The sequence below is a fragment of the Pseudoruegeria sp. SK021 genome (assembly GCF_002119405.1).
Lineage (GTDB): Bacteria > Pseudomonadota > Alphaproteobacteria > Rhodobacterales > Rhodobacteraceae > Meridianimarinicoccus.
Genome location: NZ_MTBG01000005.1, coordinates 1 through 56668, shown reverse-complemented (window position 1 = coordinate 56668; position 56668 = coordinate 1). Strand labels below are relative to the sequence as shown.

General features: G+C 60.1%; 55 protein-coding genes and 2 pseudogenes (1 of these 57 cut by a window edge). 36 read left to right on the top strand and 21 right to left on the bottom strand.

The genetic code is table 11. The features are described from left to right. On the top strand, positions 1–552 hold the 3' portion of the coding sequence (locus BV911_RS05375; RefSeq protein WP_240512155.1) for an aldo/keto reductase. The gene continues 441 nt to the left of window position 1, outside the view; the window shows 552 of its 993 coding nt (coding positions 442–993); the start codon falls outside the window, past its left edge; the stop codon is at positions 550–552. Between the two features lie 489 nt (positions 553–1041). Here BV911_RS05375 and BV911_RS05370 read toward each other — a convergent pair whose 3' ends face one another. The 3 genes from BV911_RS05370 to BV911_RS05360 are packed head-to-tail and all read right to left on the bottom strand — an operon-like array spanning position 1042 to position 4022. Further along, positions 1042–1866, bottom strand: a complete 825-nt coding sequence (locus BV911_RS05370) for a carbohydrate ABC transporter permease (protein ID WP_086052566.1) — start codon at positions 1864–1866, stop codon at positions 1042–1044. After that, on the bottom strand, positions 1863–2789 hold the full coding sequence (locus tag BV911_RS05365; RefSeq protein WP_086052565.1) for a carbohydrate ABC transporter permease: 927 nt from the start codon (positions 2787–2789) through the stop codon (positions 1863–1865). Before BV911_RS05365 ends, BV911_RS05370 begins: the two co-directional genes overlap by 4 nt. A gap of 6 nt (positions 2790–2795) precedes the next feature. Then, a complete protein-coding gene (locus BV911_RS05360) occupies positions 2796–4022 on the bottom strand; it encodes a sugar ABC transporter substrate-binding protein (RefSeq protein ID WP_086052564.1) in 1227 nt (408 codons plus the stop codon). A 132-nt stretch (positions 4023–4154) separates the two neighbouring features. On the opposite strand from BV911_RS05360, the gene BV911_RS05355 reads away from it, so the two are divergent. Continuing rightward, positions 4155–5222, top strand: coding sequence for an ABC transporter ATP-binding protein (locus BV911_RS05355; RefSeq protein WP_086052563.1), 1068 nt, complete (start codon positions 4155–4157; stop codon positions 5220–5222). On the opposite strand, the gene BV911_RS05350 is transcribed toward BV911_RS05355, so the two are convergent. Both BV911_RS05350 and BV911_RS05345 read right to left on the bottom strand, forming a co-directional pair. Then, positions 5219–6274: a D-TA family PLP-dependent enzyme gene (locus tag BV911_RS05350; protein WP_086052562.1), complete on the bottom strand. Its 1056-nt coding sequence runs from the start codon at positions 6272–6274 to the stop codon at positions 5219–5221. The two genes, BV911_RS05355 and BV911_RS05350, sit on opposite strands and share 4 nt — an antisense overlap. Before the next feature lie 9 nt (positions 6275–6283). Further along, positions 6284–7027, bottom strand: coding sequence for an SDR family oxidoreductase (locus BV911_RS05345; RefSeq protein ID WP_086052561.1), 744 nt, complete (start codon positions 7025–7027; stop codon positions 6284–6286). A gap of 62 nt (positions 7028–7089) precedes the next feature. On the opposite strand from BV911_RS05345, the gene BV911_RS05340 reads away from it, so the two are divergent. Next, positions 7090–7455: a RidA family protein gene (locus tag BV911_RS05340; protein WP_086052560.1), complete on the top strand. Its 366-nt coding sequence runs from the start codon at positions 7090–7092 to the stop codon at positions 7453–7455. A 108-nt stretch (positions 7456–7563) separates the two neighbouring features. Here BV911_RS05340 and BV911_RS05335 read toward each other — a convergent pair whose 3' ends face one another. After that, complete coding sequence (locus BV911_RS05335; RefSeq protein ID WP_086052559.1) at positions 7564–8520, bottom strand: SIS domain-containing protein; 957 nt, start codon at positions 8518–8520, stop codon at positions 7564–7566. 412 nt (positions 8521–8932) lie between these two features. Here BV911_RS05335 and BV911_RS05330 point away from each other — a divergent pair, with 412 nt between their 5' ends. The 8 genes from BV911_RS05330 to BV911_RS05295 are packed head-to-tail and all read left to right on the top strand — an operon-like array spanning position 8933 to position 17314. After that, on the top strand, positions 8933–10063 hold the full coding sequence (locus BV911_RS05330) for an amidohydrolase/deacetylase family metallohydrolase (RefSeq protein ID WP_086052558.1): 1131 nt from the start codon (positions 8933–8935) through the stop codon (positions 10061–10063). Then, positions 10063–11247 (top strand): hypothetical protein, encoded by a 1185-nt coding sequence (locus BV911_RS05325; RefSeq protein WP_086052646.1) that lies wholly within the window; start codon positions 10063–10065, stop codon positions 11245–11247. The genes BV911_RS05330 and BV911_RS05325 overlap by 1 nt, the downstream gene beginning before the upstream one ends. Further along, positions 11244–12020 (top strand): SDR family NAD(P)-dependent oxidoreductase, encoded by a 777-nt coding sequence (locus BV911_RS05320; RefSeq protein ID WP_086052557.1) that lies wholly within the window; start codon positions 11244–11246, stop codon positions 12018–12020. Before BV911_RS05325 ends, BV911_RS05320 begins: the two co-directional genes overlap by 4 nt. 30 nt (positions 12021–12050) lie before the next feature. Further along, positions 12051–13574, top strand: a complete 1524-nt coding sequence (locus BV911_RS05315) for an ABC transporter substrate-binding protein (protein ID WP_086052556.1) — start codon at positions 12051–12053, stop codon at positions 13572–13574. Positions 13575–13597: 23 nt separating this feature from the next. Beyond that, positions 13598–14545, top strand: coding sequence for an ABC transporter permease (locus BV911_RS05310; RefSeq protein WP_086052555.1), 948 nt, complete (start codon positions 13598–13600; stop codon positions 14543–14545). Next, complete coding sequence (locus tag BV911_RS05305) at positions 14542–15393, top strand: ABC transporter permease (protein WP_086052554.1); 852 nt, start codon at positions 14542–14544, stop codon at positions 15391–15393. The genes BV911_RS05310 and BV911_RS05305 overlap by 4 nt, the downstream gene beginning before the upstream one ends. After that, on the top strand, positions 15390–16358 hold the full coding sequence (locus tag BV911_RS05300; protein ID WP_086052553.1) for an ABC transporter ATP-binding protein: 969 nt from the start codon (positions 15390–15392) through the stop codon (positions 16356–16358). Before BV911_RS05305 ends, BV911_RS05300 begins: the two co-directional genes overlap by 4 nt. After that, positions 16355–17314 (top strand): ABC transporter ATP-binding protein, encoded by a 960-nt coding sequence (locus BV911_RS05295; protein ID WP_086052552.1) that lies wholly within the window; start codon positions 16355–16357, stop codon positions 17312–17314. The genes BV911_RS05300 and BV911_RS05295 overlap by 4 nt, the downstream gene beginning before the upstream one ends. Before the next feature lie 99 nt (positions 17315–17413). Here the strand turns inward: BV911_RS05295 and BV911_RS05290 are convergent. The 7 genes and pseudogenes from BV911_RS05290 to BV911_RS05260 all read right to left on the bottom strand — a co-directional run. Beyond that, positions 17414–17754: pseudogene (locus tag BV911_RS05290) on the bottom strand (IS5/IS1182 family transposase); the annotation flags it as partial. A 590-nt stretch (positions 17755–18344) separates the two neighbouring features. Then, complete coding sequence (locus BV911_RS05285) at positions 18345–18788, bottom strand: DUF3299 domain-containing protein (protein WP_240512154.1); 444 nt, start codon at positions 18786–18788, stop codon at positions 18345–18347. Between the two features lie 62 nt (positions 18789–18850). Beyond that, entirely contained in the window at positions 18851–19351 is a 501-nt protein-coding gene (locus tag BV911_RS05280) for a DUF3299 domain-containing protein (protein ID WP_086052551.1), read from the bottom strand. A gap of 22 nt (positions 19352–19373) precedes the next feature. After that, positions 19374–20624, bottom strand: coding sequence for an ABC transporter permease (locus BV911_RS05275; RefSeq protein ID WP_086052550.1), 1251 nt, complete (start codon positions 20622–20624; stop codon positions 19374–19376). After that, positions 20621–21316 (bottom strand): ABC transporter ATP-binding protein, encoded by a 696-nt coding sequence (locus BV911_RS05270; RefSeq protein WP_086052549.1) that lies wholly within the window; start codon positions 21314–21316, stop codon positions 20621–20623. The genes BV911_RS05275 and BV911_RS05270 overlap by 4 nt, the downstream gene beginning before the upstream one ends. Before the next feature lie 6 nt (positions 21317–21322). After that, positions 21323–21916 carry a DUF2796 domain-containing protein gene (locus tag BV911_RS05265; RefSeq protein WP_086052548.1) on the bottom strand — a complete coding sequence of 198 codons (594 nt, stop codon included), beginning with the start codon at positions 21914–21916 and terminating at the stop codon, positions 21323–21325. Between the two features lie 30 nt (positions 21917–21946). Then, positions 21947–22333 (bottom strand): Fur family transcriptional regulator, encoded by a 387-nt coding sequence (locus tag BV911_RS05260; protein WP_086052547.1) that lies wholly within the window; start codon positions 22331–22333, stop codon positions 21947–21949. A gap of 444 nt (positions 22334–22777) precedes the next feature. On the opposite strand from BV911_RS05260, the pseudogene BV911_RS20350 reads away from it, so the two are divergent. Further along, a pseudogene (locus BV911_RS20350) lies at positions 22778–23086 on the top strand (MaoC/PaaZ C-terminal domain-containing protein); the annotation flags it as partial. 118 nt (positions 23087–23204) lie between these two features. Next, positions 23205–23702 (top strand): hypothetical protein, encoded by a 498-nt coding sequence (locus tag BV911_RS05250; RefSeq protein ID WP_205963801.1) that lies wholly within the window; start codon positions 23205–23207, stop codon positions 23700–23702. A gap of 73 nt (positions 23703–23775) precedes the next feature. Here BV911_RS05250 and BV911_RS05245 read toward each other — a convergent pair whose 3' ends face one another. The 8 genes from BV911_RS05245 to BV911_RS05210 form a co-directional block, all read right to left on the bottom strand. Beyond that, positions 23776–24177, bottom strand: a complete 402-nt coding sequence (locus tag BV911_RS05245) for a hypothetical protein (RefSeq protein WP_086052546.1) — start codon at positions 24175–24177, stop codon at positions 23776–23778. Positions 24178–24376: 199 nt separating this feature from the next. Then, the gene (locus tag BV911_RS05240) at positions 24377–25855 is read right to left on the bottom strand and encodes an inorganic phosphate transporter (protein ID WP_086052545.1); all 1479 of its coding nucleotides are present in this window, start codon (positions 25853–25855) and stop codon (positions 24377–24379) included. A gap of 78 nt (positions 25856–25933) precedes the next feature. Continuing rightward, positions 25934–26392 carry an NUDIX hydrolase gene (locus tag BV911_RS05235; protein WP_086052544.1) on the bottom strand — a complete coding sequence of 153 codons (459 nt, stop codon included), beginning with the start codon at positions 26390–26392 and terminating at the stop codon, positions 25934–25936. Positions 26393–26536: 144 nt separating this feature from the next. Continuing rightward, positions 26537–27982, bottom strand: coding sequence for a sulfatase (locus BV911_RS05230; protein WP_086052543.1), 1446 nt, complete (start codon positions 27980–27982; stop codon positions 26537–26539). Beyond that, on the bottom strand, positions 27979–28842 hold the full coding sequence (locus BV911_RS05225; protein ID WP_168183986.1) for a DMT family transporter: 864 nt from the start codon (positions 28840–28842) through the stop codon (positions 27979–27981). Before BV911_RS05225 ends, BV911_RS05230 begins: the two co-directional genes overlap by 4 nt. Then, positions 28839–30275, bottom strand: a complete 1437-nt coding sequence (locus BV911_RS05220) for a sulfatase-like hydrolase/transferase (RefSeq protein ID WP_086052541.1) — start codon at positions 30273–30275, stop codon at positions 28839–28841. Before BV911_RS05220 ends, BV911_RS05225 begins: the two co-directional genes overlap by 4 nt. Further along, positions 30272–30646, bottom strand: coding sequence for a VOC family protein (locus BV911_RS05215; RefSeq protein WP_086052540.1), 375 nt, complete (start codon positions 30644–30646; stop codon positions 30272–30274). Before BV911_RS05215 ends, BV911_RS05220 begins: the two co-directional genes overlap by 4 nt. Then, positions 30643–31572: a 2-dehydro-3-deoxygalactonokinase gene (locus BV911_RS05210; protein WP_205963800.1), complete on the bottom strand. Its 930-nt coding sequence runs from the start codon at positions 31570–31572 to the stop codon at positions 30643–30645. The genes BV911_RS05215 and BV911_RS05210 overlap by 4 nt, the downstream gene beginning before the upstream one ends. Positions 31573–31655: 83 nt before the next feature. Between BV911_RS05210 and BV911_RS05205 the strand changes: the two genes are divergently transcribed. The 23 genes from BV911_RS05205 (at position 31656) to BV911_RS05095 (ending at position 56545) form a co-directional block, all read left to right on the top strand. After that, complete coding sequence (locus BV911_RS05205; protein WP_086052538.1) at positions 31656–32552, top strand: dihydrodipicolinate synthase family protein; 897 nt, start codon at positions 31656–31658, stop codon at positions 32550–32552. Beyond that, positions 32545–33714 carry a mandelate racemase/muconate lactonizing enzyme family protein gene (locus tag BV911_RS05200; protein ID WP_086052644.1) on the top strand — a complete coding sequence of 390 codons (1170 nt, stop codon included), beginning with the start codon at positions 32545–32547 and terminating at the stop codon, positions 33712–33714. The genes BV911_RS05205 and BV911_RS05200 overlap by 8 nt, the downstream gene beginning before the upstream one ends. Before the next feature lie 24 nt (positions 33715–33738). Continuing rightward, the gene (locus BV911_RS05195; protein ID WP_086052537.1) at positions 33739–35001 is read left to right on the top strand and encodes a sugar ABC transporter substrate-binding protein; all 1263 of its coding nucleotides are present in this window, start codon (positions 33739–33741) and stop codon (positions 34999–35001) included. Between the two features lie 67 nt (positions 35002–35068). Next, the gene (locus tag BV911_RS05190) at positions 35069–36013 is read left to right on the top strand and encodes a carbohydrate ABC transporter permease (RefSeq protein WP_240512153.1); all 945 of its coding nucleotides are present in this window, start codon (positions 35069–35071) and stop codon (positions 36011–36013) included. 11 nt (positions 36014–36024) lie between these two features. Beyond that, on the top strand, positions 36025–36855 hold the full coding sequence (locus tag BV911_RS05185) for a carbohydrate ABC transporter permease (protein ID WP_086052535.1): 831 nt from the start codon (positions 36025–36027) through the stop codon (positions 36853–36855). A 12-nt stretch (positions 36856–36867) separates the two neighbouring features. Then, complete coding sequence (locus BV911_RS05180) at positions 36868–37992, top strand: ABC transporter ATP-binding protein (protein WP_086052534.1); 1125 nt, start codon at positions 36868–36870, stop codon at positions 37990–37992. A 5-nt stretch (positions 37993–37997) separates the two neighbouring features. Then, positions 37998–39677, top strand: coding sequence for an SMP-30/gluconolactonase/LRE family protein (locus BV911_RS05175; RefSeq protein ID WP_086052533.1), 1680 nt, complete (start codon positions 37998–38000; stop codon positions 39675–39677). Next, a complete protein-coding gene (locus BV911_RS05170; RefSeq protein WP_086052532.1) occupies positions 39668–40414 on the top strand; it encodes an SDR family NAD(P)-dependent oxidoreductase in 747 nt (248 codons plus the stop codon). Before BV911_RS05175 ends, BV911_RS05170 begins: the two co-directional genes overlap by 10 nt. A gap of 171 nt (positions 40415–40585) precedes the next feature. Then, positions 40586–41332 (top strand): FadR/GntR family transcriptional regulator, encoded by a 747-nt coding sequence (locus BV911_RS05165; RefSeq protein ID WP_086052531.1) that lies wholly within the window; start codon positions 40586–40588, stop codon positions 41330–41332. A 229-nt stretch (positions 41333–41561) separates the two neighbouring features. Next, positions 41562–42569, top strand: a complete 1008-nt coding sequence (locus tag BV911_RS05160) for a sugar ABC transporter substrate-binding protein (protein WP_240512152.1) — start codon at positions 41562–41564, stop codon at positions 42567–42569. An 8-nt stretch (positions 42570–42577) separates the two neighbouring features. Continuing rightward, entirely contained in the window at positions 42578–43396 is an 819-nt protein-coding gene (locus BV911_RS05155) for an ATP-binding cassette domain-containing protein (protein WP_086052529.1), read from the top strand. Continuing rightward, positions 43386–44609 (top strand): sugar ABC transporter permease, encoded by a 1224-nt coding sequence (locus BV911_RS05150; RefSeq protein ID WP_086052528.1) that lies wholly within the window; start codon positions 43386–43388, stop codon positions 44607–44609. Before BV911_RS05155 ends, BV911_RS05150 begins: the two co-directional genes overlap by 11 nt. Before the next feature lie 11 nt (positions 44610–44620). After that, positions 44621–45082, top strand: coding sequence for a hypothetical protein (locus BV911_RS05145; RefSeq protein WP_086052527.1), 462 nt, complete (start codon positions 44621–44623; stop codon positions 45080–45082). Then, positions 45079–46698, top strand: a complete 1620-nt coding sequence (locus BV911_RS05140; RefSeq protein ID WP_086052526.1) for a GMC family oxidoreductase — start codon at positions 45079–45081, stop codon at positions 46696–46698. The genes BV911_RS05145 and BV911_RS05140 overlap by 4 nt, the downstream gene beginning before the upstream one ends. Before the next feature lie 8 nt (positions 46699–46706). Then, positions 46707–48146, top strand: a complete 1440-nt coding sequence (locus BV911_RS05135) for an NAD-dependent succinate-semialdehyde dehydrogenase (RefSeq protein WP_086052525.1) — start codon at positions 46707–46709, stop codon at positions 48144–48146. After that, positions 48143–49306: a mandelate racemase/muconate lactonizing enzyme family protein gene (locus BV911_RS05130; RefSeq protein WP_086052524.1), complete on the top strand. Its 1164-nt coding sequence runs from the start codon at positions 48143–48145 to the stop codon at positions 49304–49306. Before BV911_RS05135 ends, BV911_RS05130 begins: the two co-directional genes overlap by 4 nt. A gap of 278 nt (positions 49307–49584) precedes the next feature. Further along, positions 49585–50622 (top strand): LacI family DNA-binding transcriptional regulator, encoded by a 1038-nt coding sequence (locus BV911_RS05125; protein ID WP_086052523.1) that lies wholly within the window; start codon positions 49585–49587, stop codon positions 50620–50622. Beyond that, complete coding sequence (locus tag BV911_RS05120; RefSeq protein ID WP_086052522.1) at positions 50619–52229, top strand: FAD-dependent oxidoreductase; 1611 nt, start codon at positions 50619–50621, stop codon at positions 52227–52229. The genes BV911_RS05125 and BV911_RS05120 overlap by 4 nt, the downstream gene beginning before the upstream one ends. A gap of 39 nt (positions 52230–52268) precedes the next feature. After that, positions 52269–53513, top strand: coding sequence for a sugar ABC transporter substrate-binding protein (locus BV911_RS05115; protein WP_086052521.1), 1245 nt, complete (start codon positions 52269–52271; stop codon positions 53511–53513). An 18-nt stretch (positions 53514–53531) separates the two neighbouring features. Next, positions 53532–54461 (top strand): carbohydrate ABC transporter permease, encoded by a 930-nt coding sequence (locus BV911_RS05110; protein ID WP_205963799.1) that lies wholly within the window; start codon positions 53532–53534, stop codon positions 54459–54461. Continuing rightward, positions 54451–55293, top strand: a complete 843-nt coding sequence (locus BV911_RS05105; RefSeq protein WP_086052520.1) for a carbohydrate ABC transporter permease — start codon at positions 54451–54453, stop codon at positions 55291–55293. The genes BV911_RS05110 and BV911_RS05105 overlap by 11 nt, the downstream gene beginning before the upstream one ends. Before the next feature lie 2 nt (positions 55294–55295). Continuing rightward, positions 55296–56357, top strand: coding sequence for an ABC transporter ATP-binding protein (locus BV911_RS05100; RefSeq protein ID WP_086052519.1), 1062 nt, complete (start codon positions 55296–55298; stop codon positions 56355–56357). Positions 56358–56374: 17 nt separating this feature from the next. Beyond that, positions 56375–56545, top strand: coding sequence for a hypothetical protein (locus BV911_RS05095; protein ID WP_205963798.1), 171 nt, complete (start codon positions 56375–56377; stop codon positions 56543–56545). Positions 56546–56668: the final 123 nt, after the last annotated feature.

Sequence of the window (56668 nt, the reverse complement as noted above, 5' to 3'; positions counted from 1 at the left end):
TTAGGCAGCGCCTATCAGAGCCACCTTGCGAACTTCTTGGATACCGGCATCGCCGCGCTGGAAGATCTCAAGCGTCAGGGCGTAATCCGGGGATTTGGTCTTGGCGTGAACGAGGTTCAGCCCTGTTTAGATGTGCTGTCCCGGGTCGATCTTGACGGCATCCTTCTGGCCGGACGCTATACATTGCTGGACCGCTCGGCAGAACGCGACCTGATCCCACTTTGTGCGAAACGGTCGACATCGTTGGTCATCGGCGGGGTTTTCAACTCAGGCATCTTGGCGACGGGGGCCGTCGAGGGTGCTCTTTATGACTACCGGCCCGCCCCTGACAATATTCTTAAGCAAGTCGCGCAAATGGAGCAGTCTGCAAAGGCTGCGGGGGTCACTCTCGCCCAAGCGGCCATGGCCTTTCCGCTTCGAAACCCCGTGGTCGCGTCCGTTCTGATCGGAACAGCCAAAAGGTCGTCGCTCCAGCGCAATATTGATGCGATGACGCATCCTGTTTCAGAAGCCTTCTGGGCGCAGGACTCGTCGCATACCACGGCGCGCTGAGTTAATCCCAATTTTGAACAGGCTCTGGCGTGATTGACGCCGCTCTCTGCTCCTGCTCCTGCTGATCGGGTTGGGGTTCGTCTTTTCTCAGCCAATAGACTACGCTTGGTGGTTTGCCGCCACGCGCCGAATTGGGGGCGTTTGCGGCTGAAACTCGATCCATCTGCCGGCCCCACCCCTGATCTATGAACGTAGGCGACAATGGCTGAATATGATGCCTGGGGGGGGCACGATCCAAACTCATGTCCGCGCCTTCCAGTTTCCATCAGAATTATCTGTCCCCGCGGCTTGTTTCAGATTTGTGCAAGAGCACCTGACGGATGGGCAAACCCTACGCACTGGTCCTTCGCGACCGGTCGAGGCTGACACGTTCAACCTGTGGAACGATTATGCCAAAGAACGGACCGCGTGAACGCTGCGTTCTTCTTGGGCTGCTTCGGGCGAACAACATGTCAAAGGCGTGGCGTGTTCCTTGGCCGTGCCTGCATCTCATTTGACTGCACCCGACGCCAGCCCACGCACCAGATGCCGTTGCATAATGGCAAACACGATCGCGACAGGTACCGTCGCGACAAGTGCTGCGGCCATCACATAGTTCCATTCGATCGTATAGCGCCCGGCGACAAGCGAAAAAATCTGGATCGGCAGCGTGTAGGACTCCTGACTTCGAAGCAGCGTTAAGGCGAGAACAAATTCATTCCACGCCTGCACGAAGGTAAAGATGCACGTCACCGCAATGGCGGGCAGGGCCAACGGCAGAAACACAGTGCGGATCGCAGTGGTGCGGCTTGCGCCTTCGATCCACGCGGCCTCTTCCAAGTCTCTTGGAATTGTCGAGAAATAGGATTGCAGAAGCCACGTTGCGAAGGCGATGGCAAAGGCCGCATAAACCAGCACGATTGACAGCTTTGAATCGAGCAGCCCCAAAGAGGCCACAAGCTGAAACAGCCCCAAGACCAGAACAATGGGCGACAGCATCTGGCTGATTAACAGAAACTGCCGGAATGCCCCTTTGCCGCGAAACGGCATCCGCGCCAGCGCATAGGCGGCAGGCACGCTGACGGCAACGGCCAGCGCTGTGGAGAAGCCGGACACCAGCAGGGAATTCAGCAGGGCGGGGCCGAAATTGGTGGCTTTCCACATCGCAATGAAATTGCCCCATTGTGGATTGCGCGGCCACCAATGAGGCTGCAACACCTCATCGGCAGGTTTGAGGGCGGTGATCAGCATCACGGCAAAAGGGAACAAGATCACCACCGCGATCGGCCCAATCAGCGCCCATGCGATGAGGGTATGGCGCATTTTGGTGTTCACGATTTTGCCTCTGTTTTGGTGACCAGCCGAACGTAAAGCAGGGTAATGGCCAAAAGGATCGCGAACATAATGATCGATACCGCAGCGGCTTGCCCCATTTGTCCAAAACGGAATGCCAGCTTGTAAAGATAGGTCACCAGAATATCGGTGGAATTGGCCGGGCCGCCTTGGGTCAGAACCCAGATGATCGGAAACGAGTTGAAGACGTAGATCACGTTCAACACCACCGCGAGGGTCATGAACGGGCGCAGCATCGGCAGGGTGATGGTGCGCAATTGCTGCCAACTGCTGGCGCCTTCAATCGACGCGGCCTCATAAATATCTTCGGGAACCGAGGAAAGCCCGGCCAGAAAAACTGTGACTGTGAACGGGATGGATACCAAAATTCCGATGCCGATCTGGATGGGGAAGGCCGTGGCCGCCGATGACAGCCAGACGATGTTCGATTCCGTGATTCCACCAGCACGCAGCGCCGAATTGAGCATCCCGGATTCACCGTTCAGGGCCCACCGCCAGACGACCGCTGTCATCGTGACAGACACCGACCACGGCAGCATGATGATCACGCGGGCCAAGGCGCGGCCATGGAAATCCCGGTTCAGGACCAGCGCGACCGGCACCGACAGGATCAGCGTGCCGCCGACAACGCCGATCGTCCAGATCAGGGTTCGCCACAGGGTGGCGATAAAATCGGGATCACGCCAAAGCTCGGCGAAATTGGCCAGCCCCGAGAACCCCCGAAGCTGGCCGAAGCGATTGACGTCATGCAGTGAAATGTTGCCGATCACGGTCAGTGGCCACAACACGATCACCGCCGCCAATACCAAGGCTGGCGCAATCAGCAGATAGGGCACCGCATGGCGACGTCGCGCGGCGCTGCGCTGCGCCGGACCGGCGGCCGAATGGGCGGTGCCCTCATTCATGACGGTCTACTTCCCAAGGATACGGTTGGCTTCCTTGGCGGCGCGGCTCATCGCATCTTCCGGGCTTTCCTCGCCCAGATAGACCCGCTGCAGGGCCGAAGACGCCACATCGGCGATCTCCTCCCAGCCGCTGACGACGGGGGCGAACCGTGCATCGGGCAGAACCCCGGCAAAGGCGTTCAGGTCGGCATTGTCGGCGAAGGCGGGCTCTTCCGATACGGCTTGGTTCACGGGCAGGAAGCCTTCCCCAAGGGTGAATTCCGAACGTGGGCCTTGCGTGAACAGATAGTCAAGGAACTGCCACGCCTCATCCTTGTTGCCGGAATTGGCGAACATGATGATCGAGTCGGTCACGCCATATGTGCCGCGGTCGCCGTCTGGCCCGGCCGGAATTGGTGCGATGCCATATTGCAATTCGGGCGCTTCGTCTTTGATTTGGTTGGCGAGGAACGGCGCGGTGATCATCATCCCGACCTTGCCTTGCTTGAACAGGTTCTGGACGTCTTCACGGGAATAGGCCGTGGGGCCGTCTTGGGTCAGGCCGTCGTCGATCAGCGATTTGTAAAGGGTCGCAGCCTGAATGGCGGCGTCGGACCCGAAGCCGGAACTTCCGTCCTCGTTAAGGATGTTGCCGCCGTAGGACCACATTGGGTAGTAGAAATAGACGTCTGTCTCAATCTCTTTGCCTTGAAGCCCGTAGCCGGAAATTCCCTCGCCAAGATCGGAAATGGCCTTGGCATCTGCGGCCAATTCGTCCCAAGTTTCCGGCGGGCCATCCAGTCCGGCCTGCTCAAACAACGCCTTGTTGTAATACATCGCCCGGGCAGATGCGGCGACCGGCAGGCCGTAGATCTGATCATCCATGACCGACGGGGACAGGAAGGTTTCAATGAAACGGCCACTGAACTCGTCGTCGATATACCCATCCAGCGGTTCGGCGATGCCTTGATCGACGAAATCAAGCAGCCAGCGGGTGCCGATGATCGCCAGATCCGCATTGGCATTGCCTGCAATGTCGGTGGTCAGCTTTTGCAGCAACACATCCCACGGGGTCACTTCCACGTCGATGTTGATGCCCGGGTTCGCGGCTTCGAACTCGGCTGCCATTTTGTCGAAATATGGCCCGGTCTTCGAGGAATACTCGGCCACCGTGATCCGGACGTCGCCCGCGTGTGCCATGCTGGCCATCATTGCCAGCGCGGCGCCACCCATGAGATAGGTCTTTAATTTCATTTTGTCGTACTCTCCATTGCTGGGTGATGGGCCATTTTTGATCGGCCTTCTGTGTTGTTAAGAAACGACGATAAAGGTTAGCAATTGAAAGGGAAGAGGTCGAATCCGACTTTTTAGGTTTAAGGACAAATCATGGCGACTCTGAAGACCCGGAATCTTATAAAGCGGTTCGGCCATATTCAGGTGCTGCACGGGATAGACTTGGATATCGCGGATGGTGAATTTGTGGTTCTGGTGGGACCCTCGGGCTGTGGAAAATCCACGTTGCTTCGGATGATCGCCGGGCTGGAAGATTTAAGCGAAGGCGCGCTTTGGATTGGCGACGACCGGGTAGAGCATCTGCCGCCACAAAAGCGCGATGTGGCGATGGTGTTTCAATCCTATGCTTTATTCCCGCATATGACCGTGCGCGAAAATATTGCCTATGGTCCCAAAGTGCGCGGCGAACCGGGCGACAAGGTGGAACCCGCAGCCGAGATGCTCAATCTCACGACGTATCTTGATCGTTATCCGCGCGAGCTTTCGGGGGGACAGCGGCAGCGGGTGGCAATGGGGCGGGCGTTGCAGCGCGAGCCGCGATTGTTTTTGTTCGACGAGCCGCTGTCCAACCTTGATGCGCAGTTGCGCGTCGCGATGCGGGCAGAAATCAAGGCGTTGCATACCCGGCTGAAAAATACCGTGATCTATGTCACCCACGATCAGGTCGAAGCGATGACCATGGCCGACCGCATCGTGGTGATGCGCGACGGGCTGATCGAACAGCAAGGCGCGCCGCTGGATATCTATGACCGTCCTGCCAATATCTTCGTGGCGGGATTTATCGGCTCGCCCGCCATGAGCTTTCTGCGCGGGCAGGTGGCCGGAGGAACGTTGACCGTCGGAGCGCAAAAAATCGCGGTCAACGCCCCCGATGGTGCGGTGATCGTCGGGGTGCGTCCCGAAGGGTTTGTGCGCGTTCAAGATGGCGCTGGCATCGAGATCGAAGTGCGGGTCATCGAGCCGATGGGGCCGGAAACCCATGTGTTGGCCAATCTGGTGGACGATGCGCTGGTGTATAAGCGGGCCGCCGACACGGCATCTGACATTCGCGCCGTGCTGCGCAGTCGGGTGACATTTGCCCCGGGCGAGCGGCAGACACTGTCGCTCGATCCTGAGGCGGTTCACCTGTTTGATCCGGAAACGGGTGTCCGGATCGACTAGTTCGATTTGCCGCGCGCGGCCACATCGAGCACCTGCTCCACGGTGTCGCCGCGCATCAGATGCACTTTGTCGAACAGGTTGACCACCACGCACACGTGGTTGGGGATCACCCGCACCCGGGCGCCGATCATGGGCTTGCTGTCGCAGGCAGATACATCGACGACCGCGTGTTCTTCGCTGAGCTTGGTCAGGATGGCATCGGGATATTCAATGATGTGGCCGTGGCCGGGGGCGGCACAGACATCGGCGGCCAGCGCCTTGGAGCCACCATCAAGTGTGGCACGCGTGTCCGTGGGACGGCTGACCACGGTCAGCAAGACGCTGAGGGCACAATCTGCCAAGGTGCCAAGACCGGCGGCCACCTGCATCCGGTCAGAATAGATGTAGGTGCCGGCGCGATGTTCGTCGATCCCGCCGCTTTCATGGGCGGAATAAAGCGTGGGCGAGCCGCCGCTTGAGAGCTTCGGTACGGCAATGCCATCGGCTTCGATGATCTGTTTGGCCTGTGCCAGCCACGCGCCCGTTGCCTTGGGATTGGACGGGGGATAGGTCAGCAGACCCGCAAACCGCAGCCCCGGTGCGGCGGTGATCCGGCGGGCGAGATCGAGGGCCTGTTCGCCCGATTGCACCCCGTTGCGTTCGGCCCCGGTATCGCATTCCACCATAACGTCGAGCGGATGATCGGGATCGGTAAAGCGGGCGGCATAGCCGTCGATCACCGGCACATTATCGGCCACGACAGCGATCTGAATGCGGGAATGAAGGGCCGCCAGCCGATCCAGCTTGGCCGCGCCGATGATGTTGAAGGTCACGAGGATGTCGGTCAGGCCCGCATCGGCCATCACCTCGGCCTCGCCCAACTTTTGGCAATTAATTCCTTGGGCACCAAGCTCCACCTGACGTTTGGCGAACAGCGGCAGGCGATGGGTTTTGACATGGGGACGCAGGGCGATGCCGTGATCGTTGGCGTAGCTCTGGGCGCGGCTTAAGTTGGCCTCGACCACATCAAGGTCGATCAGGATCGCGGGGGTGTCAATATCGTCAATGTTCATGGGGTCGCCTCAGGTGATCGCATCGATGAAAGGAAGGTTGCCGCCGCTAAGCCCCGCATCCACAGGCATGGTCACGCCGGTGATGCCAGAGGCCAGCGGGCTTGCCAGAAACAGAACCGCGTTCGCCACCTCGTCGGGGGTGACAAACCGGCCCAGCGGATAGAGTTTGGCCACGTTTTCCAGCACCCGTGGATCAGCGGCGATACGCGCATCCCAAACCGGGGTACGGATTGACCCGGGGCAGACCGCATTGGCGCGCAGCCCGAACCGGCCCTTTTCCGTGGCAATCGCACGCATCCAGCCCAGCAGGGCGGCCTTGGCGGCCGAGTAGGCTGGGTTGCCGTAATGGGACAGCCCGTTGACCGATGCCACGAACACCATCGCGCCGCCTCGTTCGCACATGCCCGGAACCAGCCGCGCCGACAGATCGGCAGCGCCGGTGAAATTTGCCGCCAATTCAGACGCAAGCCGATCCGGGGTCAGATCGTCCAGCACTTCGGCCGTGGTGACACCGGCGTTGGAGACGAAGATATCCGGACTACCGTTGGCAAGGATGGCGTCAGCGCCGGATGCCACGGCGGCAGGATCGGAGAGGTCAAAATGGTGCGATTCAAGATCGGCGGGCATGCAAGCGCCCGCACGATCACACACCACCACTTCTGCGCCGGCGGCGCGGAACGCGGCCACCAACCGAGTGCCTAAACCGCCTCCGGCCCCTGTCAGCACCACGCGTTTTTTATCCAGTTGGATCATGGCTGGCCTTCCGTGCACATCTGTATCAGGATCGCGCCACACCCAAAAAAGGAATATATGCAATGAGTAAGCAAACCTTCGGAGACAGCCACGTTCCGTTGTCGCCCGCAGTCCGGGCCGGAGATTTCGTTTTCATTTCTGGCCAAGTGCCGGTCGGGATGGATGGCAAAGTGGTGGCGGGCGGTGTCGGCCCCGAAACCGAGCAGGTGATCGCCAATATCGCGGCGGCGCTGAAACTGGCAGGCTGCGCTTTGTCGGACGTGGTGAAAACCACCGTTTGGCTGCGGGACCGTGATGACTTCCCGGCGTTCAACGCCGCCTATGGCAAGCATTTTCCCAGCGACCCGCCCGCCCGATCCACTGCGGAATCCCGGTTGATGATCGATATCGCGGTCGAGATTGAGGCCGTCGCCTACAAGCCGCTCTAAGCCAGTTCGGCGTAAAGGTCTGTGTCCCCGCGCTGCGTGCGCGGGAGGCATGCCAGCGGCCGTCCACGGCAGGGTTGGGGCGACGGATTGAGGCGTGGTTTGCACGGTTTAATCCCCCAGAGGTTCCAGAATGTTGCCGGTGCGGTGGTTCAGTGCCGCGTATTTGATCCGCCGCAGGCTTTCGCGCGCCGTTGGGCCAAGCGCATACCCCGTTGCGGCGGACAACAGATCAATGATTGCCAGATATGCAAACCGCGCGGCGGTCGGGGTGAGCGTGTTGGAGTTTTCAGGAATGGTCACCCCCAACGGATGCTGCACTGCCTCGATCAGGGGGCTGGCCATCGCGGTGATGGCGATAATGGTGGCGCCGTAGCCCCGCGCCAGATCGACCGCTTCAATCAGTTCCGTGGTCTTTCCCGAAGCCGAAATTGCAATCACCACATCGCCAGCATGTAACGTCGCAGCGGTCATCCGCATCAGATAGGGATCCGTACAGCAAACTGCCCGTACGCCATAGCGAAACAGGCGGTGCTGTGTTTCAAGTGCCAGAGGCGCGGCACTGCCGCCAAGGCCGAAGGTGACCACTTGGCCCGCCGTCGCGACGGCTTCGGCAGCCGCCAGCACCGCGGCTGAAGGCACCTGACGCTCGACCTCGCGCAGGGCCGCATGCGCATCGCCCAGCACCACATCCCAAAACGTCGGGTTTTGCGCATCCGTGCCATCGGAGGCCGGGAGCGCGGGATCGGCATTGAGGTAAAGATCGCCGACCACAAGGCTCTGGGCCAGCTTGAGCTTGAAATCGCGCACTCCGTCACAACCGATGGTGCGGCAGAAGCGCGTGACGCTGGGTTCGCTGACCCGGGCCCGGACGGCAAGCGCTGCGTTGCTGTCTTCGACAGCTTGGCGAACGTCGCTTAGGACAGCGGTAGCCACCCGTCGTTCCGCCGGGCTGAGCGTGGCAAGCGCGTCTTTGATCCGGCCCACGATGTCGGGCACATGTCGGCCAGACCAAGTGGCTTGCCGGGCAGAACTGTCGATGGGTCGGGTCGGGGGATTGGCGTCCATGCACACCTCTCGCGGTTAAGATATCGTCGCCAACGCGCAGCCCTTGGTCAAGAATTATGTTGGAATATCACAGCGTCGATGTCTGATTTTCCCCGATTTTATAACAAAACGCTGACGATGATGGAATCTCTTGACAGAAATGTAGGTAACTCACACAGTTTGAGTCGAAGGTGGCCAAGGCCGCACATCACCCAGTCAGGCGCGTTGGTGGGAAAGAATTTCTGACTTGCCACGGCAGAGCTGACCTGAAGATCGCGGGTGCCGTGCGGGTGTTCCATCCATCCTGACTGCCTTCGACCGTTGGCCGACCCACGACCCTCATGCGCTTTCCCTAAGCGCCGAATTCCAACGCCTGCTAGGAGCTCGACTTGCAGATTGTAATGATCATTAACCTTTGCCCTCATGTGATCTTATGAGCGGAAATCTGGTTCTTCGCGGTGGGCGCGTCATCGACCCAGCCAATGGTATCGACCGGATTGCCGATGTGGTGATCGCGGATGGTAAAATCGCTGGCTTTGATATTGATGCGCCTCGCAACGCTGAGGTGGTCGATGCGGCGGGCGCCATCGTCACGCCGGGACTGATCGATCTGCACACCCATGTCTATTGGGGCGGTACATCGCTTGGCGTGGATCCTGACGACTACGCCCTGAAATCAGCCTGTACGACACTGGTGGATGCGGGCAGTGCCGGTCCGGGCAATTATCATGGGTTCGCCAAGCACGTGATCGAGCCGGCGTTTTCGCGTGTCCTAGCCTATCTGCACGTGAGCTTCGCGGGGATCTATGCGTTTTCTTCCGGTGTGAGGGTCGGTGAATCCGATAACATGCGCTTGATGGCGGCACGCGAGGCGGCGATCGTGGCGCGGGCCCATCCTGATACGGTGATTGGCATCAAGGTGCGTCTGGGGGCGCACGCGTCGGGGCCGTCCGGGATCATGCCGCTGGACGTGGCGCTGGATGTGGCGGACGAAACCGGCCTGCCACTGATGGTGCACATTGACGAGCCGCCGCCAAGCTATGGCGAAGTGGTGTCGCGGCTTCGCAAGGGCGATGTCCTGACCCATTGCTTCCGGCCATTTCCAAACGCCCCGATGCATGGCGACGGAACGGTGCGGGCCGAGGTGCGGGCGGCGCGGGAACGCGGCGTGATTTTTGATATTGCCCATGGGCAAGGGTCGTTTTCGTGGAAGTCAGCGCGGGCGATGCTGGCCGAAGGCTTCCGCCCCGATGTCATCTCGTCGGACATCCACTCATTGTGTATCAACGGTCCCGCCCACGACAATTTGCGCGTGATGACCAAGTTCATGGCGCTTGGCTGGTCACTGCCCGAGGTGGTCGAGGCGTCCAGCGTCGCGCCCGCCCGCGCATTGCGGCGCGACGATCTGGGCCATCTGGGCATCGGTGCCGTGGGCGATGTCAGCGTGTTCCGCGAAGCGATGGGGGACATTGCTTTGGATGATGTCACGGGCCTGGTGATAAATTATGATCGCTGCCTGACCTCTGTCGGGATCGCCCGCGCCGGCATGTGGCGGGCCGCCTGATGCGCCATTCGGTCTGGGCCTATCCGTGGGATTTGCACGATCTGGGATGCGAGGACGCGCTTGCCGTCATCGGACAGTCGGGCGGCACCTGCATCAGCCTTGCCACCTCGTATCATGCAGGGCGGTTCCTGCAGCCCGGCAACCCGAAACGGCGGACTTATTTCCCCGAAGACGGCACGGTGTATTACAAGGTCGATCCCGCGCGATGGGCCAGCGCCGAAATCGCGCCGAAGCAGGCCGCGATCGTCGAGGCCGAAGGTGATATGCTGGCCAGAACGATCAAGGCCCGCGATGCGGGAGGGGCCGCAGTGTCCTGTTGGACCGTTTGCCTGCACAACAGCCGACTTGGGATGGCACATCCGGCCCATGCGCTGCGCGATGCCTTTGGCGATCCGGCAGTGTACGGGCTATGCCCCTCAAGTGATGCGGCACGCGACTATGTGGTGGGCATGGTGGCTGAAATCACCCACCGCTATCGTCCAGACCGGGTGGAATTGGAAAGCCCCGATTTCATGGGGTTCGATCACGGCTTCCATCACGAAAAAGACGGGTTGGGCCTTCTGCCGGAAGATACGTTCTTGTTGGGCCTTTGCTTTTGCGATCATTGCCTCGCGAGGGCGGGGCAGGCGGGAATTGACGGCAATGCCGCTCGCAAGGCGGTGGCCGACCACCTGACCGCCGCGTTCGCGCGTGAACTACCCGAAGCGCAGTTTCCCGAGTTCCCCACCACAGGATTGGCGGCATTCGATACCGTTCCAGCGCTGGCCGATTACCTGCGGTGGCGCAGCGAACCGGTGACCTCGCTGATCGCGCGGATCCGGGCAGAGGCACATCCAGAGACCGAAGTTCTGCTGATTGATGCGCAGGCGACATGGCAAGGCGGCGTTGATCGCGCAAAGGCCGCTGCAGCGTGCGATGGCCTGCTGTACTGCGCCTATTTCACGCCTGCCGACAAACTGGGTGCCGAGCTGCAAACAGTGCGCGAGGTGCTGCAACCGGACGCGACCTTGATCGCGGGGTTTCAACTGTTTCATCCTGAAGTTGCCAATGCCGACGATTTGGTCGCCCGTGTCTGTGCTGCCAGCCCCTATGTGGATGGGATGAATTTCTACAACCTCGGGCTGGTGCCGCGTGCCCGTTTGAACTGGATGCACCGTGCCATCACCACGGCGGCAACCACATGAATGGTCTCTTCGATCTCAGGGGAAAACGCGCCTTTATCACCGGCGGCAGCCGCGGCCTTGGCCGGGAAATGGCGCTGGCACTGGCGGCTGCGGGGGCCGATATCGCCTTGGTCGCCCGCCCGTCTGATGCCTTGACCGCCACCGCCGAAACCATTCGCAGCCTCGGGCGGCAGGCGTGGACGCTAGAAGCGGATATCGCCAATCCCGAGGCGACAGAGGCGGCATGTCATCGTGCGCTGGACGAGATCGGAACGTTCGATATTGTGATCAACAATGTCGGTGGCCGCCGCATCAACATCGCAACCGAAGACCTTGATCTTGCGACGTGGCGCGAGATGATGGATTTGAACCTGACCTCGACCTTTTTGTGTTCGCGCATCTTGGGCAAAGCGATGATCGCGGCGGGCACCGGCGGGCGGATCATCAACATCGCCTCGATCAACGCATTGGTGGCGGGAAAAGGGATCGGCGGGCGGCATTATGAAACCGCAAAGGCCGCGGTGCTGCAATTCACCCGCACACTTGCGGTGGATTGGGCCCCTCACGGGATCACGGCAAACGCAATCTGCCCGGGTATTTTCGCCACAGAACCAAACCTGAAATGGCAGCGCACCAACCCCGAAATCATTGCTGGCATCGTCGCTGACATCCCTATGGGGACCATGGGCGATCCAAAAGACATCGGCGCACTTGCGCTGTATCTCGCATCGGATTCCGCACGTTTCATGACTGGCGCAAGCTTGGTCATCGACGGCGGCTATACCTGCGTCTGAGTAATGGGCGTCAACAACGAGGAGCGACAAATGACATTCGAACGGGTAATTGGAAGTGTAGCCTTCGCCGCTTTGCTGGCATCGCCCATTTCGGCGCAAACCCTACGGTATGCCACGGTCAGCGAACCTCCCAGCCTTGACATTCAGATGGGCACCGCGACCCTTGCCTCGACCATCGGGCAGCATATGTTCGAGACGCTGTATGCCTTTGATGCCTCGGCCAAACCGCAGCCGTTTCTGGCCACGGGCGAAACCATCTCGGATGATGAGAAAACCATCACGATCACCCTGCGCGACGGCGTGACGTTCCACGACGGCAGCGCGATGTCCGCCGAAGATGTGGTGGCCTCGCTTGAGCGGTGGTCCGAGTTCGGATCCCGCGGCAAACTGCTGGGCTTGGAAAGCGCCGAGGCCACAGGACCGCTGGAAGTGACCTTGACGTTGTCTGCGCCGAACGGTGCTTGGAAAAGCATGATGGCCTATCCCAATGGTGGCCCGGTGATCTACCCCGCCGAAGTGGCGTCTGCGGCGGGTGGCGATGCGATTTCGCCTGAAAATTATATCGGCACCGGCCCCTACAAATTCGGTGAAATCCGCCCGAACCGCTATGTCGAACTTGTCCGTTTTGACGATTACGCCAAGGTCGATGCCCCGCTCGATGGCGAATCCGGCGGGCGCGAGGCGCTGTTCGAGAAGTTACAATTCATCCCGGTTCCAGATGTCGGCACCCGGATGAGCGGCGTTCAGGCGGGCGATTACGACTATGCGGAATACATCTCTGGCGATCTGTACGGTCTTGTGAAGGATGATCCATCGGTTCAGGTCAAGATCAGCGCGGCCCCGATCTTTGGGCTGATGTTCATGAATTCCGAAGCAGGCCCGCTAAAGGACAACTACGCCCTGCGCCGGGCCATCCTTGCCTCCCTCAACATGGAGCAAGCCTTGCAGGTGTCCGTGGGTGAGCCGGAATTGTTCAAGGCTGACGGCGCGTTCTTTCCCGAAGGCAATGTTTGGTACAATGAGGCCGGCACCGACGCTTACAGCGAGGGGGACGCGGACAAGGCCCGCGCACTGGCGACCGAGGCGGGCTATGATGGGACGCCGATCAAGCTGTTGGTCTCGACCAATTATAAAGAGCATTTCGATCAAGCCACCGTGTTTACCCGTCAGCTTGCCGATGCAGGCATCAACGTGCAGATGGTGGTTGTAGATTGGGCCACGCTGCTGACCCTGCGCGGCCAACCTACCGAATGGGATATGTTCATGACCCATCACGGCGCGATCCCTGATCCTGTGCTTCTGACCGTGATGAATGACAGCTATCCCGGCTGGTGGAAATCCGACGAGAAGCACGCACTGGCCGAAAAATTCACTGGCACCTCCGATCTTGAGACGCGGGAGGCCGCTTGGGCCGACATTCAATCGCTGATCTATGAGCAGGTTCCAGTGGTGAAGGTGGGCAATGTCTATTCCTTCGACATCGCGTCGCCCGGGCTGACCACGCCATGGGACGGCGCTCCGGCCTTTCCCCATTTCTGGGGAGCCTCGAAATAGGCGCGATTGGGATTATCCTGTAAATGTTTCGATACGTCATAAGACGCACGGGCGCGGCGATCTTGACCTTGGTCGCCGCATCCATCGTGATCTTCGGATTCATTCATATGATCCCCGGCGACCCGGTTTATGTGATGCTCGGCGATGGCGCGACCCCCGAACAGGTGGCAGCCCTTCGAACGCGTCTCGGGCTGGATGAGCCCCTTGTGCTGCAATATCTGATCTGGGCTGGAAATGCCTTGCAGGGCGATCTGGGGCAATCAGTGTTTTTTGAAACCCCTGTCACACAGGTGATCGCAGACGGCGCTGAAACTTCGATCCTGCTGGCGACGATGACGATGGTATGGATCGTCGGGTTCGGTATTCCGGTTGGAGTTCTGGCCGCGATCCGGCAGGGGCGATGGATCGATCAGGGGCTTTCGGGGCTGGCGATGCTGTTGGCCTCGGTGCCCACGTTTTGGGTAGGCCTGTACCTGATCTTGATCTTCGCCGCAGGGCTGGGATGGTTCCCAAGCTCTGGCTTTCCGTCGATTTTTGACGAAGGTGGGCTGTCCAACCTGCGCTATCTCATCTTGCCCAGCATTGCGCTGGCGGCGCCCAACGCCGCGCTGATCCTGCGGCTGACCCGGGCATCGATGTTAGATGTCGCGCGCGAAGACTACGTTCGCACCGCACGGGCCAAGGGCATCAAGCCCTATCGGGTGGTCACACGACATATCTTGCGCAATGCCTTGCTGGCGGTGGTTTCGGCCTTCGGCTTTACCTTTGCGGCGCTGATCTCTGAAGCGGTCGTGACCGAAACCGTATTCGCCTTGCCCGGTGTCGGGCGCACCGTGGTGCAATCAATCCTGCGGCGGGATTATCCGGTTATTCAGGGCGTGATCTTGGTCATCGTCTGCCTGTATCTGGTCATCAACCTTCTGGTGGATCTCTCATATCGGATGCTCGATCCGCGGGTGGAATTGGAATGACTGCGCACTTGATTTCCCTGACCCGTCAATTTGCCATGCGCCCGCTCACAACACTTGGAGCCGCCTTTCTGGTGCTGGTCGTTCTAAGCGCGGTCTTTGCCCCGCTGATCGCGCCATTCCCGCCCGATGCCATCGACCCGGTGAACCGACTTTTGCCGCCCGGAGGGGCGCATCTTATGGGCACCGATCATTTTGGCCGCGACACGTTCAGCCGCGTGGTCTACGGCGCCCGACTTGCGCTGCTGATCGGGGTGGGCGTGGTGTCTTTCTCGCTGGCTTCGGGGGTGCCCATCGGGGTGCTGTCAGCGCTGTATCCGCGCCTTGGCCGGGTGCTGATGCGGATGGTGGATGTGTTGATGTCGTTCCCGTCTCTGCTGCTGGCGCTGGGATTGATCGTGATCCTCGGGCAGGGGGTGTTCAATGCAATCCTTGCCATCGGATTGATCTATCTCACCACCACGGCGCGCATCGTGTACGGTGTGGCCCTGCGTTTGCGCGCCGAACCCTATGTTGAAGCAGCGCGCAGCATGGGGGCCGGCACTTGGTGGGTGGTGACGCGCCACATTTTGCCCAACATGATCTCGCCACTGATGGTACAGGCCAGTTTCGTGTTCGCGTTTGCGCAACTTGGGGCGGCGGCGCTGGATTTTCTTGGTCTGGGGGCACCGCCTGATGTGCCGTCATGGGGGAACATGTTGGCTGAATCGCGCATCTACATCACCCGTGCGTCGTGGCTGTTGCTTTGGCCCGGAATGATGATCGTCTTGACCGCGTTTTCCCTTAACCTTGTGGGTGATTGGCTACGGGATCGGATGGACCCGCGCTTCCGCGATGTGGTGCGCAAATGACCGCGCCTGTTCTATCTGTATCAGACCTAGTGGTGTCTGCAGGGCCGAAATTTGACATCGTGCGCGGCGTGTCGTTCGATATTGCCCCCGGTGAAATCCTTGGCCTTGTCGGCGAATCCGGTTGTGGCAAAAGCATGACCTCCCTTGCCGCCATGGGGCTTCTACCATCGGGCATACGGGTGTCCGGCGGAAGTATCCAACTGAACGGCACCGACATCATACGGCTTGCGCCGCACCAGCGCGTGCAACGGGGCTGCGGGCGCATGGCGATGGTCTTTCAGGAGCCGATGACCTCGCTCAACCCGGTGCTGCGGATTGGTGAGCAAATCCAAGAAGCGGTGCGCGTTCATGACCGCGCTGCATCGCCCCCCGCGCGGGCGCGTGAGTTGCTGGATATGGTGCGCATCCCCGATGCGACGCATCAACTTCGTGCCTATCCCCATGAACTGTCCGGAGGGATGCGCCAGCGCGTGATGATCGCCATTGCGCTGGCCTGCCGCCCTGCCGTGTTGATTGCCGATGAGCCGACGACGGCGCTGGACGTGACCGTTCAGCGGCAGGTGCTGGGCCTGATCCGTGAACTTTGCGACAGTCTTGATATGGGTGTGCTGTTCATCACCCACGACCTTGGCGTCGTGGCCCAATTGGCTGACCGGGTGGCCGTGATGTATGCGGGCGGGCTGGTGGAAACCGGTGATGTGGTGCCACTGTTCGCAGCGCCACGGCACCCCTATACAGCGGGGCTGATGGCCTGTTTGCCGGACCCAAACTCCGATGATCCGATGCTGGCCACCATTCCCGGCAGCGCCCCGCGGCCGAATGAAATCAAACAGGGATGCCCTTTCGCGCCGCGGTGTTCGCGGGTGGATGACATCTGCCGTCGCGGGGCCGTGCCGATCACGTTCAACGACAGCGGGCAGGCGGCACGCTGCCATTTCCCCTTGACCTGCGAGGCGCCGGAATGAGCGAACTAGTTCTGGATATCCGGAATCTTAGAAAGGTCTACCGGGTGAAGCGGGGCGGTCAAAACCGGGAAATCCGGGCTGTCGATGATATTTCATTGGCGGTGCGGCCGGGTGAAACGCTGGGCATCGTGGGCGAATCTGGATGCGGAAAATCCTCACTTGCGCGGGCGATCATGGGGCTAACGCGGGCCGATGAGGGCGAGGTTCTTCTCAACGGCACCAACCTGCTGACCCTTGATCGCCACGCGCTGGCCCGCGCCCGGCTGCATATCCGTATGGTGTTTCAGGATCCCTACGCCTCGCTCGATCCACGCCGCTCGGTCGGGGATTCCGTGGCCGAAGCGGGCGACATCCATGGCATTTTTAAAGATCGGGCGGAGCGGGCGCAGAGGGTCGGCGAGGCGCTTGATCGTGTGGGGCTTGGGGCCCGCTTCGCAGATCGGTTCCCGCATGAGTTGTCCGGCGGCCAGCGTCAGCGCGTGGGAATTGCCCGCGCTATCCTGCCCGAACCCAAGCTTGTGATCGCCGATGAACCGGTCTCTGCCCTTGATGTGTCGATTCAGGCGCAGGTGCTGAACCTACTGGGGGAGTTGAAAGCGCGGCTTGGCCTGACACTGATGTTTATCAGCCATGATCTGAGCGTTGTCGCCAAAATCTCGGATCGGGTGGCAGTGCTGTACATGGGCCGCGTTGTCGAAATTGCGCCCGCCCGGCCGTTGTTTCGCGATCCGCGCCACCCCTATACGGCGTTGTTGATCCAAGCGATCCCCCGCCCCGATCCCAGCACACGGATCACCGGGGCGATTGACCCGGACGAGCCGCCCAGCCGCTTTGCCCGTCTTGAGGGATGTCCTTTCAATGATCGCTGCCCGCGCCGCACCGCCCTGTGCGCTACGGATGCGCCCGCCCTGCGCGAGATCGAACCGCAACGCTTTGTGTCCTGCCACCACGCCTGATAGCGCGGCAAGGTCGGCTCTGTTGCAACCTTTTGAGACGGCGTCGGCTGTGTTGCAGTACTCAGGCCCGAGAGGCGACCGCCTCTTACCCCGCTGACGTCAGGCAACGCGAACGATCTCGGCGGTACCGAGGGCGTTGAAGGGGTTCATGAGTGCGATGCAGATGTGGATTTCTGGGGTCTGGCGGTCGGGGTCTCTTGCCACGATGTGCGCGCCGACGGCTTTCAGATCGCGCATCCTCGCCCCGAGGCCGCTGCGGGCATGGTCTCCCGAAGGCCCTGCCGGTCGATGATCGCGGTGTGGCCGCTCCGCGTGTCGAAGGCGCCAACTGCGGCCACCGTTCCGATCTGATCGACCTCGGCAATCTGGCCGGGCAGGTCTGGGAGAATGGGGCTATCGCCGTCGCGGCTGGGGGTGAATTCCATGGCGCGGGCACCGGATAACACCGCAGGCCGTCCGGTCCAACCGTCACGCGCATCTGGATTGATGTACGGGCAAAGGGCGGCGGCGATGCCGCGGCATTTTCCACCCCTGCGTGGGCGGATGACGACGCCACCGCTCGGCGACTCTTTGTGGCAAACCATACGCCGTCCACGATCACCGCCAACGACCTCGGTCATTCAGAGCAACGCTGGACCTTCGATGTCGCAGGCCCTGCAAAACTGTACCTGACGGCCTCCGAAGCCTTCGTCATCGCCGTTCGGGTCGAGTCCCTGAACCGCGGCTTGTCCCTTAACAGCCACGGCGACCATGCCGACATAGAGATGTCGCCCCCGCCACGATCGGGGCAATCGAAGGACCGCGCGCCTTTCAGGTCGTCAGCCATGACGGAGAGGGGGCAACGGTCTGACCTGCTGACGCCAATCCCGAGGCACCCGAACCGGGTGCGCCGTTGAATTTGAGAACCGTAAAAGATACCAAGAATAGCGGTCCTTCCAGAGAAAAAACTTTGGAAGGTTCCTGATGCCGATCAGATCTGGAGGGCGGATATCGAAACCGTATCGCATCCAAATCTCGCGCGTGGCCGCCGTTACGCGCGATATGGCTCGATCCTGTCCGCTGACAATGCGTACCCAATGTCTGCGAGATGCGTGCTTAATGATGACACTCCGAACATCCCAATGACATTGACCGGTTCGAACAGGCCATCGATCTCGTAGGGTTTTGAGGTCGTGACAAAGATAAGTTGGTTTGCTGGCGGCGGTGGCACGTGAATGCACGCACCCACAAAAGGCGCCAGTATAAATGCAGTAACGCCGGTGCCCGTATATTCGATCGGGATGACATACCCAGGGAGGCGCACAACTTTGCCGTTCCAATCCGTCCTGACGCCGCTTGACGCAGGCTGTTGGCTTGATAGCTGGGTCCCTTCGTCATGGGGCTTCACATCGGGCAATGCGCTTGGGACAGGTGTCTGGCCGACTGGCAGTAAGTCCTCCCAATCAAGGTCGATGTAGTCTTCGGCGCGGGCCATGCTTGGCATTAGTGTTGACGCGGTTATCGCAGCAAGTAGCTCACGGCGCTGAAAATGGCCGCTCACCACTCGTAGACGTCCATGTCAGCAGCCGCGATGGAATAGCCGGTTTGACCAAGGCTGGTGGATTGCAGTTGCGTACTCATCCGGCCGGTCACCCAGACAGGATCCCAAAGTTGTTCGCTCGGCCAAGGCTCCGCTGCAGTGACCATCACCAGCTGGTTTGCGGGTGGCGGCGGGGTATGGAGACACGCGCCAACATAGGGGACAAGCATGAAGTCGGTCACACCTTCGACACCCGTTTCAAACGGGATGATGAACCCCGGCATTTTAATGTAGGCACCGTTAAGCTCTTCGTTCAGCTTGGTCGCGTTCTCATCGTAGATCGGGTTCCACAGATCGTTTGCTTCGTCCAATTCGCCTTCTCCGATAATTTCGGCATACGGCAATCCCGGCGGGAGAAGGTCATCCCAGGTGATTTCTCGTGGTGTCGCCGCGAACCCCATCTTTGGCACGACGACAGACCCGGACAAAAGCATCAATGCAGCCCTGCGGTTCAACATAGCATTTCTCCCTTTCTTCGCGTCACGTTTTTACCATCATGCCATCAGCAACGGACATTCTGTAGGCACGAAATGCGGGCACGAGGCTCACAATTGCACCAGCACCAATGACGCTGATGATAACCCTGAATTCCCGGATCGTCGGCGCATCAATCGGCAGCCATAGGCCAAAGGCGCTGTCCATTATCGGCTGTGCGACAACCAAGCCAATGTACAACAGGACCAAGCCGAGCAATCCGCCTAACGCCGCCATCACCATCGCCTCAAGAACCAACATGCTTAGGATGGTGAAGGGCCGCGCGCCCATGGCCCGAAAAATCGCCATTTCGCGGCGGCGCTCGTTAAGGCTGGAAAAGATCGTTGCCATCATCCCGATCAATGCTGTGACCACCACCATGGCGGACACGGCGAGGAGGGCCGTTTCTGCGATGCCAACAATACCCCAGAGTTCTTGTAAGGCAACGCCGGGCAAGATCGCCAGCAATGGTTCTTCTCCGTACTCGTTGATGGCGCGTTGCAACGTGAAGGTTTGCAGGGGACTTTCAACACCAACAAGGGCTGCGGTTATCGCCTTGGGGGTGAGGTCCATCTCGCGGATCACGTCGGCTGATGTCGATTGGCCGGGCACCTGTGCGCCACGTTGCCAATCCACGTGGACAGCCTCGATCGCCTCCATACTGACGATGACGGTACGGTCGACCGGCGTGCCGGTCTTTTCCAGAATGCCCGAGACCCGGAAGGGCTGATCCTTATGTTCGGTGAAGGACGCAAGGCCATGGGCGACGACGATGGGGTCGCCAACGCTATATCCCAGCACAGCAGCGACGTCGGCACCGATCACCGTGTCAAACAGGTCGTCCATAATGGACCCGTCAGACACGGCCAGTGATCTGCCTTGCCGGTATTTGTAATGATCGAAAAACGCCCGGGTCGTCCCCATCACCCGGAACTGACGATGGCTGTCGCCAAGTGAAATTGGCACAATCCAATCGACGTCAGGCCGCTCTGCGATGTCTTGATAGCTTTCCCACGTCACATTGTTGGTGGCATTGCCAATGCGGAACACGGAATAAAGTAGCAACTGCACCGACCCTGACCGTGCACCCACGATCAAATCAGTCCCTGAAATCGTGTCAGAAAAGCTGGCCTTGGCCCCGGTTCGCACCTTTTCAACGCCCAAAAACAGGGCCACCGATAAGGCGATAGCAAGGATGGTCATGCCCACGGTCAGCGCACGTGCAAAGAGCGAGGCAATGGAGAGACGCAAGATCATGCTGCCGCCCTTTCGATCTGCGCGATGTCTTCCATGCGGATCACCCGATCAAAGCGTTCGCCCAGACGCGGATCATGGCTGACCATCAAAAGTGAGGTATTGTGCGTCGCCGTTTGCGTGAACAGCAAGTCAAGAAAGACAGCCTGACTATTTGCGTCGAGGGCCGAAGTCGGTTCATCCGCGATAATCAGCGGCGGTTGTCCGATCATCGCGCGTGCGACGGCCACGCGCTGTTGTTGGCCAACACTTATGGCTGTGGCTTTCACACCGGTCACGCCCGCAGGCAGACCAAGTGCGGAACACAACCGTGATGCCTCTGCGGTGGCATCACCGACCCGCTTGCGTCGCATAGGCGCGAAGTGAAGTGGCAGGAGAATATTGTCGGCGACAGTGCCAAAAGGCAGCAGATTAAATTGCTGAAAGATCACGCCGATCTGCTCAGCCCGGAACTTATCGCGCGCCCCGCTCGACAGGGTCGCAATGTTTGTTCCTGCGATATTGACCCTGCCTTGGTCTGGCAGGATTGTCCCACAGATCAACGACAATAACGTCGATTTCCCTGACCCGCTTTCGCCGAGGAGCAAGACAGACTCGCCCCTCGCGACGGACAAGTCAGGGACGGTCAGGCGAAATCCGGCCTGTCCCGGCCAACGATAGCGCAGTTCGGTGATTTGAAGGGTCGTGTCTGTCACTTGGGGTCAACGCCCCAAGTCTAAGGTGGGCGTGTCACGCGCGACTTCAAATGCGTGTGCGCCGGATATGGTAATGATCTGAACGTCAACTTCTTGCGCATTCGGGAAGGCATTAAAATAGGCAAACGTGATTTCGGTCAGCGCATCAGGGTTGTCACAGGTCAGCGTGTATTCGGCATGGAATTCCGTGTGCCCAGCGTCGTCAGCATGATCATCTTCGTCGTGATCTGCATGCGTGTCATGCCCCCCTTCGTCGTGATGGTCCTCATGGTGGCCTTCATGACCGTCGCCGCCTTCAAGGTCAGCCTGTGCCTCGACAACACCACAGGCTGCCGCATCTGGCATCACGAACAGTTCAAGAGGCGCACCAAGTGCGGCCAGTGCTGTATCAATCGCGGCGTGGTCGGCATCACTTTTAGCGGCATATTCGAACCCAACAATATCGGCGCCGGGGGCTTCGAAGGCCATCGCGACGGTCGTGCCGTAGATCGCAATATCGAGCGCCCCGACGCCATGTTCATGGGCGTCCAACTGGCGTGTTTCCTCTGCAAATGCAGGAAAAGCCACGAGAAGTGCAATAAGGGGAAATGCTTGTTTCATGGGTCACACTATATGGATGAATTACCAGAATTAGGCTGCGCAGGTGCCGCACAGCCCGTGAATTTCGACGATATGCCGGTCCGCCTGAAAGGCTGTCCGATCCGTCAATGCCGTGAGTGTCGGCAGCAGGTCGCTCCCGTCATGTTCTTCGACTGCTCCACAATCTTCGCAGATCGCCAATACCGGCACACTTTCGGCGTGATTACAGCGACACGGCACAAATGCTTTGATGGATTCAAGGCGGTGCGCGCGTCCCTGATGGGTCAAAGCCGAGAGCGTGCGATAGACGGTCGGCGGCGCAATATCCGGCTCACTATGTTGAAGTCGTTCAAGAATTTGGTACGCTGTCATCGGCTTCTCGCATTCTCTCAAAACACTCAAAATATCCGTTTGACGGGCCGCCGCGCGTTTTCTCATAGGCTGAACTTCCTCTTTGAGGCGATTTATTATTTTATAAAATAACACACAGCAAGGTGGCAATGCAGAAATTGCCAAACCCATCGACGGAGGGGTCTTGGCAAAAGCTCTGAGAGGTGGTCGCCAGAATTCGGATCATTTGCTGCGGCGGTCACCGGCAATGGGGCGACAATGCCCGAGGTTGTGGCGTGGGTATTGTAAGCAGAGGCATGACGGGCTGAAGCGACATTACAGTCCCCGGACCCACCACCATTGCGTTGACCGCACCCTTTTGGAAATCGGCGGCAGACGGCCGGTTCATCCTGCAACAGTGCGGGGGGCCTGCCTGTGTCATGTGTTTTGTCCGCGCAATCTGTCGCCATTGCTGGTCAGCGCATCTGCAATGGGTTCCGGAATCGGGGGGCGGCAGGCTGAAAACCTTTATGATCGCCCACCGGCCCGGTCATCCCGGCTGGCTGTGACCCACAACACGGTCGGGCCGGTGGCCAAGCGCAGCCCCACCATGTCGATGGGCGATATCCATGCCTTTACGAAGATGACGGGAATCGCAATCCGCTGCATTATGACGACGCACTGGCCAAGACCACCTCATTCGGAAAGTTGATTGTGCAAGGCAGGGTCACTGCTGGTATTCTCAGTGCTGTCGTGGCCAAGGTTGTGCCGGGGCCGGGGGTCGTGGTCCTGAATACCAATCTGAATTTCAAGAAGGCTGTTGGCATTAATGAAACCATCTCCGGCAATGTTGAGGTCCTGAGCGTGCGTAAGGATAAACCGCTCTGCACATTGAAAGTGACCGTGGTGGACAGCGACGGCGCGAATTGCGTCCAAGGCCAAGCCGCCACCTATACTGTGCCGCTGGACGGTCTTTGCGATGACGGATGTCGTGGCGGAACCTTCCGGGGCTGCGGGACGCTGGGCCATGCTCGCGCTGATTTGCGTCGGTGTGGTCGGTGTTCTGGGCGGAGTTCTGTCGGATCGCATCGGGCGCTGTCTAACCACGGCCGGAATGATGGTGGTCTCGGGGGCCTGCGCCGTCTTGATCGGGTTTGTGTTCGATGGGCCGACATGGGCCCTTGCGCTAATTGCGGTGATTTGGGGCATTTCAGTGATCGGCGACAGTGCCCAGTTCTCGGCTGCGGTGACGGAACTGGCCGACAGCCGGTTTGTCGGCACGGCGGTGACGCTGCAATTGGGCATCGGCTTTGCCTTAACCGTTTTGGCGATCTGGGGCCTGCCCTTGCTGGCGGCTTTTGTCGGTTGGCAATGGGTGTTTCTGATGCTGGTGCCAGGGCCGGTGCTGGGCGTTTGGGCGATGTTGCGGTTGCGCCAGTTGCCAGAGGCCCTGCGGATGGCAGGTGGTGCGCGTTGATGTGATCGGTGCAGCAGCGCCGCCCGAAATGCTTGCCGTCAGGATAGGTGAGAAACCGCGCCCCTGACGGGACTTACGGGCATTGCTGATAGCGCAGGGATACCGCGGCTGCATCGCCGCCAGTTTCCTGCCGTTCCAACGTCTGACCGGCATTTTGAAGGTCGAGCGATTCCCGATAGGTCCACGCTATCCCCTCACCCAAGAAATCGAAATCGGCCTCCAGATGATGATCCGAACGCGCATAAACCTGTGCCATCTCGGCACGGGATTCGTAGAACGTCAGTGTGGTCGCTGAGACCAACATCAGGCCTTTCGCGTCGCCGCGTGTCGAGGTGCAATCGGCAGGCACCAGCCCCCACCGCCCTTGCAGAGCTGCCGGGATTTCTTGTGTCGCGGAGGTCTCTGGCGGAGGGGTTGCCTGCTCGCAGGCCGGAAGCATTGCCAGCAGCATCAGAAGGACAGTCCGTGACATCATTGCGGTAATGCTCCGTATAGATCGGATTTGTATACGAGCCTTTGGTGCCAAAATCAACGGAAGTGGTCGGGCCAAACCGGGCCGCATCCTGAAGGCGCTGATCCGCTCGCCGTATCCCGGCGCTGGCGATCTTTTGGGTCGCTAGACTTGGGCATCAGGTGCGGGCCCGTCTGTCGAACTGACTGGCGCTGATGCGCCGTTACCGGGCTGTGATGGTCAGGAAAATAACGGCCGAGATCGCCGCCGCCGCGGGTACTGTAATCACCCACGCCGCGATGATTGTCATGAAATGCGAGCGCCGGACCAGTTTGCGCAGGTGGCGCTCTTCTTTGGCGAAGGCCCCGTTGGACGGGGCGACCGCGCGGGCCGTGCGCCGACGGCGATCCGCCTCCCATTCCCGGTAGAAGCCGACGCCGAATACGCCGCCAACGGCAATATGGGTGGAACTGACCGGAAGACCCAGTGAACTGGCGAAAATCACCGTGATTGCCGACGACATCGCCACGCAAAACGCGCGTATGGGGTTCAGTTTGGTGATTTGTCCGCCAACCATGCGGATGAGCTTGGGGCCGAACAAGGACAAGCCGAACGAGATGCCCAATGCGCCGATGACCATCACCCAAGCCGGAATTTGCAAGGATGTACTCATCCCTTCCAATTGTGTCGCGTGAACAATCGCTGCCAATGGCGCGACGGCGTTGGCCACATCATTGGCACCGTGGGCAAAACACAGCAAGGCCGCGGACACCATGAGCGGAATGGAAAACAGTATCTTTAACGATTTGTTCCGGTTCTCCAGCCCGGCGGATTGCCTGCGGATGACGGGGATCATGATGGCCCACACCACGACCCCGACCAAGGCGCCAATGGCCAGACTAGACTCCAGATCGATCTGAAAGGTCTTCTGCAGGCCTTTCAGTGTCAGGTAAGACACGAAGGCGCCCGCCATCGTGCCAACCAGAACCGGCACCCATTTACGTGCGGCGGCAATCTTGTCCTCTTGATAGACGATGCGCGACTTGACGAACCATAGGAAAAAGGCGGCGATCCCCCCGCCCAGAACCGGCGAGATCACCCAGCTGGCCGCGATCCCGCCCACCGTGGACCAACTGACGGCATCGACCCCAGCGGCAGCGATCCCGGCCCCCATCACTGCGCCCACAACGGAATGTGTGGTCGAGACCGGCGCACCGACCCAAGTGGCAAGGTTGACCCACAAGGCCGCAGACAACAGCGCCGCCAGCATTGCCCAGATAAAATTGGATGACGATCCGACGCTTTCCGTTGCCAGAATGCCGTTCGCGATGGTTTCGACCACATCGCCGCCCGCGACCAGCGCCCCGGCGCATTCGAAAATGATGGCAATGGTGATGGCGCCACCCATGGTCAACACATTGGCACCGACTGCCGGACCGACATTGTTGGCTACGTCGTTGGCACCGACATTCAGGGCCATATAGGCCCCAAGGCAGGCTGCGATGACCACGATGACCGAATGGCTGGTCTGGCCGAAGGCCAGAAAGGCGCTGAGGCCGACCACAAGAATGAAGATCAGCGCAAGGCCCGCGCCCATGATCGGACGCGAGAGATAATTGGTGGCCAGTTCAATCTTTGAATAGCGCGCAAGTTCGCGATCCAAGGCTTCAAGCTGCCGGGGGTCGTCAGGTGTTTGTCTCATATCGGTCCGTCCCAAGCCGGGACGGATACCTACCGACGTCAGGGCGGAAAGATCAACTCTGGATTTCTTTGTCAGCCATTAAAGGTCCAGAAAAATCGCCTTAAGATCGACTTCTTGAACCATTTTCGCGGCATCCTTCGCCTTGACCCAAATTCGGGTGCGTTCATGCGCTTCGGGAAACTCGTCGGCCAGATCATGAACTCGGACCGAAAATACTTGGATCCTGACCGGAATGGACCATCCAGAGGGTTGCCTCTTGCTGTAGCTGAACGCACCGATGGGGTCGGTTGAGGCCGTACTGTTTTGCACACCCGCTTCTTCCCAAGCCTCTTGCAGGGCGGTCTCGTTCAATTCAAGGCCGCGGATCGGCCAACCCTTGGGAATGACCCAGCGCCCGGTATCCCGGCTGCTGATCAGCAGATATTCCCGGTCGGCACCGTCGCCGCGATAACACAGGGCCGCGACCTGTAATTTCTTTGGACGCTGCACCAAGGGTCTGAGGAACGAATCCCACGCACCGTGAAGTAACTTTTTCATTTTTGAACCCACACAGATGACCTTACGACGCGGTGCAGGTGCGCTATGACACCGCGATGACAAATTTTCAATCGTGGCGCGGTAACGCGTGCGTGTTTTGCCTTCAAGCGGGGCGAATTTCGGGGGCGCGGCGGCCAGTGTCGACTATCGCGTCCTTGCGTCGCGACCAATTGGGCTTGGATACTCGCGCCGCCAGTACCGATGAAAGAACGGGTGCCCGACGCTGGATTTTGCCTCGGCAACATACAGGTCCGCGTTCGCTTGGGTCAGACCTTCGAGAAGCTGCTTGGTCAAGGCTGCGTCGAGCTGACCGCGCACCGCTTCGTGGTTGCCGATGAGGTTCTGGGTTTCTTGTGGGTTCGCGGCCAGATCAAACAGCGCTTCTGTGCCATTGCGATACCGGACCAGTTTCCAGTCTTTGCTGCGGACCATTGTCCCAAGTGAGGTCACGCCCACAATCGTCCGTGCCTCGTCCGCCGTGCCCAGCGTCATGCCTGCTGCGATGGGACTCGGGGCAATGCCAGCCCATGCCAGAAAACTCGGAAATAGATCGAGCAACGAAACCGGGGTGCGATCGACCTGCGCGTTCGGGGCTCTGAAGTCGGTGACAATCAGCGGCACCCGGATCGATGGCTCATGAAAATAGGCTTTGCCGACAAGGCCAAAATCGCCCAGATAATCGCCGTGGTCCGAGGCGACGACGACGATGGTATTCTGCAGCTGTCCGGTCTCGCGCAACGCGTCAAGCAGGCTCGCCACGTCTTCATCCAGCCGTTCGACCAACGCGGCATAGTGGTGGCGGATTTTCTTGATCTGTGCCGGCGACAAATCGCTGTAATCCAGATCGGCCCAGTCCCGTTTATAGGCGGCGATGAAGTCGTCGTGATGGGTGCGGCTTTCTGCGGTCGCAGGGATCGCGGGGGGAATCCGGTCTGGGTCTATACGGTCCAACGCCTCGGCCGGCGGGTCATAGGGGCAGTGCGGGCCGGGAAAGCCCACCATCATCGCAAAGGGGCGGTCTTTCGGAAGCTGCCGGATCCGGTTGGCAGCCTGCAAGGCAACCCAGCGATCCGGTTGCAGATGGTCGGGCAGCGGATTGACGGACGCCCCCTTTTGGTCGGTATATCCGGCATGGCACCGGGCATGGTCCTTGCGAAAACCTTCGGCCTCCAGCGCGGCGTGATAATCATCCTGAATGTGGATGTGGCGTTTGTCTTCGGAAATAATCCGGTGTTGAAAGCCTTCGTCGATGTCCCATGGATAAAAATGCATCTTGCCGACCGCTTCGGTCCTGTAGCCGGCTTGGCTGAGATGCTCTGGCCAGGTGGCGATCCCCATGTGTTTGCGGTCTGGACGCAACCAAGCCAGATTATGGATCACACCGGTGGCATGGGCGTGTTGGCCTGTCAGCATCGAGGCCCGCGCCGGCACGCAGATCGGCGATGGCGAGATCGCGGTTTCATAGCGGGTGCCCTTGGCGGCCAGCGCGTCAATCGTGGGTGTTTGCAGAAAGTCGGCCCCATAACAGCCCAGAAAATCGTGGCGCAACTGGTCGGGAAGGATGAACAGGATGTTGGGTTGTCGGGTCATGTCCGCGCTCCGGTCTGGGGGGATTGGGTTTGTTGCAACAGTCCTGCGATCACGATCAGCACGATCCCGCACCAGGCATAGGGTCCGGGGACATAGCCCCAGATCGCCGCATCGAAGATCAGCGCCCAGAACACGCTGGTATAGCGCAGGGGGGCGATTTTGCTGACAGGCGCCTGACGCAGCGCCAGAACGATAAACAATGTCGAGCACAGAAAAGACGCGCCGCTCAGCAGGATCAGCACGATGTCATGCCGGTCGGGAACCATCCAATCGCCTGCGGGCACAAGCGTGAGAGCGGCCAGCGTCACCAGCCCAAGCGCCAGTAGGACCACCTTGCGGGTGTCTTGGCCTGCGGGCAAGCGGCGGGTGACCACATCGCGCAGGGCAAAGGTGAGGGTCGATACCAACGCCAGTGTGATGCCAAGGGCGGAAAACCCAAGCCCGGGCTTCAAGATCAGGACTGTGCCGGCAAGGGCCAGACACAAGGCGACCAGCGTTCTGGGGCGCAGCGGTTCGGATAAAATTAAGGCCGACAAGGTCACCGAGACGATCGGCAGGGTGGCAAGGATACTGGCCAACAGGCTGAGCGGCAGATTGAAGATCGCCAGTGCGAAGGTCAGTCCGGCAACGGCGTCCATCACCGCGCGCAGCAGGCCAATCCACCCGACCCCGACCTGACCCCGGCGCGGCCAAATCACCACAACCGCACCAAGGCAGCAAAAGGCGGTCAAGGCGCGCAGGGTGACGGTCTCTCCGTGCGGGGCATCCACGACGCATTTCAAAAAGACCCCAGACAGCGTGCCGCAGAATAGGGCGATCAGGGCCAATACCTGTGGCCGCGCTGAAATCTGCCGGATCAAGAGGCCGCATCCGGCGCGGGCGTATAGGCCGAGAGGGGCCGGCCTAAAATGGCATCCCGCCCGCCCGCCGCTTGAAGGCGGCGGTGTTGGGACTGTTTGCAGGCGGCGTCAACGGCGCGGGGGTCAAGCTGGCGATGCAGTGCGTCATTGAAATGGGATAAGACCGCAGCATAGTCGGGGTGGTCCGCCAGGTTCCGCGCCTCGGCTGGGTCGGCGGAAAGGTCGAACAGCATTGGCCTTTGGTCCGGCGCATAGATGTATTTCCAATCGCCGTCCGTGAGGGCGAATGTCCCGGATGTCACGCCCGCGCAATGTTGCTGCGCAAGGATCATGCGGTCCTCCACGGGGGCGGCGGCGATCTTGCGCAGGGACGTGCCAGTGCGGTCCGCATCCGCGACCGCCGGGGCAACCTGCATCACGTCAAGCACGGTGGGATAGATGTCCAGAAGTTGCACCGGCGTTTCGCTGACCTTGCCTTCAGGGATGCCCGCTCCAGCAAGGATCATCGGAACGCCAAGCGATGGCTCCAACATGCTGCATTTGCCATAAAGCCCATGATCGCCCAAGGCTTCGCCGTGATCGCTGGTGTAAAGGACGGTGGTGTCATCGTGCAGGCCGGCGGCCTCCAAAGCGGCCAGCACCGCCGCAATCCGGCGATCCAATGCGGTGATATTGGCGTAATAGGCGGCGGCAATGACCTTGATCTGATGCGGTGACAGGTCGGCGCGATCAATGTCGAAATAGGTCCGCAACCCGTCAATGCCCGGCAGGTCTGGAGCCGCTGCAACCGCATCTTGGCAGGGCGGCGGCAGGTCCATCGCCATGTAGTGATCGAACAGGTCTTTTTGTGCCACGTAAGGCGGGTGCGGATTGAGAAATGAAACGGTCAACACGAACGGCGGCGCATCGGGCCCCCTCTGGCCAAGCCACGCGACGGCATGATCGCGCACCCTGTCGTCGAAGGTGCCATAGCTGGTCTCTCCGGCCCCTGCGGTTTTCAGAAGATCGGAGGCTGCGGATATGCGGGGCATCGGATCGCGGATCAGTGAGGTGAAGGTGCCGGTGCCATTCACCACATGCATCGTCGAGATTTCTTCGGTGAAACCGTTATCGTCGGCTGCGGATCGAAAATGCAACTTGCCGATGGCGGTCACCTCGGCGCCGCTGTCGCGGGCGCGGTGCATGAATGAGGGCACCTGCCCATGGTAGGGGTCGGCATTGTCCCACGCCGGAATGGCGTGGATGGGAAGGCCGGTGGCAAGGCTGGCGCGGGACGGCACGCAGATCGGGGCGTTACAATAGGCTTTGGAAAAACGGGTGCCACGGGCCGCAAGACCATCCAGCGCCGGGGTGTCCAGCACGGGATGGCCTGCGCAGCCAAGGGAGTCGCGGCGATGCTGGTCTGACATCAGGATCAGCAGGTTGCGGGTCATTTGATGGGGGCCGTCAGTTCAACCAAGTTGCCGGACGGGTCGCGAAAGAACACGAAATCCACCCCTGAGATGCCGCGACGTACCGGCGTGGTGGGGGTGATGCCCGCTCTGGTCAAGTGTTCCAGAACGGGCGCAAGGTCGGGCGCGTGCAGGCCGAAATGGGCATCCGGTGCCGGTGCCGTTTCGGACGTCTTAACCAATTCGACGAAGCCCGCGGCGCAGGACAGTTGCTGAAGGATGATGTCCCCAGAACCATCCCGTTTGCAGAACTTCGGCGCCATGCCGAACGCCCGGTAGAAGGTGACAGACCGGGCGATGTCCCGCGTCGGCAAGGCGACATGGGACAGCCCGAGTTCTATCGGATCGCTCATGCCGGCACGTCCTGAAACCAAAGCTGCTGCGCGGCCAGCAGTAATCCGGCCCGGGTGGCGTCCTTGGCGTCGATCAAACGGGAGGGAATTCCTCGGAACTCCAGCGCGGCGGCGTAACGGTCAGCCAAAACCCCGCTGGCCAGCAACACGACCTCGGCCCCGTCCGGGATCGTTTGGGCGGCAATTTCGGCACCGATCAGAATGCCCGATAAATAGGATGACAGCGCGGTTGGGGTGAGCGTCCCGCCCAATGTATTGGCCCGTGCAGCAAAAACGGCATGGGACAGCGGGTAATCCGCGCCGCGCGTCACCCCGCGCCGAAACGCGGCGGCGTCATAGGCATCGCCGTCGGCGAGGGCGCCCAGCAGGCTTTGGTTGCGCAGCAGTTGGAACAACTCGCCGGTCACAAAGGTGCGGAATTCGGCCAAGGCGCCGTCGTGGAGCCGTGCCCATTTGCAATGGGTGCCCGGAATGCAGATCACCGCATCGGACAGGCCTGCGGTCTGGACCAGACCCAGAAGCTGCAATTCTTCGCCGCGCATCACGTCAAGATCCCCGTGCGCGTTGCGGGTGCAAGCGCCCGGCAGAATTGCAAGCCTGTGGCCGTCCATGGTCATGTGAATGGCTTGCTCCGCCAATCCTGCGGGCAGAACGGGGCAGTCGACATAGGGCGCCTCGGCCCATCCGGTGCGCGAGCCCACCATGCCACACAGCACAATCGGCACCTGTGGGTTTGCCGACAACCAGTCGCCACAGCTGCGGCGGATCACAGCCTCAAAATCACGATTCGTGATCGATTTCAGGCCGTCTTCGGTTGATTTCGCCTCAAGAACGGCACCGTCTAGGGTCATTGCCCAAGCCCTAAAGGCCGTGCTGCCCCAATCGACCGCAATAAAATCCGGGTTTTTCATAAGCTTGGCTCCCATGGCCGTAAAGGTCATTGACACGGTAGCCATTTGAGCCAATAGTTTCAACTATGAAAAACGAGTTGCAAATATAGGGACTGAATATGAATAAGCTGGAAGGCGTCCTGCCGATCGTGCCCACACCCTTTGCCGAATCCGGACGGCCAGACGCGGACTCCTTACGGCGCGTGGCGCAAGAGGCCGTTCGGGCCGGTGCTGCGGCGCTGGTCTATCCCGGCGTCGCCAGCGAGGATGTGCATCTGACCGCGCAAGAGCGTGCCGCCTGCCTTGACGTGGTTGTGGACACCGCCGCAGGCCATGTGCCGGTGATTGCCGGGGTGAACTCGGCCGATCCTGAGGAAATGGTGGCTTTGGCTGCCGGGGTGACCAGACAGGGTGCGCAGGCGATCATGGCCATGGCGGTGCCGGCAATGCGAGATGATTTGACCGGTTGGTTCCACCGGCTGGCCGATGCGACCGGCGGGCTGCCGATTATTTTGCAGAACCTGTTTGCCCCGCGCGGCGCCGATCTAAGCGCCGCCGAGATGGTGGGGCTGGCGCAGAGCGTCCCGTCCATCCGGTATGTGAAGGAAGAGGGGATCCCCTCGGGGCCCAAGGTCAGCGAATTGGTGGAAGCCTGCGGCCCGGATCTGGATGCGGTGATCGGTGGCGGCGGGGCGCGGTACCTGCTGGAGGAATTGGATCGCGGCGCGGTGGCCACCATGCCCGCCATTGAATTGCTCGATCTGCATGTGGCGCTGATGGCAGCCTATAAGGAGGGGCGGCGCGACGATGCGATCGCGCTTTACGAGCGGTCGCTGCCCCTGTTGCTGATCCAAGCGCCCTATCGCATGCGCCTGACCAAGCTGATCCTCAAGCATCGCGGCTTGATTGACTGCGATGCGGTGCGTGAGCCATTGCCGGAAATGGATGACGCGCTAAAGCGTTGGTCCATTGAGTTGTATGAGCGGGCGATGGCGCGGGATCTGTCCGATGCATAAGGCCATCGACCGCATTCAGGTCTTCGTCTTCGAACGCGACCGCGAAGAGGCCTATCTGGGCAATCAGGGCGACGCAGAATTTGCTTTGAACGCCCATCATATCGTGCGCCGGTTCAACGGCACGGTCTATCCGACCCGGGATCGGTCTCTTGTGGTCAAGCTGACGGATACGGATGGCGCGGTCGGCTGGGGCGAAACCTATGGCTTGGTGGCGCCAAAGGCCGTGGCGGCGATCATCGATGATCTGCTTGGTCCCTATCTGAAGACATTGGCGCCCGGCATGCCCGACACCGCGTGGGATGCGCTGTATGATTTGCAGCGGGTGCGCGGTTATTGGGGCGGATATCTGGCCGATGCGCTGGCCGCATTGGACATTGCCCTGTGGGATTTACATACGCGTAGCACCGGGGTCAGTCTGCAAGCCGCGTTGGGTCGCGACGGGGCCGGGACCCTGCCGGCCTATGTGTCGGGCCTTCCGCCCAAGACCACAGCGGAGCGGGTTGAGATGGCGGCCGACTGGCAGGCGCGGGGCTTTGATGCGGTGAAGCTGCCGCTAAGTGCCACCAACAACGGCGATGCGCCGGGAGAATTCAAGGCGTTGCGGGACCGCTTGGGCGAGGATCACAAGATCGCTTTGGATATTCACTGGACCAAGGATGTGGCGGAGACGTTGCAATTAGACCGGGATCTTGCGCCCTTTGCGCCGTGGTTCCTTGAGGCGCCGGTCAAGCCCGAGGACATCGCGGCCCAGATCGATGTGGGCCGGGGCATCACCGCACCGCTCGCACTTGGCGAGGAATGGCGCACCGAATGGGACTATATCCCGCGCGCCGGGGCCTGTTCCATTGTCCAACCCGAAATGGGCCATACCGGGATTACCCAGTTCATGCGCATTGCCCGCCGCGCGGGTGAAATCAGCAGCCGGGTTATTCCGCACGCCACCATTGGCTTGGGCATATTCATGTCGGCCAGCCTGCGGGCGGGCTTTGCCGTCGGGGCCGAAAGCCACGAATACCAGCACACCATCTACGACCGGAACGCCGAACTTCTGGACGGGCCTGCATCCTGCACGGCGGGGGCGTTCCACATTCCCGATACGCCGGGCCACGGGGTGGAGCCGAACGCAGACGGCCTGGCGCATCTGACCGAAATCATGCTTTGAACTTGATACCTTGGAGGAGGAACCATGACACATCTTTCTAAGATTACGGTGATGGGGGCGTTTGCCATCAGCACTGCCCTGACAGCGCTGCCTGCGGTGTCTGAGACGCTGGTCTTTGTCAGCTGGATGAAAGACGAGCCGGGCTATGGCGATTGGTGGAACGAAATTATCGCGGAATATGAGGCCACCCATGATGGGGTCGACATTGAAATGACCCGCGTGGCCCGTGACGACTATGCCAATGCGATGTTTACCATGTTTGCCGGTGGGTCGCCGCCCGATATCGTTCATCTGGCCGCCTTTGAATATCAGCCATTTGCCGATGAAGGCTGGCTGGAGCCGTTGGACGCGTGGATTGAAAACTCTGAGCTTGATCTGACCGGTTGGGCCGGGCAGGGCACCTGCGAATGGGACGGCAGCACCTATTGCATCATGCTGCTTTATACCGGCTATATCATGTCCTTTAATGAGCAGATGCTGGCCGATGCCGGGATCGATGCCGCCCCCGCCACGTGGGACGAGTTCCTGACCGCAGCGCGCGCCATCACCAAAGACACCGACGGCGACGGGCTGATCGATCAATACGGGATCGGTCTGCCGACCAAGGGTGCGGGTTCAGTTATGCATTCGATGTTGAACTTTGTACTGGACGCAGGCGGCGCCTGGACCGTGGACGGGGAGCCGACGTTCAATTCCCCTGAAACCATCGAAGGGATCTCCCGTTTCAAGACCATCTTTGTTGAGAAACTCAGCCCGCCAGAACTGGGCTCGGGCGATGTGCGGCAACTGTTCATCGAAGGCCGTGTGGGCATGACCGTGGATGGGCCTTGGGTCTATAACATCGTCAAAGGTGCGTCCGACGACATCCGCCCCGACCTGAAACTGGCCAAGACCCCGTTCTCACCGCCGGTTGGTGGCACCTCGAACGTGCTTGGGATGCCCAGCGATCTGTCGGATGATAAGAAGCAGTTGGTATGGGAATTCATCGAACTGGCCACCTCTGAACAATTCCAGCAGCGGTTCGCAACGCTTGGCTCGTCGCCGGCGCCGCGGCCCGGGCTGGATTACTCCGAGGAAATTGCCAAGGATCCCTACTTTGCCCTGTTTGATGCCGCCAATACCGATGCGGCCGCAGCCGGGATCGACCGTCTGCCCAAAGGTCTGGAGATTGAATTCGCAGAGGTCTCGAAGATCGTACTGGAAGAAACCCAGCGGATGCTGATCGAAGATCTGGAACCGGCCGAGGCTGGTCAGCGGATGCAAGACCGGGTGCTGGCGCTGAAGTAAGGCTGCGCTTCGGGGTCGGGTGGTCCAAACATCGATCACCCGACCCCAGTGCGTCTGAGGACACGAAATGACCCATCTCACTGAAACCACCATTCTCACGAAGCCTAAGGGGCCACGGATGATCGACTTTAGCGCGCCCAGACACCGCAAGAAGTTTGGGTATTTGCTGCTCGCGCCTGCCGTCATCCTGATGGCGCTGATCATCGTTTATCCGATTTTGTTGTCGGTCGATATCAGCTTTCAGGACGTTCGCATCGCCCGCGTTGGCGCCAGCGACAAGCCCTGGACATTGGACAACTACCGCTGGCTGTTTGCCTCACACGAATTCTGGCGCGCCTGCTGGGTGACCGCCAAGATGGTCGTGTTCGTTGGCGGCACCGCCCTGGTGATCGGGCTGGCCACAGCCCTTCTTGTCAATCAAAAATTCAAAGGTCGCGCGCTGGCCCGGCTGTTCGTGGCGCTGCCTTGGGCTGTGCCAGAGGTCGTGGCCACAGTGATTTGGGCGTGGATGCTGGACAGCTCGTTCGGTGTGGTCAATTGGGCCTTGCTGCGCCTTGGGATCATCAGTGAGGCAATCCAGTTTTCGCAAAATTCCACCGCAGCCTTTTTCGCGGTTTGCGTTGTCATGATCTGGAAAGGCTATCCGCTGATGACGATCATGCTGCTGGCCGGACTGCAATCCATTCCGGAAGAACAGTATCAGGCCGCTAAAGTGGATGGCGCCAGCGTCTGGCAGCGGTTCTGGTATGTGACCGTGCCCAATCTTGCCCCGGTGATGGGTGTGACCCTGATCATGACGACGCTGTGGGTGTTCCGCGACTTTGCGATCATTCACGTGCTAACCGGTGGCGGGCCTCTTGGGGCGACGACCACGCTTTCCATTATGACCTTTGAGCAGTCGTTCTCGTACTTCCGTATGGGGCAAGGCGCGGCGGTTGGTGTTGTGACCATGCTGATCTGCGCCTTTATCAGCCGGGCCTTGGTCAGCCGTTTTGCCAGCAAGTCGCATTAGGAGGGACCATCATGCAACGATCCAAACTTGGTCAGATCGGCATCTATACCGCCGTCATCGTCACCGTCGTGCTGCTGCTGTTTCCGATCTATTGGATGACCATCACCGCGTTGTCACCTGCCAACCAATTGCGCAGCTTCCCGCCGGTGTTCTTCCCTGAAGAACCACAATGGGGGGTGTTCAGCGAGTTGCTGGCGACCCAGCCATTTGCGCTTTGGCTGAAGAATACCATCCTGATTGCGGTCGCCACCATGATCTTGGCCCTGTCGGTGTCAATCTTGGCCGCCTATGCCTTGTCCCGCTATCGGTTGCGGGGCGGGGCGACCATCGGGATGTTCATCCTGACGTCCAAAATGCTGCCAGCAACGCTGTTGGTGATCCCGTTTTTCGCGATTTTCAAGCAGATGGGGCTGGTCGGATCGCTATGGTCGGTGGTCATCACCCAATCCACCCTGATCGTGCCCTTCTGCACGTGGATGCTAAAAGGCTATTTCGACACCATCCCCGAAGAGTTGGAGCACGCAGCCCTAGTCGACGGCTGTTCGCCCTTTGCCACGATCTTTCGCATCGTGCTTCCGGTCGCGGCGCCGGGGCTGGCGGCAACGGCGCTCTATGCCTTCGTGATCAGTTGGTCCGACTTCCTGTTTGCCCGGACCTTCCTGCAAACCTCGGAATCGCAATGGACCCTGAACATGGGCATCGCGGCCTTGAAAGGGGAATATATCACCGACTGGAACGTAATCATGGCGGCCTCGTTAATGGCATCCATTCCGATCCTGCTGGTCTTTCTCGTGCTTGAACGTTTCCTCGTTGGCGGCCTCGCGTCAGGCGCCGAAAAGTAAAGGAGCCATCCTATGGCAACTGTTGAATTCAACCATATCAAGAAATCCTATGGCAGTGTCGAGGCGATCCGCGATTTCAATCTGTCGGTGGATGATGGCGATTTCTGTGTCTTTGTCGGGCCGTCGGGTTGCGGCAAATCCACCGCGCTGAAAATGCTGGCGGGTCTGGAGGCCACCACATCCGGCACAATCCAGATCGGTGGCCGTGACGTGACCGAACTGGGGCCGGGCAATCGCGACATCGCGATGGTGTTCCAAAACTACGCGCTTTACCCGCATATGACGGTGCGTAAAAATATCGGCTTCGGGCTGAAGATGCGCGGCATGCCGGGAAATGAAATCAACGCCAAGGTCGAAGACGCGGCGAAGATTCTGGAACTGACCAACTATCTTGACCGCAAACCGAAAGCCTTGTCCGGCGGTCAGCGTCAGCGGGTGGCACTGGGGCGGGCGATCGTGCGCGAGCCGAGTGCCTTCCTGATGGACGAGCCGTTGTCCAACCTCGATGCGAAGCTGCGGGTGCAGACCCGGGCCGAGATTGTGAACCTGCAAAAGCGGCTGGGGGTGACCACGATCTACGTCACCCACGACCAGACTGAGGCCCTGACCATGGCGAGCAAGATCGTCGTGATGCGCGATGGCATGATCCAGCAAATCGGCACATCCCATGAATTGTTCACCCATCCGCGCAACATCTTCGTGGCCGGGTTTATCGGCTCACCGGGGATGAATTTCTTTCGCGGTCCGGTGGAACTGGACGCAGGCCAGCCGGTCACCCGGTTTGGCGGTCATTTGGTGCGCCTGCCTGCCGCCACTGCAGCGCTGGCAGGAACGGATGCAGTGTTCGGCATTCGGCCCGAGCATATCCAACTGACCACCAGTCCGATCAATGTAGGTCTGCGCCTTGTCGAAAGCCTCGGGACCGAGAAAATTCTGCACTTTCAGATCCCAAAGGGCCAAAGCCTGACCAATACCGAAGCCGATTTCGGGCCTGACGATCAAGACCGCGATGTGCAGTCCATGCTGATCCGGGTCATCGACGATCACATCTATCAGGAAGGCCAAAGTGTGTCGCTGCTGTTCCCGCAAGACAAGATTCATGTATTTGATCCTGCAACGCATGCGGCAATTGGATAAATCGGTTGAACAAGTTTGATGACATCGCGAAACGCTTTCCTGGGGCGGGAACGCTGGTCAAAGGCATCCAAATTCTGGAGTATCTGGCAGATTCCGGTCAGCCAAGCACGTCGGCAGAATTGCTGCGCCATACCCAGCTGCCCAAGGCGACGCTGTACCGCTTGCTCGGCGCGTTGGTTGAGTTCCATTATGTCCGCCATGATACCCGGCTGAAAACATATGGGCTTGGGCAACGGTTGATCGAACTTGGCGGCAGTTCGCTTGCGACCATCGATCTGCGCAGTGCGGCGCAAAGCGAACTGACCCGGCTGGCGGCGCAAACGAACGAAACCGTCAGCCTGACGATGCTGGAACAGGATCGCACCATCTATGTGGATGTCCGCCGCTCGTCGAACCCGCTGACCGTCGGCATCGAGATCGGGAAATCCTTGCCGGTGATCGAAAGCGCCTCGGGGCAGGCGGTTTTGGCCGCGATGCCGCCGCATCGGGTTAACCGTGTGCTGGCATCGCTGCCGCGCGAGCATCAGACCCGGTTGTTGGCCGATTTCGCCATCAGCCGGGCGCGCGGCTATACGATCGCGCCGTCTCAAACCATCGAAGGTGTTGTGGTGATCGCGGTGCCAATTATCGGCCCGCCGGATATGGGCAATGGTGCGATTGTTGTCACCGCGCTGGCCGACCGGATCCCGCTGGAACGTCGCCATGTGATCGGCCGCGATCTGATGGAGGCCGCCCGCCGGATCATGGGAAATATAGGAAGTGCCTCGGTGAGTATTACGCCAAACCCGCGTCCCAGTCGCCATGTGGAAGAAACCCTGCAATGTGTCGCCCCGGCTGGGGCGATCGTTGGCGAAGGCCCGGTCTGGGACAGCGCCGCCAATTTGCTGCGTTGGGTCGATGTCGCGGCCCCCGCGATGCATGCCTATGATCCCGATACCGGCGAGGATCGGATGGATCCGGCCCCCTACCTCGTCAGTGCGGTGCTTCCTGCGGCAGGCGGGCGCACCATCGGCATCACGCAGAACGGCATCGAAGCCTATGATCCAAAGACCCGGACCTTCAGTCCGCTGTACGATCCCGAAGCCCACCTTAGCAACAATCGCTTCAACGATGCCAAAGTCGACAGTCGGGGTCGGATCTGGGCCGGATCAATGAGCCTTGATGCCTCAATGCCGTCGGGATCGCTGTATTGCTTTGACCAGATCCGGGCCGCCCGGGCGGTGGATGGCGGGTTTCAGGTTTCGAACGGGCTGGGCTGGAACGGCGATGACACCCGCTTCTATTTCGTGGACAGCGCCTTGGGCACGGTTTTTGTCTATGATTTCGACCCAGAGGCCGGGGCGGTCTCGAACCGTGAAGTGTTTCTGTCCTTTGATCCGAAAGACGGAAAGCCAGATGGGTTGTGCGTCGATAGCGCTGGCAATCTGTGGATCGCGTTCTGGGATGGCTGGCGGGTTGGGTGCTATGCGCCCTCAGGCGAATTGATCCGAACCATCGACATGCCGGTGCCGCGCCCGACAAGCTGTTGTCTCGGCGGGGCAGAGTTGAAAACCCTCTATATCACCAGTGCCTCCATCCGGTTGCCCGCCTCTGTGCTAGAAGACGCGCCGCTGTCGGGCGGGCTGTTCGCGATTGAGGTCGATGTTCCCGGATTGCCAACCAATGAGGTCCGATCATGGGCGTGATTTACGACGATTTCAAAGACCGCCACGCCATCGTGACCGGGGCTGGCGCGGGCATTGGCCGGGCCATTGCTGTCGCGCTGGCCGCGCAGGGGGCGCGGGTCAGTGCAATCGACATCAATCAAGACGGGCTGTTGCAAACGGCGGCCCGGTCCGAACACATCACCGCGATGCCCTGCGATTTGACCAACCCTGACGCGTTGCGGGCGACGGTGACGGCTGCCCTGCGCGCCCGCGGGAAAGTCCGCTGTCTGATCAACAACGCCGGTGTCGACCGCCGCATTCCGTTTCTGCAGACCACCGCCGAAGACTGGCATTGGATGCTGACCGTCAATCTGGATCATCAGATGCTGGTTTCGCAATTGGTTGCGCCCGAGATGGACCTGAGCGACGACCATGCCGCCATCGTCAACATGTCGTCCTCGGCTTGGATGAAACTGGCCGGAAACTTGGCGGCTTATCATACGGCCAAGGCGGGGATTATCGGCCTGACCCGGGGTCTGGCCCGCGATCTGGGCGGGGCCGGGATTACCGTCAATGCGATCGCTCCGGGCCGAGTTATGACGGAACGCGTCGCGGAAACCACAACTGAGGCGTGGGAGGCTGAGACAAAAACGCTCCAGTGTGTGCCGAAACTGATCACCCCAAAAGACATTGCAGGGGCCGCAGTCTGGTTGTCCTCATCGGCGGCAAGCACAGTGACCGGGCAGACTTTGATCATTGACGGCGGCGTGGTCTAGGCGGGGGACCCCCGGGTCCCTGTCCTGACAACCTGTCCCACCGCTCATCGCGCAGAATTGGCTTTGAACGATCGACGCGATTGCGCGGACGTCAGAGCCGTTGGTGTGTCTCGGGCTGCGTTCATGCAAAAACATCTGGACTATCGAAACATCTGATGTTTTAAGTTCTGCATGACAGAGCTTCTTTATTATGACCTCAAACAAGCGAAACCACTGACGCCCGGGCTTTCGGCGCAGGTTTGCCGTGAGTTGGGGCGCCGGATCGTTTCAGGAACCCAAGCCGAAGGCAGCCTCATCGACGATGAGACCAAACTGGCCGAGAAATTCAGTGTCAGTAAGTCGGTGATCCGTGAAGCCATCAAGCTGTTGGTCGGCAAGGGTCTGATCGAGGTGCGCCGGGGCAGTGGTACGCGGGTGCTGAACCGGCGGCACTGGATGCTGTTGGATGACGACGTGCTGGCGTGGCATCAATCGGTGACCCCGTCGCCGGGATTTTTGCGTCAACTCATGGATATGCGCCGCTTGATGGAACCGAAAGCGGCCAGTTGGGCTGCAGAGTTCGGGTCAGACGAGGCGCATGACGCTATCCGGCAAGCCCATCAGCGGATGGAATTAAAGGCGGCTTCGGTGGAAGATTTCGTCGTAGCCGATGCGCTGTTTCACCGGGCTATTCTGCGCGCGGCGGGCAATGAGTTTTTGCTCAATCTGGAAGGGGTGATCTTTTCCGCGCTGCTGACGTCGATCAAGCTGACAAATGCGGATCCCCGAGAGAACGAAAGCTCGATCCCCGTTCACCGTGCGGTGATGGAGGCGGTGCTTCGGCGCGACCCGGTTGCGGCGGAACGAGAGATGCTGGCGCATCTTGACGATACCACCCGCCGGTTGTCCGCAGCCGTGCAAGGGTTCGATCTGCGCTGAACCTCACGGGAATTTAGAAATTACCCCGTTTCGACTGGTAACCGAAACGGTGGCGGCGATCACAGGCAGAGCTCAACCAAACCTGTGACCGCCAATGACCCGCCTCGCAAGAGGCTGCACCACCAGACGACAGCGTGCCTATGGCGCGCTGAGCATCATCAGGGAGGATAGGATGCTATCTCACTTTAAGAAAGGTCTGCTTGCGACCTCAGTCGCAACAACGGCCCTTATGGGCACAGCAGCCACAGTCTCTGCTGCCGATATGGTGGCGCTTTTGCTGCCGGAAAACGTCAATCCGCGTTGGGAACAACAAGATGCCGCCGCGTTTGTCGCTAAGATGGCCGAGATTGCGCCGGATATAACGGTCGAGGTTTTCAACGCCAACAATGACACATCGGTGCAACAACGGCAGGCCGAACAGGCGCTGACCCAAGGGGCGAAGGTTCTGGTGGTCATTCCGATCGACGGCGAAAGTTCGGCCATCATCGCCGACACCGCCGCCGAAGAGGGCGTGCCGACCATTGCTTATGACCGGATGATCAATTCGCCCAACACCAAGTTTTGGGTGCAGGCCGATATGTTCGCCACCGGTGCGGCTCAGGCCCAGCACGTGGTCGACAACACCCAAGAGGGCGATACGCTGGTTCTGCTGAAAGGATCGCCCACCGATCCGAATGCAGCGGTGATTGCTGCCGGGCAAGTCTCGGTCCTGCAGCCGCTGTTCGATTCTGGCGCGCGGAAGATGGGCTACGAGAATTGGACCCCCGGTTGGGATCCCGCCATTGCCCGTCGTTCGATGGACCAGGCGCTGACGCAACTTGGCAACGATGTGCAAGGGGTGGTGTCGTCCAATGACGGCAATGCCGGCGCAGCCATTGAGGCCATGGAAGAGCAGGGTATGGCGGGTACGGTGCCGGTCTCGGGGCTGGATTGTACCGTGCAAGCCCAGCAATTGATGCTTCTGGGCAAGCAGACCCAGTGTGGCTGGCGTCCGCTGCATGAAATGGCGGCGGCGGCGGCCGAGGTCACGGTGCGGTTGCTGTCCGGTGAGGACACGGCCGATCTGGCGACCGAGGTGGTGCAGAACGGCGTCGGTGCCGATGTCGCCTTTGTGCCGGTTGACAGCTATTCTGCCGTCGGTGCCGACGGGGTTGCCTATGTCGTGGAGAACGATCCGTCGATCACCAAAGACATGATTTGCCAAGGCGACGCTGCCGCAACTGACTTCTGCCAGTAATCACAACGATGAGTCAGGTAACGGACCAATCGGCGGGGCTTTTAGCCCCGCCACCCCATTTGCGTGTGCGTGGGATTCATAAAAGTTTCGGCGGCGTGCATGCCTTGCGCGGCGTTGATTTCGAAGTTGCCCGTGGCGAGGTCATGGCGCTGGTCGGTGACAACGGCGCCGGGAAATCCACCTTGATGAAGGTTTTGGCGGGGGCGATTGCGGCCGATACCGGGGACTTCTTCCTTGATGAGCGCCCGGTCTCGGTCACCAGTCCCAATGATGCGACGGATCTGGGCATTCAGATTGTCTATCAGGACCTTGCCCTGTGCGAGAACCTTGATGTGGCGGCCAACCTGTCCTTGGGAAATGAGCCGGTGCGCCCCGGCTGGGGGTTTCTTCCCCGCATCCTGCGTCCGATCGACGATTTAGAGATGGAGGTCAAAGCCCAGAAGGCGATTGCGCGGTTGCAGGTGCAGACCCTTAAATCGGTGCGTGCCCGGGTCGGCGGCCTGTCGGGCGGACAACGGCAGGCGATTGCAATTGCCCGCGCGGTCGGGGCTGAAAGCTCTGTCGTGATGTTGGACGAACCCACTGCGGCGCTTGGCGTGGCCCAGACCCGGCAGGTTTTGGACGTGGTCAAGCGGTTGCGCGATACCGGCCATGCGGTCGTTTATATCTCGCACAACATGCGCGACATTTTCGAAGTGGCCGATCGCATCTGTGTGCTGCGCCACGGTGGCAATGTGGCCACGTGGCGGACGGCTGACACGACAACCGACGAAATTGTGGTGGCGATGACTCGCGGCCTTGACCAAGGGGCACCCCATGCCAGCTAACCCTTCTTTGTCACTGGTCAACCGGTTGCGCATCCTGCGCGAGACCCAGTTTGGCGCTTTTGTTCCGGTGCTGTTGGCGCTTGCGGCGATCTGGGGCTATTTCGGACTGGCCATGCCCCTGTGGGAGCATCTGACCGACCCCACATCCGACGGGCTGCGCCTGATTTTCCTTAGCCCGCGCAACATTTATAACCTCTTCATGCAATCCGCGGTCATCGCGACGCTGGCGGTGGGTATTACCGTGGTTTTGCTGCTGGGCGATATTGACCTGTCAGCCGCCGCCACTGCCGGGGTCTGTGCCGCTTTGCTGGGCGTGCTGATGCTGGCGGGCGTGCCGGGATGGCTGGCCTGTTTGATCGTGATGGTGGTCGGGACGGTGATGGGGGCGGCGCAAGGGCTGTTGATTGCCTATGTTGGTATTCCGTCCTTTGTGGTCACATTAGCCGGGCTTCTGGGCTTTCAGGGCGTGATGCAGAAAATCCTGCCCACCGGAAACTTGAATATCAGCGATCCCTTCGTGCGCGGCATTGCCCGTGTCCTGATCCCGGACCTGCTTGGCATTCTGATCGCCTGTGCGTTGGTTGGGCTTCTGGCCTTTGCCGCGCTTCGGCGGCGGGCGCAGCGTGCGGCCAAGGGGCTTGAACTGGACTCAACGACAGCGTTGTGGGGACAGATCGGCTTTTTTACGGTCCTGGTCTTTTCAGCCGTGCTGACGATGAACGCCTATCGGTCGGTCCCGTTGTTGATCGTGTTGCTGATCGGTCTGACGGCTCTGATCGGTTGGGTCACCACGTCGACCCCATTTGGCCGGTCGATCTTTGCAGTGGGCGGCAATGCCGAAAGCGCCCGCCGGGTGGGTATGGATGTCAAACGTATCCGGGTGGCGGCATTTGGCATCGTCGGATTGTTGGCGGCCATCGGCGGGATCTTTGGCGCATCGCGCTATGGATCGGTGTCCTACACCGCATTTGCCGGGGGCTCACTGCTGCTGGAAAGCATCGGGGCGGCGGTGATCGGGGGCACGTCGTTGTTTGGCGGTCGCGGCTCGGTCTGGAACGCGATCCTCGGGGCGCTGGTGATCGGATCTTTGGGGAACGGGCTGGATCTGTCCGGGGCCAGTGCGGCGGACAAGCTGATGTTTTCCGGGGCAATCTTGTTGCTTGCGGTTGCCATTGATGCGGTCTCGCGCAGCGATGGGCCCGGCGGGCGTTAGGGGGCGGGTTCATGACACTTATCCTAGAGCCATCCTTGCGGGCCGTGCTGGACCTTAGTCTCGATCTGTTGATCCCGGCAAATCCAGCGCGGGATATTCCCAGCGCCGGTGCGCTTGGCGTCGCAGACTTTGTCCTGCGAACTGCGCAAGCTGCGCCCGCCGATGCGGCCCATATGGCGCAGATCCTGCAGGCATTGCAGGCGCTGGACGGCCCGCCCACTCCTGACGCCCTTCGGGCCGTGGAACAGGCGATGCCAGAGGCGTTTCAGACCCTTCTGCGCCTGACGTATATGGGCTATTATAGCCGCCCCGACATGCGCGAAAAAGTCGGGGTGGCATCTTGGCCGGTGCATCCGAAAGGCTATGACGTGCCGCGGGAATCCTCGGCCCTGATGGATGCTTTGACCGCTCCGGTCCGGGCACGCGGCCGGATCTATCGCGATGCGGTCGTCATGACGGGGGACCTTTCATGACCGATGACACTGTCGATGTCTTGATTGTTGGCGCCGGGGCTTCGGGGGCGGCCTTGGCGTGGTCGCTGCTGGAAACCCGGATGCGGATCCTGTGTCTTGAGCAGGGGCCGCATCTGCCCGACAGTCAATTTCCAAGTCGCCGGGATGATTACGAATTGGCCCGCTATGCCGAGTTTTCCTGCGATCCGAATGTACGCGGTTTGCAACAAGACTATCCGATCAATGTCGACGACAGTTGTATCGCTCCGGTAAACTTCAACGGGGTTGGCGGGTCGACGATCAACTTTCTGGGCCATTGGCCACGCATGAAGCCATCGGATTTTCGGACCAGATCGCTGGACGGCGTGGCTGCGGATTGGCCGGTGGATTACGCGACGTTGGCGCCATTTTATGATCAGAATGACCGCAATACCGGGGTGTCTGGGCTGCCCGGAAATCCGGCCTACCCCGATTATGCGCCCGAATTGCCGCCGCTTCCCATCGGAAAATTGGGGCAGACCTTGGCGGCGGGGTTCAACGCCTTGGGATGGCATTGGTGGCCGTCCGATGCCGCGATCCTCAGCCGCGATCACGAGGGCCGGTCGAAATGCGTGAACGCGGGAACCTGTGATTTGGGCTGTGCCGCGGGGGCCAAGGGCGGCACGAATTTTACCTATTGGCCGATGCTTCAATCTGCCGGGGTGGAATTGCGCACCCAGTGCCGCGTGCGCGAGGTTCGGGTTGATCCGGCGACCGGACTGGCCTCCGGCGTTCTCTATTACGGGCCGGACGGTCAGCTTCACGAACAAAAGGCCGAACTTGTGGTGCTGGCCTGTAATGGCATCGGCACACCCCGATTGCTGTTGAATTCCAAGTCGCAGCTTTTCCCGGATGGGCTGGCCAACCGGTCGGATCAAGTGGGGCGGAACCTGATGTTTCATCCGCTGACCGGGGTGTCCGGGGTCTTTGATGCGCCCCTGGAGGGACATAAGGGGCCGATGGCCTGTTCGATCCTGAGCCAAGAGTTCTATGAAACGGACCCCGGGCGCGGCTTCGTGCGCGGCTACGGGCTGCATTCCGGGCGCTCGACCACGCCGATGACCTATGCCCTTGGCGGGTATGGCATCGACCGGCCAATCCCTTGGGGGGCGGCGCACCGCGAAATCATGGATGAGGTCTATCCCAATCTTGCCAGTCTGACCGTGGTGGCCGAGGACCTGCCCGAAGCGCATAACCGCGTCACCCTCGATCCCACCCTGACCGATAGCGATGGGATCCCGGCCCCAAAGGTCAGCTATCGGCTGGGCGACAACACCCGGGCCATGCTGGCCCACGGCACCGACCGCGCAACCGAACTGCTGCTTGCGGCAGGGGCGCGCCGGGTTCTGGCCAAGGGCGAAGACGCGGTATGGTGGCGGGCCGGGTGGCATCAGCTGGGCACCTGCCGGATGGGGCCGGACCCCGAGACGTCGGTGGTCAATGGCTGGGGGCGCTGCCATGACGTGAAGAACCTGTTCATTGTCGATGGCTCAGTATTTGTCACCGCCGGTGCGGTTAACCCGACCTCTACCATCCAGGCGCTGGCGCTGTACGTGGGCGACAGCATCAAGACCAACATTTCCACCCTATTCGACTGAGGCATATCATGAACTTTTCCAAGAAGATGTACATCGCAGGCGAGTTGACGGATGGGGTGGGTTCGGTTGACGTGTTCAATCCCGCAACGGAAGACTATGTCGCCACCGTGCCCACTGCCGGATTTGCCGACGCGCAGCGGTCGCTGGACGCGGCGCGGGATGCTGCGCCCAGTTGGGCCCGGACATCGATTGCCGAACGGCAGATGTGGATGGGCAAATTGCGCGATGCGGTGATCGCCAATGAGGATCATTTGCGCGACTGCATTCATTACGAGATGGGCAAGCCGTGGGCCAGCACCCAAGAAGATGTTGATAGTCTGAAGAACGCGCTGGCGTTTTATGCTGAAGAAATCTCCCGGGTGCATGACATTGGGCTGGCGGATCGGGCCGGCACCCACTGTCATCGGCTGGTGCACGAACCGGTTGGCGTGGCGCTGGCGTTTTTGGCGTGGAACTTTCCGTTGCTGAACCTTGCGTTCAAGCTGGGTCCTGCGATGGCGACCGGCTGTCCGATCATCATCCGCCCATCCGAGCAGACGCCGATTTCGGCCTATGCCGTGGGCGCGCTGTGCCACCAGATTGGCCTGCCGCGCGGCGTGGTGCAGATCCTGTGCACCGATGGCTATGACGTGGCTGATCACCTGTCGGCATCGCCGATTCCAGCGATGATCACCCTGATTGGGTCCACCAAGACCGGTCAACATATCATGCGCACCGGGGCAAGTTCGATCAAACGCTATTCGATGGAATTGGGCGGCAACGCGCCGGTCCTTGTGTTCCCCGATGCCGACCTCGATCAGGCCGCCGACATTGTCTGCGGGGTTAAGTTCAGCAATGCCGGGCAGATTTGTGTCTCTCCCAACCGGGTCTTTGTTCATCGTGATGTGCTGGACGCGTTCACCGAAAAAGCGGTTGCCCGGGCAAAGGCGGCGACCGTCGGCTGGGACAAGACCGCCGATATTCAGACCGGTCCGGTGATCGACGGACGGGCTTTAGCACGATTAACGGGCCTGATTGACGACGCGGTGCAGGCCGGGGCACGCATCCTTGCCGGCGGCACGCGGCCCTCGGGGTTACCGAAAGGGCACTTCCTTGCGCCAACGGTACTGGCAGGCGTCACCGAAGATATGCAGGTCTATCGGCAGGAAACCTTTGGCCCCATCGTCAGCATCGTGCCGTTTGATGACACCTCCGACCTTGCGCGCATGGCCAATGATTGTGAAGAAGGTGGGCTGACCGCCTATATCATGACCTGTAATCTGAAGCGCGCCGAAGCTTGGGCGGCGATCCTGCGCTATGGCGAGATCCAGATCAACGGCGTTAAATACGATATCGACCTGCCCCATGGCGGGATCGGCCAGTCCGGCATCGGCCACGATTGCTCGGCTCTGGCGCTGAACGACTACCTGATTGTCAAACGGATCACACGAGCATTGGACGCCGCATGAAAATTACCGCTATCCGCAGCCATGTCCTGCAATGCGACATGCCCGAAGAGCTTGGCTATTCCCAGCAATTCTACGCCAAGCGCACCGCCCATTTGGTCGAAGTCAGCACCGATGAGGGCCTGACCGGTTGGGGCGAATGTTTTGGTCCCGGCAATGTCGCCTTGGCCAATAAGACCATCGTTGAGCGGGTGATCGCGCCCATGGTGATCGGGATGGACCCGCTTGACCGCGATGTGATCTGGCACAAGGTCTATAATCTGTTGCGTGATCACGGCCAGAAGGGGATGCCGATCCAATCGCTGTCTGGGGTCGATATCGCCCTTTGGGACATCGCGGGAAAGGCCGTGGGTCTGCCGATTCACAAGCTGATTGGTGGCGCGCATCGGACCGGAGTGACCGCCTATGGCTATGGCATGATGTTGAAGCGGGAAAGCGTCGACGATCACATCGCGCGGTTCACCGACGAGGCTGCGGCGATCATCGGCATGGGCTTTAGCGCGACCAAGATGAAGACCGGCCTTGGGCCCAAGGCCGACGTCCGGCTTTGCGAAGCGGTGGCGCGGGGCGTGGGCGAAGCGCGTTTCATGGTGGACGCGAACCACTGCTACACCACCTCAGACGCATTCTATGTCGGGCGGGCGTTGGAAGAACTGGGCGCCTATTGGTTTGAAGAGCCGATCGCGCCAGAAGATCTGGACGGCTACCGCGAATTGCGCGCCGGTTTGCGGGTGAATATCTCGGGCGGCGAAGCAGAATTTACGCGCTGGGGCTGGCGGCAAATTCTGGAAAATCGCGGGATCGACATCGCCCAGCCCGAAGTCTGCGCCCTTGGCGGGATCACCGAATATCTGCGGGTGCTGGCACTGGCCCATGCCCATTTCACCCCGGTCATTAACCATGTCTGGGGCAGCGCCATCGCGGTGGCCACCAACCTGCAACTTCTTGCCGCGATGCCGCCCATGCCCGGTGGGCTCAATCCGTGGGAGCCGATGCTGGAATTTGACACCACCGAGAACCGGTTCCGCGATCACCTTCTGACCGAGCCTCTCGACATTCAGGCGCAGGTCGCGCGCAATGGCGGTAGGGTGGCCATTCCCACTGCTCCGGGACTGGGGGTCGAACCGGACCTCGCTTTCATCAAGAAATACGCGATCCAATAGTACCCATCGCGATTTCGGCCCAATGAAGACGGCCCGTTGACTGGCGGGGCCGGTGACCGTTTGCGGTCACCGGCCCTACAGTCTTGTGCAGGATTTTAGGCAAAGACTGAATCCAGATTGTCCGTCGCCCGTGACCCAATTGGGCCACGGGCTGATAGCGTTTTGGCATGCAAAGCGCTGAACCAACGCCGCAATTTCACCTGCTGTTGGCATCCTGTTGACATAAGCCATCACGCTGCTTATACGTATAACTGCTAATACGTATAACTGAGGCGCGCATGGCCCGAAGACTGACCCAAAAAGAGATTGCGAAGCGGGCTGGCGTCAGTCAGGCAACGGTGTCGCTTGTGCTAAATGGTGGGGCGCAGGGCAGTCAGCGCATTCCCGAAGAGACGCGCCAGCGCATTCAACAAGTGATCGCAGATACCGGCTATGTGGCCGATCCGGTGGCGCGCCGTATGGTCAATGGTCGCAACAATATTCTTGGCGTGTTTACCTATGAGCCGGCATTTCCGCAGGCGCAGGCCGATTTCTTTGCGCCATTGTTGTTTGGCATTGAAGCCGCCGCGCAAGAGCGGGGCTATGATCTGTTGTTGATGACCTCTGCCGGAAAGGAAGCCGACGGCAGCAAGCGGATATTCGGAAAGACCAGCCGCCTCCGCATTGCCGACGGCTGTATTCTGCTGGGGCGGAAATTCGACGCGGATGAATTGGCCCTGATGGTGAAAGACGATTTCGCCTTTGTTGCCATCGGGCGCCGTGACGACGCTGGTGGCCCCGTCCCCTATGTTGGGGCCGATTACACGGCGGCAACACGGGCGTTGGTTGACCGCGCACGGTCGTTGGGTCACCGGAAATTCGCGTATGTTGGGCAAAGCGATGGCGCGGAATCCATCGCTGACCGTTGGGCCGGGTTCGGTGCGGGGCTTGCCGAAGGTGACCAGCTTGTTTTGCATGTCGACGAGGTTGGGCTTGCGTCCGATCGCTTGGTTGATGAGGTGCGCATATCTCGCGCAACTGTCGTCTTTTTCATTGAGCTTGCCGATGCGATCCCGTTCAAGCGGGCCGCCACCGCAGCCGGGCTGAACGTCCCGGGCGATATCTCCATCGTCGTGCTGGGCAGCCATATCCGCCCTGATGATACCGGCACCCGCTTTACCACCTATTCAATCCCCCGCGAGGAAATGGCCCGAAAAGCTGCGCTGGCGCTGATTTCTTGGCTTGAAGGTCAGGAGCACGCCAAACAAACGCTGCTGTCCTGTGCGCTTATTGATGGAGAAACCCTTGGAATTAATAAAGAAACGAGTGTAACGTGAAAGAATTCAAAACGGATATTGCAGTCATCGGCGGAGGCGTCGGTGGCGTCGCAGCGGCGCTTGCTGCGCTAAGATCTGGCCGTAGTGTTGTGCTAACCGAAGCCTTTGATTGGATCGGTGGACAGTTGACCAGCCAAGCCGTTCCGTCGGACGAACATTCGTGGATCGAACAATTCGGCGGCAGTCGCACCTACCGCGACTTGCGGACGTCAATCCGACAGTTTTATCGTGACCATTACCCGCTGACCGAAGCGGCGCGCCAATGGGGCGACCTCAATCCCGGGGCCGGGTGGGTCAGCCGTCTCTGTGTTGAGCCTCGGGTGCCTGCGGCGGTGATGGAAGCTTTGCTGATGCCCTATATCGGCGCTGGTAAGCTTCAGTTGCTCAAGCCCTATGAACCGGTTGCGGCTGAAATGGACGGCGACCGGGTTTCGGCGGTCACAGTGCGCCATGTTCGGACCGGGGCCGATGTGCAGATTTCGGCAGCTTTTGTCATCGACGCGACTGAGCTTGGCGATCTGCTGCCACTGACTGGAACCGACTATGTCACCGGCTTTGAAAGTCAGGCGCAAACAGGTGAGCCCAGTGCCCCAACTGAGGCGCAGCCGCAAAACCAGCAAGCGGTGTCGATTTGTTTCGCCGTGGACCACGTCGACGGCAATCACGTCATAGACAAGCCGAAAAACTATGACTACTGGCGCGCGGTGCAGCCAGATTTCTGGGGCGGGCCGTTGATCGGGTTCAAGTCTCCGAACCCGCGCACGCTGGAAACCGCAACCCGTAGCTTTACACCCAATCCGGGCGACAATCCGTTGCTTGTCGATGCCGACCAACGCCGCAATCCGGGCGACGGCAACCTTTGGACCTTCCGCCGCATCGCAGCCCGCGAGAACTTTGTGTCCGGTGCCTATGCCTCGGACGTTTGCCTCGTGAACTGGCCGATGATCGACTATTTTGAAGAGCCGATCATTGATTGCACCAAGGAAGAATATGACGCCCGGATCGCGCGGGCGGCTGAACTGTCTTATTCCGTCTTCTACTGGCTACAAACCGAGGCGCCGCGCGAAGATGGCGGGCAGGGGTTCCAAGGTCTGCGTTTGCGCGGCGATGTCACCGGCACGGATCATGGGTTGTCGATGGCCCCCTATATTCGCGAAAGCCGCCGTATCAAGGCTGTCACCACGATCGTCGAGCAAGACCTGTCCTATTCGGTGCGCGGCGACGCCGGGGCTGTGTCCTACCGCGATAGCATCGGCACCGGCATGTACCGGGTTGACCTGCACCCCTCGACCGGGGGCGACAACTATATCGATGTGCCATCTTGCCCGTTCGAGATCCCGCTGGGGGCGTTGTTGCCCGTGGGTCGGTCGAACCTGCTGCCCGCTGGTAAGAACATCGGGACGACCCATATCACCAACGGGTGTTACCGATTGCATCCGGTCGAATGGAATATTGGCGAGGTCGCCGGGCTGTTGGCCGCGCATTGCCTGAACACCAACACCGAACCGCATGCAGTGCAGGCCGAGGATCGCCGGCTGAGCGATTTCCAAGACCTGCTGTACCGGCACGGCGTCGATATCCGCTGGCCGGATGTGCGCGGCTACTGATCCACGAACCAGACGTTTGACTCAAGGGAGGAGACCTAAATGACAAGGTTCACGACAATCGGCGCCACTTTGGCAATGACCACGGCGCTTGCGGGGGCTGTGTCTGCGCAAGAGTTGCGTATGACCATCTGGAGCGCGAATGAAGCCCATCTGACGCTGTTCAATGACATCGCCGATAGTTTCACGGCGACCCATCCGGGTGTCAGCATCACCTATGAATCGTTGCCATTCAGCAGCTACACCACCACGCTGACCACGCAGATTGCAGGTGGCAATCCACCCGATCTGGCATGGATTCTGGAACGCACGGCGGCAGATTTCGTCAATTCCGGCGTGCTGGCCCCTCTGAACGATGGCTTCATGGCCGCAGACGGCTTCGACTATGACGACATTCTCGCCAAGCCGACTGAATTGTGGCGGTTGGACGGCGAACTGTACGCAATTCCATTCTCGACGTCGCCGCTGGCGATCTTCGCCAACAATGATCTGATCCGGGCCGCAGGTGCGCCGACCCCGGCTGACCTGATCGCCGCCGGAGAATGGACTTGGGACAACGCGATTGATGTGGCCGCGAAAGTTGCCGCTGCCGACAGTGAGGGCATCATTGTCCGGGATTTCAACTTCCAGACTTGGCAGAACTTGGCCGCGATCTGGCGCGGATGGGATGCTGCCCCCTGGAGCGCGGATGGCGCGACCTGTACCTTTGATGAGCCGCAGATGGTCGATGCGATGACCTTTATTCACGACGCGATCTTTGAAACCGGCGCCACACCGGGACCGGGTGAAAGCGTCGATTTCTTTGCGGGTGATGCGGCAATGTCAATCACGCAGATTTCGCGGGCATCGCTGTTGCCAACTGGCGACGATGCGTTCGATTGGGATCTGGTCCCGCTTCCGACCGGCCAGGCGGGCGATTATGCGGTGATCGGGCAGGCCGCCATTGGCGCCTTCCAGCGCGGCGATAATGTTGATCTGGCGGTCGCGTTTCTGGCCCATATGACCAACCCGGAAAACAGCGCAAAGCTGGCGCAGTTCTTTCCGCCAGTGCGGGCAAGCTTGTTAAACGCGGAAACGCTGGGCGCGACCAACCCGCTGCTGACCTCGGAAATGATCGACAGCGTGGTAGTCGATGGGATCACGCGCGGCGAGGTTCTGCCGGTCCATGAGGGGTATTCCGAAATTCAGCAGGTCGTGCGGGCCGAACTGGATTCGCTGTGGCAGCCGGACGCTGATGTTGCCGCCGTGCTTAGCAATGTGTGTCAGCGCATTCAGCCGCTGCTGTAAAAGGGAGACCCAAGCATCATGACTGTCGTGGCTTCTCCATCTGAACTATCGCGCCGAAAGCGCCCCTACTGGACGATGGCGCGTCGCGACAGTCTTGCCGGGTATGTGTTTGTCGCCCCGCAGGCCATCGGCATTGCCGTCTTCGTGCTGGTGCCGTTGCTGCTTGTGTTTTGGTATTCCCTGCATGAGTGGAACGTGTTGGCCCAAACGTTTCGCTTTAAAGGCCTTGAAAACTATCACCGGCTGCTAAGTGATCCGGGCCTACCAGAAGTTCTGATCGCGACTGCGATTTTCTCGATCTTTCTGGTAGTGTTCAACATGTCGTTGGCGCTGTTGCTAGCGGTGCTTCTGAACCAGAAATTGCGCGGGATCACAGTGTTCCGCACGCTGTTCTTCTCTCCGGTGGTCGTGTCGCTGGTGGCATGGACCATCGTCTGGAGCTTCTTGCTGCAGAACAATGGCGGCCTGAACGGCATTCTCGACCACTTCGGCATTGAAGGCCCCAATTGGCTGCGCCACCCGACCACGGCAATGATCGCGGTGGTTGTGGTGCAGGTGTTTAAGAACGTCGGCCTGAACATGATCCTGTTCCTTGCTGCCTTGCAAGGTGTGCCAAAAGAGCTGTACGAAGCCGCCCGGGTCGATGGCATTCCGGCATTCCGACAGTTCCGCCGCATTACCCTGCCGATGATCAGCCCAACGGTGATGCTGACCTCAATCATCACCATTGTCGGTTCGCTGCAAGTCTTCGCACAGATCGCGGTGCTGACCCAAGGCGGACCGGGCATGTCGACCACAGTACTGGTCTATTACCTTTATCAGCAGGCGTTCGAGTTCCACAATTTCGGCTACGGCGCAACGTTGTCGATCTTGCTGTTCGTGATCGTCGCGGCCCTGACATTCCTGCAATGGCAGATGCGCAAAAGGATCGTATTCTATGAAAACTGACCTCTCGCCGCGCATGAAAATCGCCCTCTATGGGCTGATGCTGATCCTTTTGGTCCCGTTCGTTTTTCCGACATGGTGGATGGTGACCTCTTCAGTGAAGCCGATCTCGGATATCTTTGCTTTCCCGCCTGAAATCATCCCAAGCCGATTTGATTTCTCGACCTATGGGCAGGCGTTTGAATTGCAGCCCTTCGCCAAGCAATACTGGAACTCGGCGTATATCGCTGCAATCGTGACGGGTGGCACCCTGATCTTTTCCTCCATGGCCGGCTACGCGTTTGCGCGGATCGATTTTCCGTTCGCGAACACGCTGTTCATGGTGGTGCTGATCGGGTTGCTGATCCCATCCGAGGTGACGATTGTGCCGTTGTTCCGGCTGTTTCTGAGTTGGGACATGATCAACACGCACTGGCCGTTGATCTTGGTGCCGGTCTTTGGCGCCCCGTCCGTGTTTGCCACTTTTATCATGCGGCAGTTCTTCATCGCGCTGCCAAAAGAACTGGAAGAAGCGGCACGGGTCGACGGGTTGGGCCGGTTCAAGATCTTTTGGACGATTGCGTTGCCCTTATCGAAGCCGGCACTGGGTGCGGTCGCGATTTTCACCTTCCTGCATTCGTGGAACCTGTATCTGGAACCGATTGTGTTTTTGTCCTCGCCAGAGAAATTCACCCTGCCACAGGCTTTGACTCAGTTCACCGATGCCTATGGCGGCGCGATGTGGAACATCCAACTGGCCGCCGCGACGATGACCGCCTTGCCGGTTCTGATCGTCTTTGTAATTGCCCAGCGTCAGTTCGTTGAAGGACTGGCCCATACCGGACTGAAGGGTTAACGATGGCTCCTGTAACTTTTTCAAACGTCAAGAAATCTTACGGCGCCGTTAAGGTGATCCATGGCGTGGATATTGACATTGCCGACGGTGAATTCGTCGTGCTTGTTGGACCGTCGGGTTGTGGCAAATCCACCTTGCTGCGGATGCTGGCCGGGTTGGAGACGATCTCAGATGGTGAGATCGCCATCGGGGATCTGGTCGTGAATGATCTGGAGCCGAAACATCGTGACATCGCGATGGTGTTCCAGAATTATGCGCTTTATCCCCATATGACCGTCGAAGAAAACATGGGATTCTCGCTTCTGCATCGCGGGGCGAGCACGGCTGAAATCAAAGAACGGGTCGATTGGGCTGCAGGCATTCTTGGGCTGGCAGAGTATCTTGGCCGGCGCCCGGGACAGTTGTCGGGCGGACAGCGCCAGCGGGTCGCTATGGGGCGGGCCATTGTGCGCAATCCGAAAGTCTTTTTGTTCGACGAGCCCTTGTCGAACCTTGATGCAAAGCTGCGGGTCGTCATGCGCGGCGAGATCAAGGCCTTGCATCAAAAGCTGAAGACGACAACGCTTTACGTCACCCATGATCAGGTCGAGGCGATGACAATGGCCGACAAGATTGTCGTGCTGAATGGTGGTCATATCGAACAGATCGGCACGCCGCTGGACTTGTACGACAATCCGGTCAATCAGTTTGTCGCCGCCTTCATTGGGTCGCCATCGATGAATTTCATCAAAGGCCGGGTGGACGGCGATCATTTCGTGGCCGGTGACGCACGGCTTCCGGTCCCGCCGGGGGCCGCAGAAGGGCGCGATCTTGTGTATGGCATTCGTCCTGAGCATTTCACCCTTGCGGCAGACGGCGGTATCGAGGCCGAGGTGGTTGTGGTTGAGCCGATGGGGTCTGAAACGCAGGTGACCATGCGTATTGCCGGTCAAAACGTGTTTGGCACCTTCCGGGAACGGGTTTTGGCCCTGCCCGGATCGCGGCTGACGCTGAATGTGGACCCGGCTGACACCCATCTGTTCGACGCCGAAACGGGCCTGCGTCTGCCGCGCGACGCGGTGTGAGCCAAAGTGGCGACGAGATGATCTCGATCCGCCCCAGCCGGTTTTGGCATTGGATCCGTCCAGTGCCGACCGGGCAGATGCTGGACCGCCTGATTGCGCTGTGCGCTGCCATCCGACCCAGTGCCGCCCTGTCCATGCGCCGCAAGGATGGCTGCGGCTCTGGCCATAGTCGGATACCCACCACCTAGCAGCCTCGGCGGGCCTCCTCGGTTTCCCAGACCAAAGGTTGGCCGCCGTCCAGCCGCATCCGCTGACGCAGGTGCCGCGATATGCGGTCGATGGCATAGGTCAGCACCACCGCCACCGCCAGC

Excerpts from the sequence above, each read along its gene's own strand:
- BV911_RS05365 (WP_086052565.1), bottom strand. The coding sequence starts at position 2,789 with ATGAATGAGGGCACCGCCCATTCGGCCGCCGGTCCGGCGCAGCGCAGC.
- BV911_RS05360 (WP_086052564.1), bottom strand. The coding sequence starts at position 4,022 with ATGAAATTAAAGACCTATCTCATGGGTGGCGCCGCGCTGGCAATGATG.
- BV911_RS05355 (WP_086052563.1), top strand. The coding sequence starts at position 4,155 with ATGGCGACTCTGAAGACCCGGAATCTTATAAAGCGGTTCGGCCATATT.
- BV911_RS05350 (WP_086052562.1), bottom strand. The coding sequence starts at position 6,274 with ATGAACATTGACGATATTGACACCCCCGCGATCCTGATCGACCTTGAT.
- BV911_RS05345 (WP_086052561.1), bottom strand. The coding sequence starts at position 7,027 with ATGATCCAACTGGATAAAAAACGCGTGGTGCTGACAGGGGCCGGAGGC.
- BV911_RS05340 (WP_086052560.1), top strand. The coding sequence starts at position 7,090 with ATGAGTAAGCAAACCTTCGGAGACAGCCACGTTCCGTTGTCGCCCGCA.
- BV911_RS05335 (WP_086052559.1), bottom strand. The coding sequence starts at position 8,520 with ATGGACGCCAATCCCCCGACCCGACCCATCGACAGTTCTGCCCGGCAA.
- BV911_RS05330 (WP_086052558.1), top strand. The coding sequence starts at position 8,933 with ATGAGCGGAAATCTGGTTCTTCGCGGTGGGCGCGTCATCGACCCAGCC.
- BV911_RS05325 (WP_086052646.1), top strand. The coding sequence starts at position 10,063 with ATGCGCCATTCGGTCTGGGCCTATCCGTGGGATTTGCACGATCTGGGA.
- BV911_RS05320 (WP_086052557.1), top strand. The coding sequence starts at position 11,244 with ATGAATGGTCTCTTCGATCTCAGGGGAAAACGCGCCTTTATCACCGGC.
- BV911_RS05315 (WP_086052556.1), top strand. The coding sequence starts at position 12,051 with ATGACATTCGAACGGGTAATTGGAAGTGTAGCCTTCGCCGCTTTGCTG.
- BV911_RS05310 (WP_086052555.1), top strand. The coding sequence starts at position 13,598 with ATGTTTCGATACGTCATAAGACGCACGGGCGCGGCGATCTTGACCTTG.
- BV911_RS05305 (WP_086052554.1), top strand. The coding sequence starts at position 14,542 with ATGACTGCGCACTTGATTTCCCTGACCCGTCAATTTGCCATGCGCCCG.
- BV911_RS05300 (WP_086052553.1), top strand. The coding sequence starts at position 15,390 with ATGACCGCGCCTGTTCTATCTGTATCAGACCTAGTGGTGTCTGCAGGG.
- BV911_RS05295 (WP_086052552.1), top strand. The coding sequence starts at position 16,355 with ATGAGCGAACTAGTTCTGGATATCCGGAATCTTAGAAAGGTCTACCGG.
- BV911_RS05285 (WP_240512154.1), bottom strand. The coding sequence starts at position 18,788 with ATGGCCCGCGCCGAAGACTACATCGACCTTGATTGGGAGGACTTACTG.
- BV911_RS05280 (WP_086052551.1), bottom strand. The coding sequence starts at position 19,351 with ATGTTGAACCGCAGGGCTGCATTGATGCTTTTGTCCGGGTCTGTCGTC.
- BV911_RS05275 (WP_086052550.1), bottom strand. The coding sequence starts at position 20,624 with ATGATCTTGCGTCTCTCCATTGCCTCGCTCTTTGCACGTGCGCTGACC.
- BV911_RS05265 (WP_086052548.1), bottom strand. The coding sequence starts at position 21,916 with ATGAAACAAGCATTTCCCCTTATTGCACTTCTCGTGGCTTTTCCTGCA.
- BV911_RS05260 (WP_086052547.1), bottom strand. The coding sequence starts at position 22,333 with ATGAGAAAACGCGCGGCGGCCCGTCAAACGGATATTTTGAGTGTTTTG.
- BV911_RS05250 (WP_205963801.1), top strand. The coding sequence starts at position 23,205 with ATGACGGATGTCGTGGCGGAACCTTCCGGGGCTGCGGGACGCTGGGCC.
- BV911_RS05245 (WP_086052546.1), bottom strand. The coding sequence starts at position 24,177 with ATGATGTCACGGACTGTCCTTCTGATGCTGCTGGCAATGCTTCCGGCC.
- BV911_RS05240 (WP_086052545.1), bottom strand. The coding sequence starts at position 25,855 with ATGAGACAAACACCTGACGACCCCCGGCAGCTTGAAGCCTTGGATCGC.
- BV911_RS05235 (WP_086052544.1), bottom strand. The coding sequence starts at position 26,392 with ATGAAAAAGTTACTTCACGGTGCGTGGGATTCGTTCCTCAGACCCTTG.
- BV911_RS05230 (WP_086052543.1), bottom strand. The coding sequence starts at position 27,982 with ATGACCCGACAACCCAACATCCTGTTCATCCTTCCCGACCAGTTGCGC.
- BV911_RS05220 (WP_086052541.1), bottom strand. The coding sequence starts at position 30,275 with ATGACCCGCAACCTGCTGATCCTGATGTCAGACCAGCATCGCCGCGAC.
- BV911_RS05215 (WP_086052540.1), bottom strand. The coding sequence starts at position 30,646 with ATGAGCGATCCGATAGAACTCGGGCTGTCCCATGTCGCCTTGCCGACG.
- BV911_RS05210 (WP_205963800.1), bottom strand. The coding sequence starts at position 31,572 with ATGGGAGCCAAGCTTATGAAAAACCCGGATTTTATTGCGGTCGATTGG.
- BV911_RS05205 (WP_086052538.1), top strand. The coding sequence starts at position 31,656 with ATGAATAAGCTGGAAGGCGTCCTGCCGATCGTGCCCACACCCTTTGCC.
- BV911_RS05200 (WP_086052644.1), top strand. The coding sequence starts at position 32,545 with ATGCATAAGGCCATCGACCGCATTCAGGTCTTCGTCTTCGAACGCGAC.
- BV911_RS05195 (WP_086052537.1), top strand. The coding sequence starts at position 33,739 with ATGACACATCTTTCTAAGATTACGGTGATGGGGGCGTTTGCCATCAGC.
- BV911_RS05190 (WP_240512153.1), top strand. The coding sequence starts at position 35,069 with ATGACCCATCTCACTGAAACCACCATTCTCACGAAGCCTAAGGGGCCA.
- BV911_RS05185 (WP_086052535.1), top strand. The coding sequence starts at position 36,025 with ATGCAACGATCCAAACTTGGTCAGATCGGCATCTATACCGCCGTCATC.
- BV911_RS05180 (WP_086052534.1), top strand. The coding sequence starts at position 36,868 with ATGGCAACTGTTGAATTCAACCATATCAAGAAATCCTATGGCAGTGTC.
- BV911_RS05170 (WP_086052532.1), top strand. The coding sequence starts at position 39,668 with ATGGGCGTGATTTACGACGATTTCAAAGACCGCCACGCCATCGTGACC.
- BV911_RS05165 (WP_086052531.1), top strand. The coding sequence starts at position 40,586 with ATGACAGAGCTTCTTTATTATGACCTCAAACAAGCGAAACCACTGACG.
- BV911_RS05160 (WP_240512152.1), top strand. The coding sequence starts at position 41,562 with ATGGGCACAGCAGCCACAGTCTCTGCTGCCGATATGGTGGCGCTTTTG.
- BV911_RS05155 (WP_086052529.1), top strand. The coding sequence starts at position 42,578 with ATGAGTCAGGTAACGGACCAATCGGCGGGGCTTTTAGCCCCGCCACCC.
- BV911_RS05150 (WP_086052528.1), top strand. The coding sequence starts at position 43,386 with ATGCCAGCTAACCCTTCTTTGTCACTGGTCAACCGGTTGCGCATCCTG.
- BV911_RS05145 (WP_086052527.1), top strand. The coding sequence starts at position 44,621 with ATGACACTTATCCTAGAGCCATCCTTGCGGGCCGTGCTGGACCTTAGT.
- BV911_RS05140 (WP_086052526.1), top strand. The coding sequence starts at position 45,079 with ATGACCGATGACACTGTCGATGTCTTGATTGTTGGCGCCGGGGCTTCG.
- BV911_RS05135 (WP_086052525.1), top strand. The coding sequence starts at position 46,707 with ATGAACTTTTCCAAGAAGATGTACATCGCAGGCGAGTTGACGGATGGG.
- BV911_RS05130 (WP_086052524.1), top strand. The coding sequence starts at position 48,143 with ATGAAAATTACCGCTATCCGCAGCCATGTCCTGCAATGCGACATGCCC.
- BV911_RS05125 (WP_086052523.1), top strand. The coding sequence starts at position 49,585 with ATGGCCCGAAGACTGACCCAAAAAGAGATTGCGAAGCGGGCTGGCGTC.
- BV911_RS05115 (WP_086052521.1), top strand. The coding sequence starts at position 52,269 with ATGACAAGGTTCACGACAATCGGCGCCACTTTGGCAATGACCACGGCG.
- BV911_RS05110 (WP_205963799.1), top strand. The coding sequence starts at position 53,532 with ATGACTGTCGTGGCTTCTCCATCTGAACTATCGCGCCGAAAGCGCCCC.
- BV911_RS05105 (WP_086052520.1), top strand. The coding sequence starts at position 54,451 with ATGAAAACTGACCTCTCGCCGCGCATGAAAATCGCCCTCTATGGGCTG.
- BV911_RS05100 (WP_086052519.1), top strand. The coding sequence starts at position 55,296 with ATGGCTCCTGTAACTTTTTCAAACGTCAAGAAATCTTACGGCGCCGTT.
- BV911_RS05095 (WP_205963798.1), top strand. The coding sequence starts at position 56,375 with ATGATCTCGATCCGCCCCAGCCGGTTTTGGCATTGGATCCGTCCAGTG.